We start from the raw sequence: 54,987 nt of genomic DNA on the forward strand, positions 1-54,987 counted from the left end.
CGGCCCGCCGCCCGACCTCCCGTCAGAGTGCCGGCGTGCCGTGACATCTCCTCCACCGTCACCGACCGGTTCCGCAGCAGACGTGTGAACCGCATCTCCCGCGCCCGCGTTCCCCCGAGCCGGCGGATGCACGACCCGGGCTGAAGCACCAATGCCGCATGCAACAAGGCCCCCCTTTTTGCAGCCGCCGGTCGCCGAAACCGCCCAGACCGTACTCCATACCCGACATCCAATTCTCCGCCCGCTGTGCTTCGGACAGAGAATCGAACCGCCTTACTCGACGCAACTACGATGTGTGAATGCGATAGCTGCGCGGGCGGAGAGGGCAAATCACTCGAAGCGATACTACAGCCCGAGCACGTCCTTCATGCCGTACAGGCCGGGCTTCCTGCCCTCCAACCACTTGGCCGAGGTCACGGCGCCGGCGGCATAGGTCTCGCGGCTGAAGGAGCGGTGGTTGAGTTCGAGCCGCTCGCCGGCCGCCGCGAAGTAGACCGTGTGCACGCCCACCTCCTCGCCGCCGCGCAGGGTGGCGAAGCCGATCTCGCCGGTCGGACGCGCGCCGGTATGGCCGTCGCGGCTCTTGCGCCAGACATCCTCGAGCTGGACCTTGCGGCCCGCCGCCGCGGCGCGGCCGAGCGCCAGCGCGGTGCCCGAGGGCGCGTCGATCTTGTGGCGATGGTGCATCTCCAGCACCTCGATGTCGTAGCTGGGGTCGAGCATCGACGCGGTCTTCTCGACCAGCGCCAGCAGGATGTTGACCCCCAGCGCCATGTTGGCCGCCCACAGGATCGGCACCTTCTTCGCCGCGTCGTGGATCAGCCTGGTCTGGACGGGATCGAGGCCGGTCGTGCCGATCACCATGGCGACGCCGTTCTCGCCGGCCACCCTGGCGTGCGCCACGGTCGCTTCCGGCACGGTGAAATCGATCACGCACTGGGCGGCCCTGATGGCGGCGGCGCTGTCGTCGCCGATCAGCACGCCGTTCGGCTCGATCCCGGCGATCTCGCCCGCATCCTTGCCCAGCGCCTTGGAGCCCGGCCTCTCGCTGGCGGCGGCCAGGGTCACGCCCTCGGTCCGCGCGATCTGGCGGACCAGCATCTGGCCCATGCGCCCCGAGGCGCCGACGACGGCGATCTTCATCTCGTTCCTCTTCTCGTTGGTTGGCCTAGACTAACGGACCGGAAGCGAGGGGAACACATGCTCTTCATGGTGGTCGAGAAGTTGAAGAACCAGGACGGCAAGGCCGTCTATCGCAAGCTGCAGAAGGGCCGCGGCCTGCCCGACGGACTCGAGTTCGTCGCGAGCTACGTGACGGCCGATCTCGGCCGCTGCTTCCAGCTCATGCGCACCGACGACATCACGACGTTCCAGCGCTGGATCGCCGACTGGCAGGAGGTCGTCGAGTTCGAGGTCGTGCCCGTGGTCGAAGGCAAGACGACGCGCGAGGCGCTGGAGCCACTGCTGTAGACAGGAATTCCGACGAAGGAGAGCCGACGATGATTTCAGGTGGCTGCCATTGCGGCGCGATTCGCTATCAGGCAGAGGGCGACGCCCTCAACCACGCGCTATGTCACTGCACGGACTGTCGGCGACATGCCGGCGCGCCGATGGTGGGCTGGACGATGTACCCGCAGGACGCGGTCAAGGTGACCAAGGGGACCCCAAAGCTCTACGCTTCGTCGGAGCATGGAAGGCGGCATTTCTGCCCCGACTGCGGCACCGGGCTCTTCTACGACAATGCGAAGGTGTTGCCGGGGCTCATCGATATCCAGAGCGCGACCTACGACGATCCGGACGCGGTGCCGGCGCAGCTCCACATCCAGGTCGCCGAGCGGATCGGATGGATGAAGACCGCCCATGAACTGCCGGCGTTCGACCGCTATCCGCCGCAGCCGTAGGGCGCGCGGCTACTTCCAGGGATCCGCCACCTTCGGCCAGAACGGCGTCTTGCGCTTGGTGTAGGGCCAGCGGGTGACGTCGGGGTCGGCGGCGCCGGGGGTGGCGACGTAGAGGATCTCCTTCGCGACGCCGACGAAGCCGTTATAGAAATGCTGCGCGCTCTTCACGATGACGACGCGGTAGTCGGCGGGCTCGGCGCCGACCGCGCGGAAGGCGTCGGCGTGGAAGGTCTGGTTGCGTCGGGTGCAGATTGCGATGTCGACATGCTCCGACGACAGCAGCGCCATGTCGCCGAGCGGCGACATCACCGGCCCGTAGGGCTGGAAGACGTTGCGGGCGATCTTCTTCACGGTGACGTCGAGGTCGACCGGATCGCCGCTCACCGTGCCCGACTTGCCGCCCAGGCGCATGCGGATGCGCGCGCCCTCGCCCGCCTCCTCAGCGATCTGGAAGGCCATCGGGTCCCACATCACGCCGAACAGCGCCGGCCCGATCTCGCGTTCGACCAGCGCCTTCAGCACGAAGGTCGAATCGCCCGGCGCGCCGGAGCCGGGATTGTCAGCGCGGTCGGCCAGCACCAGCGGGCCCTGGTTGTGCGAGGCCGCGCGGTCCATCGCCTCCTCGACGGTGAGGTACCGGGTGGCATAGCGCTCGCGATTGTCCCACAGCTCCTTGCCCAGCTGCTCGGCCAGCGCTTCGGCCTTCTTCAGGTCGCCGTCGGCCACGACCAGGGTGCGGGTTCCGACATCCTCCACGTCGGCGAACGAGAATCCGTGGCTCAGCGACACCGAGAGGATGCCGTCCTTGCCCTCGAGGCTCTTCATGCGAACGACGAACTCGTTGATCGGCGGCACGGAGGTCCGGTACTGCGCGATCATGCGGCAGTCGTAGCGCGCCATCACCGGCTTCACCTTCCCGTCGACCGTGTCGGCGATGATCGCGAACAGCTCGGCGGCGCGCTCCATCGTGTCGGTGTGGGGATATTCCTTGTAGCCGACCAGCACGTCGGCGCTGTCGAGCATCAGGGCGCTCAGGTGGCAGTGCAGGTCGAACTCGGCGCCGATCGCCACCTTGGGTCCGACGATGGCGCGGATGCGCGACAGGAGATCGCCCTCGCAGTCGTCGTAGCCGTCGGCCACCATGGCGCCGTGCACGTTGATCAGCACCGCATCGAGCGGCAGAGCGGCCTTGATGCCATCGAGGATCTCGTCACGGAAATCCTCGTAGACCTTGCGCACGGTCGTGCCCGAGGGCGCCGCGAAGGTCGAGAGTCCCTCGATCACCGTCCAGCCGCGCTTCTCGGTCTCCCTGCGCCAGACGTGCATGGGGGCGGTGAAGTTGGTCGGCTCGTGTTTCGTGGCGTCGCCGTGCCAGATGCCATGCTCCTGGTAGCCTCGCAGGCCGGTGGGAAAGGGAACGAACTGGTTGGTCTCGGTCCCGAGGGCCGCGATGTAGACACGCTTGGACAACGACTTACTCCTTGGCGCAATGGCAGCCCGCGACATGGTCGTCGACCATGCCGGAGGCCTGCATGAAGGCGTAGCAGATGGTGGAGCCGACGAACTTGAAGCCGGCTTTCTGAAGGGCTTTCGACAGGGCGTCGCTTTCTGGCGAGCGCGCCGGCACATCCTTGAGGGTCTTCGGGCGGTTATTCTTCGGCGTGCCGCCGACGAAACTCCACAGGACCTTCGAGAAGGAGCCTTCGCGCTCCTTCAGCGCGAGATAGGCCTGGGCGTTGGTCACGCTGGCTGCGATCTTGCCCTTGTGGCGGATGATGCCGGGATCGAGCAGCAGCTTCTCCAGCTTCGCAGGGCGATAGCGCGCGATCTTCTCCGGATCGAACCCGTCATAGACCTTGCGGTAATGCTCGCGCTTGCGCAGCACGGTGATCCAGGAAAGGCCGGCCTGGCAGCCTTCCAGGGTCAGAAGCTCGAACAGCGCGCGATCGTCGCGCAGCGGCCGACCCCATTCCGTGTCGTGGTATTCCTGATAGAGCGGGTCGTCCGACACCCAGCCGCATCTTGGCTTGCCGTCCGCGCCGCTCACTCTATCGTGCTTCCAAACCATGTGAGGAAGCTACCCAATGTCCAAGGTCCCCGCCAACCTGAAGGTCTGCATTTTCGATGTCTTCGGCACCGTCGTCGACTGGCGCGGCAGCCTGATCGCCGACCTGCCCGCACTCGGCAGGAAATACGGGATCGAGACCGACTGGACGAGCTTCGCCGACGACTGGCGCGGCCTCTACCAGCCGCAGATGGGACGCGTGCGCAAGGGCGAGCTGCCGTGGACCCGCATCGACGATCTGCACAAGGAAGCCTTCGAGATGCTGCTCGCCAAGCGCGGCCTGAAGCATCCGGGCGAGGAAGGCGCGTGGGAGTTCACCCATCTCTGGCACAAGCTCCGGCCCTGGCCCGATTCGGTCGAGGGCATCGGCATGATGAAGAAGAAGTTCGTCGTGGCCACGCTCAGCAACGGCAACGTCGCGCTGCTGATCAACATGGCCAGGAACGGCGGCATTCCCTGGGACCATTGCTTCTCGGGCGAGACCTTCCATCACTACAAGCCCGACCCCGAAGCCTATCTCGGTGTCGTCGACAGCATGTACCTCATGCCCGAGCAGGTGATGCTGGTGGCGGCGCACAACAACGACCTGGCGGCGGCGCAGAAGTGCGGCCTGTCGACCGGCTTCGTCCTGCGCCCCGGCGAGCACGGCCCGAACCAGACACGCGACCTCAAGGCCGAGGGCGAGTGGAACGCGGTGGGCACGTCGATGATTGATCTCGCGAAGAAGCTTGGGTGCTGAACGAGAGAAGCGGTCCGTACCTCTCTTCCACCTCTCCCCCTAGCGGGGGAGAGGAACATGACGACGGAAGGTTTCAGCTCCCGTCAGAGTTTCGGGCGGCGTGAGCGCCACGGCGTGGCGCGTTCGTAGGCCGCGCCGGCGGCCAGGACGCTGGCCTCGTCGAACGGGCGGCCGGCCAGCTGGAAGGCGAGCGGCAGGCCTTCGGCATCGAAGCCGCAGCACACCGCGGCGGCAGGCTGGCCGGTGACGTTGAAGGGCATGCTGAGCGACGGCTTGCCGAGGAAATGGAAGATCGGCGCCGGATCCTCGAAGACTTCCGGCGGGCCCCACTGGTTGGCCGTCATCACGAGATCGTAGCCGCGCATCGCCTCGCGCGTGTCCTGCTGCAGCTTGCGCCTGAACCGCAGCGCCGAGATGTACTGCTCGGCCGAGAGGAAGGCGCCGAGCTGAAAGCGGCGCCGTGTCGTGTAGCCGAACTTCTCGGGCCGCTCGATCACGTCGCGGCGATGGATGGCGTGCGCCTCGGTGGTGATGATGACACGGCCGCAGATGTGATAGTCGCGGATGTCGGGGAAGATCACCTCCTCCACCGTGGCGCCGAGGTCGCGCATCACACGCACGGCCTCTTCCATCCCGGCGGCCATGTCGTCGGTGAGCTTGCCGTCGGGTCCTTCGTACCAGCTGCGCGCCAGGGCGATGCGCAGGCCCTTGATCGGGCGCCGGGCCGCCGCGCCATAGTCGACCTTGGGCGCACGGGCCGAAGCCTGGTCATTGGGATCGTGGCCGGCCAGCACGTCGAGCATCAGCGCGCAGTCCTCGGTCGTCCAGGCCATGGGTCCGGCCGTGTCGAGGCTGAACGAAAGCGGGTAGATTCCGCAGCGGCTCACCAGCCCATAGGTCGGCTTGATGCCGGCCGTGGCGCAATAACCCGCCGGGTTGCGGATCGAGCCGCCGGTGTCGGAGCCCATCGCACCCATGCAGAGCGCCGCCGCGATCGCCGCACCGGAGCCGCTCGAGGAGCCGCCGGGCTGGTAGGCGGTGTTCCACGGATTGCGCACGGCCGGGAAGGGCTGATCGGGCGTCATCGCGCCGTTGGCGAACTCGTGCGTGCCGAGCTTGCCCAGGATCACCGCGCCTGAATCCTTGAGGCGTCGCACCGTCTCGGCGTCGATGGCCGGTACGTAGTCGATCTTGAGATGCGAATGACCGGTCGTCTTCACGCCGGCCGTTTCGTAGATGTCCTTCAGCCCGATCGGAATGCCGTGCATCGGCCCGCGCCGCAGGCCGCCCCGCATTTCCATGTCGGCCTGCCGCGCGGCATTCAACGCGACGTCGGCGGTGACGTTGACGTAGCTGTGGAGGCTGCCGTCGACCGCCGCGATGCGCGCCAGAAACGCCTCGGTCAACGCCGTCGAGGTGAGGTCGCCGCGCGCCATCAGGCGACCGGCCTCGGCAATTCCGAGTGTCGTCAGATCGGTCATGGGAGCCTCTACTCGTCGGCGCGAAAGACTTGCGGCGGCTCGGCAGCCCAGGCCCAGCGCTCGGGGATGCGCTCCATCAGGCCGAGCAGGCCGACATAGCCCTTGTGCAGGTGGCCGATGTCTTCCTCGGTCAGGGTGAGACCGGTCAGCGCGGCGCGTGCCCGGAATTCCTCGAGCGTTGGCGCCCTGGTCGATGATGTCATTACGTTCCTCCGCAACGATCGATGCATGCAATCGATATGCCGCCGCGAGCGTAGCGCGCCCACGTTGCGTTGGCTTGCCCCTTGCATGACGGAACGGGACGGCTTGCGTCGGGGTCACCGACGGGATCGCCGAACCGGGGAGTAGTGAATGTTCAACCGTCTTCGTGTCGCCGCCGCCGGCCTGGCGGTCCTCGCAGCGACTGCAACGCCTGCCCTTTCGCAGGGCACTCTGCGCATCGGCATGACAGCCGCCGACATTCCTCTGACGACGGGCCAGCCCGATCAGGGGTTCGAGGGCTTCCGCTTCGCCGGCTACACCATTTATGACGCGCTTGTGAACTGGGACCTCTCGAAGGCCGACACGATCGCCGACATCCGGCCCGGCCTCGCGGTGTCCTGGGCGCCGGTCGAGGGCGAGCCGACCAAATGGATCTTCAAGCTGCGCGAGGGCGTCAAGTTCCATGACGGGTCGGACTTCGACGCCGACACCGTGATCTGGAACCTCGACAAGGTGCTGAACGACAAGTCGCCGCAGTTCGACAGCAAGCAGATGGCGCAGGTGCGCGCGCGCATCCCGACGCTCGTTGGCTACAAGAAGATCGACAGGTACACGGTCGAGCTCACGACGCGCATCGTGAACTCGCTGTTCCCCTACGACATGTCCTACGTCTTCTATTCGAGCCCGGCCAACTGGGAGAAGCAGGGCAAGGACTGGAACAAGGTCGCGCTCAATCCGTCGGGCACCGGCCCCTTCAAGGTCGACCGCGTCGTGCCGCGCGAGCGCATGGAACTCTCGCGCAACGCCGACTACTGGGAAAAGGCGCGGGTGCCCAAGCTCGACAGGGTGATCCTGTTCCCGATGCCGGAGGCGGCGACCCGCACGGCGGCGCTGCTGGCGGGCCAGGTCGACTGGATCGAAGTGCCCGCGCCCGACGCCATTCCGCGCCTCAAGCAGGGCGGCATGACCATCGTCACCAACAAGTATCCGCACAACTGGGCCTATCAGCCCTCCATGGCCGAGGGCTCGCCATGGACCGATGTGCGCGTGCGCAAGGCGGCCAACCTCGCCATCGATCGCGCCGGCCTCAACAAGCTGCTGGGCGGGCTGATGATCGAATCCAAGGGCCATGTCTATCCCGGCCATCCCTGGTTCGGCTCGCCCGCCTTCGACATCAAGTACGATCCGGCGGCCGCCAGGAAGCTGCTGGCCGAAGCGGGCTACAGCGCGACCAAGAAGCCCAAGATCAAGATCGCCATCTCGACCTCGGGCTCGGGCCAGATGCTGCCGCTGCCGATGAACGAGTACGTGCAGGAGAACCTGAATGCGGTGGGCTTCGACACCTCGTTCGAAGTCATGGAATGGAACGCGCTGGTGAACTTCTCCTTCCAGCCGGCGACGGGTGACAATGCCAAGAAGGCGGGCGTCAACGGCATCAACATCAGCCGCGCCACGGTCGATCCCTACTCGGCCTTCACGCGCCTGATGAACAGCAACTTCGTCCCGCCGGTCGGCGCCAACTGGGGCATCCTGAAGGACGACAAGCTCGATGCCATGATCAACAAGGCGCACACGAGCTACGACAAGGCCGAACAGACCAAGGCCCTGTCCGAGGTGCACGGCTACATCGTCGACCAGGCCTACTGGATCTGGATCGCGCACGACCTCAATCCGCGCGCCATGAACCCCAAGGTGAAGGGCTTCGTGCAGGCGCAGAGCTGGTTCCAGGACCTGACGCCGGTCGAAATCAAGTAGCTCACAGCAACCAAACGAGAGGCGGGCCGCAATGCTCCTCTATGCCCTACGCCGCCTGATCTACCTGATACCCGTCGCGTTCGGCGTGTCGCTGCTCGTCTTCGCGCTGGTGCACCTGGCGCCGGGCGATCCGATCTCGGCGATCGTGCCGCCCGACGCGCCGAAGGAAGTCGTCGACAAGCTCAAGGAGTATTATGGCTTCGACCAGCCGCTGCCGGTTCAGTACCTGCGCTGGCTCGGCGTCACCCTGACCGGCGATCTCGGCACCTCGATCGGCACCGGCCGGTCGGTGGCGGCTGAGGTCGGCAGCGCCTTTGGCAACACCATCATCCTGGCGATCGCCGCGACGTCGCTCGCCTTCACCCTGGCAGTCATCCTGGGCACCGCGGCCGCCTACGCCAAGTCGCGCGTCGTCGACCGGCTGGTGACGATGATCTCGCTGATCGGCGTCAGCGTGCCCCACTTCTGGCTGGCGATCGTGCTGGTCATCATCTTCGCCGTCGAACTGGGCGTGTTGCCGCCCATGGGCATCGGGCCGGAGAACTCGACCGGCTGGACCTTCGATCGGGCCCATCTCGCCCACATGGTGCTGCCGACCATCGCGCTCTCGGTGATCCCGCTCGGCGTCGTGACCCGCACGGTGCGCTCCACCGTCAAGGAAACGCTCAGCATGGAATTCGTGACGGCGCTGCAGGCCAAGGGCATGCGCGACAGCCGCATCCTGTTCCATGTGCTGAAGAACGCCGCCCCGACCTGCCTCGCCGTCATGGGCCTGCAGGCCGGCAACCTGATCGGCGGCTCGATCCTGATCGAGACGGTGTTCGCCTGGCCGGGCACCGGCTTCCTGCTGAACAGCGCCATCTTCCGCCGCGACCTGCCGATCCTGCAGGGAACGACGCTGGTGCTGGCCGGCTTCTTCATGCTCCTCAACCTGACCGTGGACATCATCCAGACCATGGTCGATCCCCGCATCAAGCGAGGCTGACCCGATGGCCCTGCAAAGTCCCTCCCTCGACGTCGGCGGCGCCATCCTGGTCAAGCCGACGCCCACCTCCGCCGGTCGCGGCTACTGGCAGTCGGTCGGGCGGCGCCTGCGGCGCGATCCGGTCACGCTGATCTGTGCCGCGATCCTGATCCTGCTGGTGCTGGCGTCGATCGCCGCGCCTTATCTCTATCTGGCGGATCCCTACAAGACCTCGATGCTGCGCCGCCTCTATCCGCTGGGGTCACCGAACCACTGGCTGGGCACCGACGAGCTGGGACGCGACATGTTCGCCCGCCTGATCTACGGCGGCCGGCTGTCGCTGTTCATGGGCGTGACGCCGGTTGTCTGTGCACTGCTGATCGGCGGCAGCCTGGGCATTCTCGCCGGCTTCGTCGGCGGCAAGACCAACATGGCGATCATGCGCATCATGGACGTCTTCTACGCCTTCCCGTCGGTGCTGCTCGCCATCTCCCTGTCGGGCGCGATGGGCGCCGGCACCGAGAACACGCTGCTGTCGCTCACCCTGGTGTTCATCCCGCCGATCTGCCGCGTCTCGGAGAGCGTCACCACGCAGGTGCGCGGCTTCGACTTCGTCGATGCGGCCAAGGCCAGCGGCGCCTCGGCCTTCACCATCGTGAGGGTCCATGTGCTGGGCAACGTGCTGGGCCCCATCCTGGTCTATGCGACGTCGCTGATCAGCGTCGCGATCATCCTGGCCGCGGGCCTCAGCTTCCTCGGCCTCGGCGTCAAGCCGCCGGAGCCCGAGTGGGGCCTGATGCTGAACACGCTGCGGCAGGCGATCTACGTCAATCCGGTCCTCGCAGCCCTGCCGGGCGTGATGATCTTCATCACCTCGATCTGCTTCAACCTGATGAGCGATGGCCTGCGCGCGGCCATGGACGTGAAGGCCTGACATGGACACGCTGCTTCCCATCCAGGATCGCGGCGGCCCGGCCCAGCCGCTGCTGCTGGCGACCGGCCTGCGCAAGCATTTCCCGGTCGCCGGCGGCCTGTTCGGCCGCACCACCAAGGTCGTGCGCGCGGTCGACGATCTCACCCTCTCGGTCGCCAAGGGCGAGACCCTGGGCGTCGTGGGCGAATCGGGCTGCGGCAAGTCGACGGTGGCGCGGCTGCTGATCCGCCTGCTCAAGCCGGACAAGGGCACGATGGTGCTGGATGGCGATCCGGTCGACGAGCCGCACGGCATCACGGTGAACGAGCTGCGCCGCCAGGTGCAGATGGTGTTCCAGGATTCCTACGCCTCGCTCAATCCGCGTCTCACCATCGCGGAGACCCTGGCCTTCGCGCCGCGGGCGCACGGGCTGCCGGCCGCCGAGGCGCGCGAGCGGGTGCACGATCTGCTGAGCAAGGTCGGCCTCGATCCGGCGAACTACGCCACGCGCTATCCGCACGAACTGTCGGGCGGCCAGCGCCAGAGGGTGAACATCGCGCGTGCGCTGGCGCTACGGCCGCGGCTGATCATCCTCGACGAGGCGGTGTCGGCGCTCGACAAGTCGGTCGAGGCGCAGGTGCTGAACATGCTGGTCGACCTCAAGACCGAGCTCGACCTGACCTACGTGTTCATCAGCCACGACCTCAACGTCGTGCAGTATCTCAGCGACCGTGTTCTGGTCATGTATCTCGGCAAGATCGTCGAGCTGGGCCCGGTCGAGGCGATCTACGGTAACCCGCAGCATCCCTACACGCGGGCGCTTCTGTCGGCGCGGCCATCGATGGATCCGCGCAAGCGGACCCACGAGGCGCCGATCCAGGGCGATCCACCCAATCCGATCGATCCGCCCTCGGGCTGCCGGTTCCGCACGCGTTGCCCGTTCGCGGAAGACGTCTGCGCCCGCGTCGAGCCGCCCCTGGCGGACGCCAAATTCCAGGCCGTGGCCTGCCACATGCGCGTGGCGGGTTCGGGACATTCAAAGGCGATGGCGGCATGACGAACATGCTTCAGGTCCGCGACCTTCACGTCACCTTCGTCACGCCCGATCGCACGGTGCATGCCGTCAACGGGGTCAGCTTCGACCTGGCGCGCGGCGAGACGCTCGGCATCCTGGGCGAGTCCGGGTCGGGCAAGAGCGTCACCCTGCGCTCGATCCTGCGGCTGCATCCCGAGCATCGCACCCGCTGGTCGGGGAGCATCAAGCTCGAGGGCGACGAGATCCTCGACATGGCCCCCAGGGCGCTGTCCGACCTGCGCGGGCAACGCGTCTCGATGATCTTCCAGGAGCCGGCGACCGCGTTCGATCCGGTCTTCACCATCGGCCAGCAGATCGCCGAGACGGTCCGCCGTCACACCGGCAAGAGCCAGACCGAGTCCATGAAGCGCGCCAAGGACCTGCTGGAGATGGTGCGGATTCCCTCGCCGGCACAGCGGCTCAAGGCCTATCCGCACGAGATGTCGGGCGGCATGCGCCAGCGCGCCATGATCGCGCTCGCGCTGTCGTGCAACCCCACCCTGCTGCTGGCCGACGAGCCGACCACGGCGCTCGACGCCACGGTGCAGATCCAGGTGCTGCTGCTGATCCGCGAGCTGCAGCGGGAGTTCAACCTCGGCGTCATCTTCGTCACCCACGATATCGGCGTGGCCGTCGAGGTCTCCGACCGGATCGGCGTCATGTATGCCGGCAAGCTGGTCGAGATGGCACCGGTCGAACGCATGGTCGACGCACCGCAGCATCCCTACAGCCGTGGCCTGCTGGCCTCGACGGTGCACGACGGCATGCGCGGCCAGCGCCTCGAATCCATTCCCGGCGCGCCGCCCGATCTCGCCGAAGTCCCCTCCGGCTGTAGCTTCGCCCCGCGCTGCAAGTTCGTCCGTCCCGACTGCACGGCCGCGGTCCCGTCGCTGCGCGACGTCGAGGCCGCGCACGCCGTGCGCTGCGTGCTGGCGGCTTAGGGTCGCTTCACGGCCGTCCAGGGACCGGATACCCGGTGAGCACACCTGCTTCCGGGGGGGGTGCCATCCACTTCATTTGTTTCGTTTATTTCGGTTGTTTCGTTTACTCGGCGCAAGAAGGGGCTTCCATAAGCGCTCCCGGACATTGCCGGAGGCAATGTCCTGCCGCTTGACCGGCCGAGCTTCGCTCGGTCGTCCCTTCGCTTGACGTCTCTGAATGTTCATATGAAAGTCATATGAACGAAAACAACGGCCTGCAGAGTTCATTCGAACCATGCAGATCGATCGGGACAGGAAGCGGGCTCAGGATCCGGGAATGCAGGCGGAAGAACGCGCCCGCGCCATCGTCGAACGCGTCCGGGGGGACGGTTTCCAGGCGATAGAGGCGCTGGCCCTCCAGTTCGGCGTCACGCCGCAGACGATCCGGCGCGACGTGAACCACCTCTGCGACCGCGGCCTGCTGCGCCGGCGCCATGGCGGCGTCGAGCTGCCGCCCGAGGGCGAGAACCTCGCCTATCCCGCCCGCCAGGTCCTGAACATCGACGCCAAGCGGCGCATCGCGCAGCTGGTGGCCCGGGAGGTGCCGGACGGCGCCTCGCTGTTCTTCGGCATCGGCACGACGCCCGAGCAGTGCGCTCTGGCGCTCGCCGACCATGCCGGCCTGCGGGTCATGACCAACAATCTCAACGTCGCGCTGGCGCTGAGCCGCAGCGCCTCCTGCGAGATCACCGTCGCCGGCGGCCGGCTGCGCAACCTCGACCGCGACGTGGTGGCGGGCGAGGCGCACGGCTTTTTCGGCCGCTTCGCCGCCGACATCGGCATCTACGGCGTCGGCGGCGTCGCCGAGGACGGCACGTTGCTCGATTTCAGCACCGACGAGGTGACGATGCGCAGCGCGCTCGCGGCCCACTGCCGCCAGCGCTTCCTGGTGCTCGATCATTCCAAGTTCGGCCGCGGCGGCACGGTCCGTGGCGGCCACATCACCGAGGCGAGCGCCGTGTTCAGCGACCGCCCGGTGCCCGACGCCATCGGCCGGCAACTGCGCGAGGCCGGCGTCCGGCTCGTGTCATGGCCGGAGGACGGCCCGACCATCGATTCGACAAGTCAAACAAGGAGGGGTTGATCTCATGCTGAAACATCTCGTGTTCGCGGCCGCGCTCGGCATCGCCGCCGTGGCAAACATCTCGGGCGCCGCCGCCCAGCAGCGGGCCGTCTGCTACAACTGCCCGCCGGAATGGGCCGACTGGGGCTCGCAGCTCAAGGCCATCCAGGCCAGGCTCGGCATCCAGGTGCCGCCGGACAACAAGAACTCCGGCCAGGCCATCGCCGCACTGATCGCGGAGAAGGGCAATCCGGTGGCCGACGTCACCTATCTCGGCGGCATCGCGGCCGACCCGGCCAAGGATGCCGGCGTGCTGACGCCCTACAAGCCGAAGAACTGGGAGAAGATCCCGGCCGACCTCAAGGATCCCGACGGCAACTGGTTCACCATCCACTCCGGCACGCTCGGCCTGTTCGTGAACAAGGCGGCGCTCGGCAACAAGCCCGTGCCGCAGAGCTGGGCCGACCTGCTGAAGCCCGAGTACAAGGGCATGGTCGGCTATCTCGACCCGACCTCGGCGGCCGTCGGCCAGCTCGGCGTGATGGCCATCAACCTGGCGCTCGGCGGCACCTACGACAATCTCGATCCGGCCATCAAGTTCTTCAAGGAACTGGCCAAGAACCAGCCGATCGTGCCGAAGCAGACCTCGTACGCCCGCGTGATCTCGGGCGAGATCCCGATCCTGCTCGACTACGACTTCAACGCCTATCGCGGCCAGTACACCGACAAGGCGCCGGTGCAGTTCGTGATCCCGAAGGAAGGCACCCTGGTGTTCCCCTACGTGATGGGGCTGGTGAACAAGGGCCCGAACCCCGACAACGGCAAGAAGGTGCTCGACTTCGTCCTGTCCGACGAGAGCCAGGCGATGTGGGGCAATGCCTATCTGCGGCCGGTCTTCGCGGACCGGCTGTCGGCTGAGGCCAAGGCCAAGTTCCTGCCCGACGCGGAATATGCCCGCGCCAAGGCGGTGGACCTGAAGAGCCTCGCCAAGGCGCAGGCCCAGATCGTCGAGCGCTACCGCAAGGAAGTGAACTGACACCAGCGAAGGATGGTCGGGGGCGGCCATAGCGCCGTCCCCACCTTTCCAATCCAACCGACCCCGTCGTCTCGACCGGAGCCTCGCGTAGCGAGGCGTAGCGGAGAGACCTTCTCTCGACGACTTGCCGGCTTTTAGTGGAGAGAAGGTCTCTCCACTTCGCGCCTTCGGCGCTCCGGTCGAGACGACGGAGTGTTTCAAGTGAGGAACCACAAGGAATGCGGCACGAAACCCGCCGACTGATCCTTCTGCTGCTGCCGGCCGGCATCGTCTTCGCGGCCTTCTTCCTGCTGCCGATGGCGCGGCTGTTCTTCATCGGCGGCAGCGGCAAGACCGGCTGGGCGGCCTATGCCGCCATCCTCACCGACTCGCTCTATCTCGACAGCCTGCTGTCCACGATGGCCGTGGCGGCCGCGACGACGGCGGCGACGCTGGTGATCAGCGGCATCTCCGGCGTGTTCCTGCAGCGTCACAAGTTTCCCGGCAATGCGCTGCTCGTATCGATGCTGACCTTTCCGCTGGCGTTCCCCGGCGTGGTCATCGGCTTCATGGTGATCATGCTGGCCGGCCGCCAGGGGCTGATCGGGCAGGTCACGCAGGCCCTGACCGGCGAGAAGCTGGTCTTCGCCTATACGATCGCCGGCCTGTTCATGGGCTACGTCTACTTCTCCATCCCGCGCACCATCCTCACCGTGATGGCCGCCGCCGAGAAGCTCGATCCGAAACTCGAGGAGGCGGCGCGGTCGCTGGGCGCCTCGCCGTGGCGCGTGCTGCTGGACGTCATCATCCCGGGCCTGAAGCCCGCCTTCATCTCGGCGGGCGCGATCTGCTTCGCGACGGCGGTCGGCGCGTTCGGCACCGCCTTCACCCTGGCGGCCAAGATCAACGTGCTGCCGATGGTGATCTACACCGAGTTCACTTTGTCGGCGAACATCGCGATGGCGGCGGCGCTGAGCTTCGTGCTGGGCATCGTCACCTGGCTGGTGCTGGCGGTGGCCCGCACGGCCGCCGGTTCCAGCGTCGCGGCGGCGGGCTGACATGAAGCGCCGTGGCCTCTTCTACCTGCAACTCGGCTTCACCCTGCTGGTCTGCGCCTTCCTGGTCGTGCCGGTGTTCCTCTCGATCATGGCCGGTCTCACGGTCAATTACTTCGTCGGCATCGAGAGCGGCCTCACCCTGCGCTGGGTCATGGAAGTGTGGAACGGCTATCGCGACACGATCTTCCTTTCGATCGGCCTGTCGCTGGCCTGCCTCGCCGTCACCCTGGTGATCGGCGTGCCGGCCGCCTATGTGCTGGCCAAGCGGCAGACCGCGCTGACGCGGGCGCTGGAGGAGATGCTGGTGCTGCCGGTGGCGGTGCCGGGGCTCGCCACGGCGCTGGCGCTGATCGTCACCTACGGCAGCCTGTCGGGCTTCCGCACCTCGTGGGCCTTCATCCTGGTCGGGCACGTGCTCTTCACCCTGCCGTTCATGGTGCGCAGCGTGCTGGCGGTGCTGAGCGCCATCGATCTCAAGACACTCGAAGAGGGCGCGGCGTCGCTCGGCGCCGGCTTCTGGTCGCGCTTCCGCGACATCGTTCTGCCGAACTGCCGGCAGGGCATCCTCGCCGGTTCGCTGATGGTCGTGACCCTGTCGATGGGCGAATTCAACATGACCTGGCTGCTGCACACGCCCTTCACCAAGACTCTCCCCGTGGGCCTCGCCGACGCCTATGCCTCGCTGCGGCTGGAAGTCGGCAGCGCCTACACCCTCGTCTTCTTCCTGATGATCATGCCGCTCTTGCTGGCGCTGCAGGCCTTCGCCAAGCCACGGCCCACGAAGTTCGTGGCGGAGGATGCTGAATGACCGACGCCGGCAACAAGCCCGTCTCGATTGCCCTGACGAACTGCTCGAAGACCTTCCCCGACGGCACGAGGGCGCTGGAGCCGCTCGACCTCGCCATCCATGCCGGCGAGACCGTCGTGTTCCTCGGTCCCTCGGGCTGCGGCAAGACCACGACGCTCCGCATCATCGCCGGCCTCGAGGAGCCCGACGCCGGCGGCAAGGTGCTGTTCGACGGAACGGACGTCACACACCTGCCGATCGAGCAGCGCAATGTCGGCATGGTGTTCCAGTCCTATGCGCTGTTTCCCAACATGACCGTGGCCGGCAACATCGGCTACGGGCTGAAGATCCGGAAGGTGCCCGGCGCACAGATCAAGGCGCGCGTTTCGGAAATGCTGGCGATGATGCAGATCACGCGGCTCGCGGATCGCCGCATCGACCAGCTCTCGGGCGGCCAGCGGCAGCGCGTGGCGCTCGCGCGCGCCATCGCGGTCCGGCCGCGGGCCCTGCTGCTCGACGAGCCGCTGACGGCGCTGGACGCCAAGCTGCGCGATACGCTGCGCCTGGAGATCGATTCGCTGCTGCGCTCGCTCGGCATCACCGCGATCTACGTGACGCACGACCAGGCCGAGGCGATGGCGCTGGGCGACCGAATCGTCGTCATGGAGCATGGCCGGGTCGCCCAGATCGGAAAGCCGCGCGACATCTACCAGCGCCCGGCCACACGCTTCGTCGCCGAGTTCATCGGCACGATGAACCGCCTGACCGGCTCAATGAATAACGGCAGGTTCATCTGCAAGGCCGGCGGAATCGCCTGGCCCGAGGCGCCCGCCAATGCCACCGAGATCCTGTTCCGGCCCGAAGACATCCGCGTCGTCGAGGGCGACGAGACCACCGGCCTGCAAGGCAAAGTGGCGGCCGCCTTCTTCCTGGGCGACCGCACACGCCTGTTCGTGGACGTGGGTGAGGCGCAGCCGCTGGTGATCGAGAGCACGGCGCGGCGCGACTTCAGTCATGGCGACCCGGTCGGGCTCGCCATCGACCCGCGCGGCCTGCTGGTGCTGTAAGGAGACTGCCATGCTGATCGCCCAGATCACCGACACCCATATCAAGCTGCCGGGCAAGCTCGCCTACAGGAAGGTCGACACGGCGAGCATGCTGCGGCGCTGCGTGCAGGAGCTGCTGGCGCTGAGCCCGCAGCCCGACATCGTCCTGCTGACCGGCGACCTGGTCGATCTCGGGCGACCCGAGGAATACGATCATCTGAAATCGATCCTGGCGCCGATCCAGCAGCGCATCATCGCCATCCCCGGCAACCACGACGAGCGCGAGGCGATGCGCGACGCCTTCCGCGACGGCGGCTACCTGCCGCCGGCGGGGAAGTTCCTCCAGTTCGCGATCGACGACTATCCGCTGCGCCTCGTCGGTCTCGACACGCTGATTCCGGGGCAGGGCGGCGGCGAGCTTTGCCGCGAGCGGCTCGACTGGCTCGACCGCACGCTCAAGGACAAGCCCGACACGCCGACCCTGGTGATGATGCACCATCCGCCCTTCGTCACCGGCATCGGCCACATGGACAAGATCGGCCTGCTGGGCCGCGAGGCCTTTGCCGAGGTCGTGGCGCGCCACCGCCAGGTCGAGCTGATCCTGTGCGGCCATCTGCATCGCACGATCCACGCCCAGGTCGGCGGCCGTCCGGCGATGACCTGCCCCAGCCCGGCCCACCAGGTCGCGCTCGACATCCATCCCGACGCCCCCAGCCGCTTTCGCATGGAGCCGCCGGGTTTCATGCTGCACTGGTGGAACGACGGCCAGCTGGTGACCCATGCCGCCGTCATCGGCGACTATGACGGCCCGTATCCGTTCTTCGACGCGGATGGCAAGTTGATCGATTGAGCGGCTTACGGGGCCTTGGCCCAAACCCGGTGTCATCCCGAGCGCAGCGAGGGACCTTTAGGGGCGCCCACCAAAGGTCCCTCGCTGCGCTCGGGATGACAATTTTGATGGTATTTGACGCTTCGCGTCGAACGTCACCGCCTAGATCACGTGCTCGGGGTCTTCCTTCGGGTGGGGCTTGGGCGGCCGGCCTTCGGCCGCGTCGCGTTCCTGTTCCTTACGCGCCTTGAGGAGCTTGCGCAGGATCATGTTCCGCTTCAGCGCCGAGATGTGGTCGATGAACAGCACGCCGTCGAGATGGTCGATCTCGTGCTGGACGCAGGTCGCCAGCAGGCCGTCGCAGGTCATTTCCTGGGCCTTGCCGTCGCGGTCGAGGTAGCGAACCTTGACCGACGCCGGACGGACCACGTCGGAATAATGGTCCGGCACCGACAGGCAGCCCTCCTCGTAGGAGACGTCCTCGTCGGAGGCTTCGACGATCTCGGGGTTGGCCATGAAGAGCGGGCCGGTCTTGGTGTCCTCGCGTTCGATGTCGAGCACGATGACGCGCTTCAGGACGCCGACCTGCGGCGCGGCGAGCCCGATGCCCGGCGCGTCGTACATGGTCTCCAGCATGTCATCCATGAGCTGGCGCACGCCGGCGTCGACCGTCTCGACGGGCAGGGACTTCTTCTTCAGGCGCGGATCGGGCGCGGTCAGGATCGGCAGGAGAGCCATCGGGCCTAAATATGCGGGAGGATGGGGCTTTTCAAGGTCACGCCCGGGATCACGTACGGCGAACCATCGTGCCGACGCCGGCCTCGGTGAAGACCTCGAGCAGCAGGCAGTGCGGCACCCGGCCGTCCATGATGACGGCGGCTTCGACGCCCGAATTCACGGCATCGATGCAGTTCTCGACCTTGGGGATCATGCCGCCGGAGATCGTGCCGTCGGCGATCAGGGCGCGCGCCTGCTCGATCGTCATCTCGGGGATCACCTTGCCGTCCTTGTCGAGGACGCCCGGCACGTCGGTCAGGAACAGCAGGCGCTTGGCCTTCATGGCGCCGGCGATGGCGCCGGCCGAGGTGTCGGCATTGATGTTGTAGGTCAGCTCGTCGTCGACGCCGAACCCGATCGGGGCGACCACCGGGATCACGTCGGCGCGGCGCAGCTGCTCCAGCACCATGACGTTGATCTTGGCCGGCTCGCCGACCTGCTTCAGGTCGACCTTCAGCAGCTCGCCGGTCTTGGGATCGCGCATCTGCGTGACCTTCTTGGCCAGGATCAGGTTGCCGTCCTTGCCGCAGATGCCGACGGCGATGCCGCCGCATTCATTGATGTCGGCCACGATCGCCTTGTTGATCGAACCGGCCAGGACCATCTCGACGATTTCCATCGTCTGGGCGTCGGTGACGCGCAGCCCGTTCACGAACGTGCTCTTGATCCCGACGCGCTCCAGCATCTTGTTGATCTGCGGTCCGCCGCCATGGACCACGATCGGGTTCATGCCGACCTGCTTCATCAGCACCACGTCGCGGGCGACCAGGTCGCCGAGCTTCGGGTCTGTCATGGCGTGACCGCCATATTTCACGACGAAGGTGGCATCGTTGTGCCGGCGCATGTAGGGCAGCGCCTTGGAGATGGTCTCCGCCATGCGGATGAGCCGCTTCTGCTCCTTGTCGGGTTGAACAGGCTCGGCCATGTCACAGCATCCCCAGTTGAACGAAAGCCCTCTCCGGGTCGGGAGAGGGCCAAGCGAATTGCCGAGCCGCATAATATATCAGGCGGGCGACGGATAGAAGAACCGGCCGTGCCGCGTCAGGATGTCCGCATGGCAGCTTCCCACCTTCCCGACAGCGAAACCCTCGCCGATCGCGGCTTCACCGTGGTCCGCAATCTGATCGACCCAGAAGAATGCCGTGCGCTGGCCGCGCTGTGGCCCGAGCAGGCGCGGTTTCGTAAGCATATCGTCATGCAGCGCCATGGCTACGGGCAGGGCGAGTACCAGTATTTCGCCTACGATCTGCCCCCGCCCGTCGAGCGGTTGCGCCAGGCGCTCTATCCCGAACTGGCGAAAGTGGCCAACGAGTGGAACGAACGGCTGGGGCGGCCCAGGCGATTCCCGCCCGACCTGAAGGACTGGCTGCGCGAATGCCACGAGGCCGGCCAGACCCGGCCGACGCCGCTCCTGCTGCGCTATGGGCCGGGCGACTACAACTGTCTGCACCGCGACCTCTACGGCGAGATGGTCTTCCCGCTTCAGGTCGTCGTGCTGCTGAGCGCCCCCGGCCGCGACTTCACCGGCGGCGAGTTAATGCTGGTCGAGCAACGCGCACGCATGCAGTCACGCGGCGAAGTCGTGCCGCTGGAACAGGGCGATGCCGCGATCTTTGCCGTGAACGAGCGGCCGGCGAAGGGCGTCCGCGGCTGGCACCGCACCGCCCTGCGCCACGGCGTTTCGAGCCTGCGCACCGGCGAACGCTTCACCCTGGGCCTGATCTTCCACGACGCGGCTTAGGTTTTTCCGTCGTCTCAGGGCGGGGGTTACCCCGCCCGAACCGGAGCGCGCAGCGCGAAGTGGAGAGACCTTGTCTCCGCCAAATGCCGTCAAATTGCGGAGAGAAGGTCTCTCCACTACGCCTCGCTGGCGCGAGGCTCCGGTCGAGACGACGGAGACCCTAGACCTGTGCGACGGCCACGATGTCCGCGCGGAGTTCGGGAATGCCGAAGCCGGTCTCGCTGCTGGTTGGCAGGACCTCGGGATGGGCGGCGCCGTGCTTGCGGGCTATGGCCTCCGCAGCCTTGACGGCGCGCGGCAGGTCGGCGGCACGCAAGTAGTCGGTCTTGGTGAGGAGAAGCTGGTAGGAAACGGCGGCGCTGTCGAGGTTGCGCATCGTTTCGCGGTCGCTCTCCTTCACGCCGTGACGGCCGTCGATCAGCACGAAGATGCGCATCAGGGTCGGACGGCCGCGCAGATAGGCCGAGGCGAGGTCCTGCCACGTTTCCTTCATCGAGCGCGAGACCTTGGCGAAGCCGTAGCCCGGCAGGTCGACCAGCATCAGCCGGTCGGCCAGGTTGAAGAAATTGACCTGCCGCGTGTGGCCGGGATTGGCCGAGACGCGCGCCAGGGTGCGCCGGCCGGTGAGGGCGTTCACCAGGCTCGACTTGCCGACGTTGGAGCGTCCGGCGAAGGCCACTTCCGGCAGCGAAATGCCCGGCAGCGACTCGATCGACGCGGCGCCCGAGACGAAGTCGCAGGGGCCCGCGAACAGCTTGCGCGCGGCCTCGATCTCGGCGGCCGAGTGCCCCTTCTCGATCTCGTCGGGTGACTTGTCCGGCATCAGTTCTTCTTACCGGAGCCCTTGCCGCCCTTCTTGTTGTCGGGGGTGGCAGGCGCCGGCGCGGGTGTGGTGACAACGGCCTTGTTGCCGATCGGTGTGCCGTGGCGGCGCATGATCATGTACTGCTGCGCGATCGACAGCGTGTTGCTCCACGCCCAGTAGATCACCAGGCCGGCGGCGAAGGGCGCCAGCATGAAGGTGAACAGGATCGGCAGGAACTGGAACACGCGCGCCTGCACCGGATCGGTCGGCTGCGGGTTCAGCTTCTGCTGCAGGTACATCGTGACGCCCATGATGATGGGCCAGATGCCTATGTTGAAGAAGTGCAGGAACGACGGAACGTCCCACGGAAACACGCCGAAGCCGGTCAGGATCGTGAGCGGATCGGGCGCGGACAGGTCCTTGATCCAGCCGTAGAATGGCTGATGGCGCATCTCGATGGTGGTGTAGAGCACCTTGTAGAGCGCGAAGAACACAGGGATCTGCACCAGGATGGGCAGGCAGCCCGCCGCGGGGTTCACCTTTTCGCGGCGATAGAGCTGCATCAGCTCCTGGTTCATGCGCTGGCGGTCCTCGCCATAACGCTCCTTGAGCTTCTCCATCTCGGGCTGAAGCCGCTTCATCTTGCTCATCGCCGCGTAGGACTTGTTGGCGAGCGGGAAGAACACCAGCTTGACGATGACGGTCAGCGTCAGGATCGCCAGCCCGAAATTGCCGAGATGGACGTAAAGCCACTCGAGCAACCAGAAGAGCGGTCGGGTGAAGAACCAGAACCAGCCCCAATCGATCGTCAGGTCGAACTTCTCGATGCCGTATTTGTCTTCGTAGTCGGAGATCACGCGCACCAGCTTGGCGCCGGCGAACAGGCGGGCGTCGGTCGTCGTCGTCGCGCCGGGTGCAACGGCCACGCCACCGCCGACATAGTCGACCTGATACTTCACGTCGGTGCCGGCGCCGGTCTGCCTGATCGAAACGTCGACCTTGGACTTCTGATCGGGCACCAGCACGGACATCCAGTACTTGTCGGTGATGCCGACCCAGCCGCCTGTCGTCGCGATCTTCTGCTGCTTGTTGCCCTTGAAGTCGGAGTAGCTGAATTCCTTGAGCGTGCCGTCGAAGACGCCGTAGGGACCCTCGTGGAGGATGTACATACCCTCATAGACCGGCTCGCCGTAGCGGACGATGAGGCTCCACGGGAAAAGGGTCACCGGCTTGTCGGTCTTGTTCTCGACGCTCTGCTTCACGTCGAACATGAAGAACTCGTCGATCGAAACCGTGAGGCCGAACACCAACCCTTCGCCATTGTCCCAGGTCAGCCTGACAGGCTTGCCGGGCGCCACCGTCGGCGAGTCCGAGGTCCACACCGTTTCGGGGCCGGGGACCTTGATGGCGGCATCGGACGAGGACCAGCCGAACTCGGCGTAATAGGGATGCGCGCTGCCGACCGGCGACAGGACGGGCACCGGCGGACTCTTGGGATCGATGGTCTCGCGATACTTGACGAGCTGCACGTCGTCGATGCGCGCGCCCTTGAGCGAGATCGAGCCCGTGAGTTCGGCGGTATTGAAGGTGACACGCGGCGTGAGCGCCACGGCCTCGCTGCGACCAACCACCCGCTGCTGCGTCGGCGCGGCGCCCGGACCGGGTTGCGTGCCGGGAGCGCCCGGCTGTCCGGTCGGCGCGGCGGGGGCGCCGGACTGCGTCGTCGCCTGCTGCTGGGTCGTATTGGTCGCCTGTTTGGACGGCGGGAATGCCACCTGCCAGCCCACGATGATCAGCACCGAGAGGACGATGGCGACGATGAAGTTCTTCTGATCCATTGGTCGGCGATCTTTCGTGGCGCGTCAGGAGCGCCGGGCAGGGTGACAGGAAAGCGGCGCGCGCGCGTGGGCGCCGGACGGCGGAACGGGATCGTAGCCGCCGGCGCCCCAGGGGCCGCAGCGGCACAGTCGACGGGCAGCAAGCCAGCTTCCCCGCGCCGCGCCATGCTTCGACAGGGCGTCGACCGCGTAAGCCGAGCACGAGGGCTCGTAGCGGCAGGCTCCGACGAAGAAGTAGGCGAGCGTGAGCTGGTAGAAGCGAATCGCGCCGCGCAGGACCTTGGACATCATGCGGCCCGGAAACTGGCGATTTAAGCGCTCCGGCGCAAGCTGCCAATGCACGTCATGGCGTCGCTATGGGGGTCGCAAGCGCCTTGAGGCGCCGAAGGGCCTCCTGCAACTCGCCCCGCATCGCGAGGAAATCGCGGCCGAGGGCGCCCTGGCGGCCGACCAGCACATAGTCATGATCGGCCCTGGCCGATTGCGGAATGACCTGGCGGGCGATCTCGCGCAGACGGCGGCGGACCCGGTTGCGCACGACGGCATTGCCGACCTTGCGGCTGACGGTGAAGCCGACCCGGATGGCGGGCCCGGCGAGATCGGCTGGAACGGGAGCCGTCTGCAGCACGAAGCCGGGCATGGCGCATCGCCGCCCGGCCTGGACGCGCAGGAAGTCGCTACGATTCGGCAGACGCCCGAGGCGCGCCGCAGCCAATAGGACTAGGCCGACAGACGCTTGCGGCCAGACCGGCGGCGGTTCGCGATGACCTTGCGGCCACCGACGGTCGCCATACGGGACCGGAAGCCGTGCCGACGGGCGCGGACCAGCTTGCTCGGCTGATAGGTGCGTTTCATGACGCAACTCCTTAAAACACAACAAAGCCCCTGCGCGGTGCACAAGGGGCGAATTCCGTGGGCGAGGGTAATAAGCGTGTGACCCTTCAGAGTCAACGAGGGCTAGGATGCCTGATGGCCCTCATTCTTCATGGCTACCGCTACAGCGTCTATGTACGCATCGTCCGCCTGGTGCTGGCGGAGAAGGGGCTGGCCTACGAGCAGGTCGAAGTGAACCCGTTCGCGGCCGATGTCCCGGCCGACTATCTCGCGCTCCATCCGTTCGGCCGGGTGCCGACCCTCGTTCACGACGGCTTCGCCCTCTACGAAACGGGCGCCATCACCCGATACGTCGATCGCGCCTTTCCCGGTCCGGCCCTCCAGCCCGCCGACCCGAAGCGGCTCGCCCGCATGGATCAGATCGTGGGTGTGGTCGACGCCTACGCCTACTGGCCGCTGGTACGGCAGGTCTTCGTTCACGATGTCGTTCGGCCCCACATGGGCGCGGCGGGCGATGCCGCGGAGCTGGAGAAGGGTCTCGAGTCTGCCGCCAGGGTGCTCGACGCGCTGGAGGCCCTGGCGGCGGCGGAGACATGGTTGACGGGCTCCGACATCTCGCTTGCCGACTGTCATCTGGGAGCGATGGTCGCCTACTTCGCGCAGTCCCCGCGCGGGGCGGAGCTGCTGGCCGCACGCCCCCGGCTCGCCGCCTGGTGGCAACGACTGGGGGCGCGTCCGAGCTTCGCCGCGACGGAGCCTGGTCTTCCGGCCCCGGCCCGATAGTCACTCAGGCGTGACAGCATGTGCTTTGTGGATCGTCGCCACAGGGTCAATATCGCGGTGGGGCGAGACGAAGGGCCAGATGAACACATCGACACTGCGCCGGCTGCTGCCAGTGGCAATCCTTCTGGCGGGACTGGCGATCTTCCTGCTGCTCGGGCTCGAGCGCTATATCTCGTTCGAGATGCTGGCCCGTCACAAGGCCACGCTGACGGCCTGGGTTGCCGAGCATCGTCTGCTCGCCGGCCTGACCTTCGTGCTGGCCTATGCCTTCATGGTCGCCTTTTCCCTGCCCGTCGCCGTGGTGGCGACGCCGGTGGGGGGCTTCCTGTTCGGCACCTGGACCGGCGCCTGCCTGTCGGTGGTCGCCGCCACCCTGGGATCGATCGCCGTGTTCCTGGCCGCGCGCTACGCCTTTCGCGACCTCTTCCGGGCCCGTGCCGGCGCGACGCTGGCGCGTCTCGAGGAGGGGTTCCGGCACAACGATTTCAGCTACCTCCTCTTTCTGAGACTCGTGCCGGTCTTTCCCTTCTGGCTGATCAACATCGTCCCGGCGCTCCTCGGCATGCAGCTCAAGCGCTACGCGCTGGCGACGTTGCTGGGCATCGTGCCGGCGTCGATCGTCTATGCGAGCGTCGGGGCGGGCCTCGGGGCGGTGCTGAAGCGCGGCGAGCAGCCCAATCTCGGCATCATCTTCGAATGGCACATCCTGCTGCCTCTGCTCGGGCTGGCCGCGCTAGCGCTTCTGCCGGTCGTCATCGCCCGCCTGCGCCGGCAGCCCCCGGCGTGAAATGAGCCTGCTCACCCCCGACGTCTGCGTCGTCGGCGGCGGCTCCGCCGGGCTGGTGGTCGCGGCCGGCGCCGCGCAGCTCGGTCTCGACGTCGTGCTGATCGAGCGCGCGTTGATGGGCGGCGACTGCCTCAACTTCGGCTGCGTGCCCTCGAAGGCGCTGATCGCCGCCGCCCGCCTGGCCCAGGCGCAACGCAGCGGCGCGGCCTTCGGCATCGCGCCGGTAGAGCCCACGGTCGATTTCGGCAAGGTGATGGATCACGTCGCCGGCGTGATCGCCGCCATCGCGCCCAACGACTCGGTCGAGCGGTTCGAAAAGCTCGGCGTGCGCGTCCTGCAGGAGGAGGCGCGCTTCACCGGCCGCACCGAATTGCAGGCCGGGCTCCACCGCATCCGCAGCAAGCGCATCGTGCTCGCGACCGGTTCCCGCCCCACCCTGCCACCCGTGCCGGGCCTCGACGCGGTGCCGCACTTCACCAACGAGACGATCTTCGCCAATCGCACGCTGCCGTCGCACCTCGTCGTATTGGGAGGCGGCCCGATCGGGCTCGAGATGGCGCAGGCCTTCCGTCGCCTCGGCGCGCGCGTGACCGTGCTGGAAGCGGCAACCTGCCTGGCCAAGGACGATCCCGAACTCGCCGCGATCGTCGTCGCGCGCCTGCGCCGCGAAGGCGTGGAGCTGCGCGAGAAGACGAGGGTCAAAGGCATCGAGCGCACCTCGGGCGGGATCGCGGCCGTGCTCGAGGAGGGCGGTCGCGTCGAGGGCTCGCACCTTCTGGTGGCGACCGGTCGCGCGCCGACGACCGACGGCCTGGATCTCGCAAAGGCCGGTATTGCCCACGACAGGCGCGGCATCACGGTCGACGATTCGCTGCGCACCTCCAACCGCAACGTCTGGGCGATCGGCGACTGCAACGGCCGCTATGCCTTCACCCACATGGCGGGCCACGAGGCCTCGCTGTTCATCCGCGGCGCCCTGTTCCGCGCCCCGGCGAAGCTCGATCCCGGCATCGTGCCCTGGGCGACCTATACCGATCCCGAGTTGGCGCAGGTCGGCCTCAACGAGCGCGACGCGCGGGCGAAGCACGGCGACGGCGTCAAGGTGCTGCGCTGGACCTTCGCCGAGAACGATCGCGCCCAGACCGAGCGCGAAACCGACGGGCTGTTGAAGGTGGTGACCGACGGACGCGGCCACGTGTTGGGGGCGGGCATCGCGGGGCCGCAGGCCGGCGAGTTGATCCAGAGCTGGTGCCTGGCCCTGTCCGGCCGCCTGAAGATCTCGACCCTGGCGAGCTTCGTGCCGCCCTATCCGACGCTCGGCGAGACCGCCAAGCGGGCCGCCGGGAGCTACTACACCGAAGCCCTGTTCGGCGCCCGCACGCGGCTTCTCGTGCGGTTTCTCGCGCGATTGCCGGTCTGGTAGAAGCATTCGATGAGCGCCGACGTCACCCTGCCGGCAGACACTGCCCGTCCCGCACGCCGGCGGACCGCGACCTTCGGACTGTCGTGGCGCATTCTGGGCCTCGTGATCGTCGCGGTGATGACGGCCGAGGTCGCGATTTTCCTGCCCTCGATCGCGCGTTTCCGGCTGGTCTATCTCGAGCAGCTGATCGAGAGCGGCACCCTGGCGGCGCTCGCCCTCGACGCCACGCCCGACAACATGGTGACGGAGCAGGTGAAGGGCTCGCTGCTGGCGCACGCCCGCGTCGAGGCGGTCGTGCTGGTCGAGCCGAACAAGCCCAAGCGTGCGCTGATGAACATCGAGCCGCGGCCCGAGATGCAGGGCTTCAACCTGAAGGATCGCGGCGCGCTCGGCCTGATCTGGGACGCGCTGGAGGCAATGGTTCGCGATGGCTCGCATTACATCCGGGTGGGTGGCGAATCGATGCGGATGCCCGGCGCCATGGTCTGGATCGTCGTCGATGAAATGCCGATGCGCGCCGCCATGTACGGTTACACGAGCCGCATCCTCCTCCTGTCGATCATCATCGCGCTGTTCACCGCCGCCCTGCTCTATCTTGCGCTGCGCTGGCTGGTCATCCGGCCGCTGCAGGACCTCTCCCGGGCCATGACCGACTTTCGCCGCGCGCCGGAAGAGGCCGGCACCGACCGCGCACCGGTGCGGCGCAACGACGAGATCGGCGTGGTCGACCGCGAGTTCCAGATCCTGCAGCGCGAGCTGCGCACCTCGCTGCGCCAGAAGTCGCGCCTTGCCGAGGTCGGTGCCGCGACCAACAAGATCAACCACGACCTGCGCAACATGCTCGCGACGGCGCGCCTGCTGTCAGATCGCCTGGCGCGCAGCGACGACGAGCGCACGCGCGCGCTGGCGCCGACCATCCTCAGCACGATCGACCGCGCCGCACGCCTGGCCAGCGACGCCATCGAATATGTCCGGGACAAGCCCTCGCCCCGGCTGGCCGACGTCGATCTTGCCGACCTCGTCGACGAGGTCGGAATCGCGCTGCAGGAGCAGGGCGAGGAGAAGGATCCCAACCTCGTGCGCAGCTGGGTCAACGAGATCGGCACCGGCGGCATGGCGCGCTGCGACCGCGACCTGCTCTACCGGGTGTTCGTCAATCTCGGGCGCAATGCCTTCGAGGCCGGCGCGACGAGCGTCACCCTACGCACCCGGCGCAGCGGCAGCTTCCTCCTGGTCGAAATTGCCGACAATGGGCCCGGCGTGCCCGCCGTGGTGGCCAGGCAGCTCTTCCGGCCCTTCACCACCGGTGGCCGGCAGGGCGGCACGGGTCTCGGCCTCGCGATCGCCCGCGACCTGGTGCGCCTGCATGGCGGCGACCTCACCCTGATCGAATCGAACGCGCAGGGCACGCTCTTCGGCTTCACCCTGCCGAGCGCCTAGATCACCCCTCGCTCTTCAGCCGCGCAAGGAAGGCGCGGACGCGGTCGACGTTGCCCCCGAGATCGGCCTCGCCGTTGCGGCTCTTCGAGCGGATGTCGATCCGGCTGCCGGTCCCCTGGGGACGAACGCGGACGACGACGTCGTCGCGAAAGCCGAACCACGGGCTGGTCACGACGGCTTCCAGGCGACCGTCCGCCGGGACCCGCGCCACGATCTCCCAGCCCAGTGCCGTGGCCACGCGCTCGACGCGCTTGAAGGCCTCGACCGGCGGCACGGCCAGCAGGACGGGCTCGATGTCGGGGAAGGCGGCGCGCTGGAGGGAGGCGTTCTCCTTCGGATAGGCCGGCGGATTGGGGGCCCCCCGACGCAACTGGGCCGTCGCCACGAGCGGCGGCGGCGTGGCCATGTCGGTCGTGATGTCGCTGATGGCCGGGCGCTGCTGCGCATGCAGGAACCAGTGCAGCGGCACCCACGCGCCGGCCCCGCCGATCACGATGGCGAGGAAGGCGGCAACACTGCCGCGGCGCCGGTCCCCCGGCCGGGCGGGAAGGATGGTGGCGAGCCCCAGCGCGACGCCGGCCACCGTCAGATAGAATCCGTAGCGGAAGACCGCGATCGCAGCCTCGATGTCGAGGCCGAGAAAGCGGTGCAGAGGCCCGGAAACGGCTACGATCAGCGACCCGACGGTCGCTAGGATGAAGGCGATACGCGCCAGTCGATGACTGATCGGATTGGTCGGCCTAACGAACATTCAGGCTCCGCTGCAACGATATCGTAACCGTGAATCGGCGTCCGCGCATCTGCTCGACAATCCCCGTCCCGTTCTCTATGCGGCCACGATGACGACAGCCGACACCGTCCGCCGCCGGGCCATGGCGGCCGGCCTGATCTCGATCTGCCTGTGGAGTTCGCTCGCCCTCCTTTCGGTGTCCGCCGGACCGATCCCGCCCTTCCAGATGGTGGCGATGACGTTCGCGGTCGGCGCCGCCATCGGCATCGTCCGAGCCCGGGCCAACGGAGTCGGCTGGGCCGGCCTCGTGGGCTGGCCGGCGCCCGTCTGGCTGCTCGGGATCGGCGGCCTGTTCGGCTACCACGCCCTCTACTTCGCCGCCCTGCAGCTCGCGCCGCCGGCCGAAGCCAACCTGATCAACTACCTGTGGCCGCTCCTCATCGTGCTGCTCTCGGCGCCGCTGGCCGGCGAGCGGCTGCACTGGCCGCATCTCGCGGGCGCCGCGCTGGGTTTCTCGGGCGTCGCCCTGCTGGCTTTCGGCCGCGGACTGAGCTTCGCCGACAGCCATGCGCTGGGCTACCTGCTGGCCCTGGGCTGCGCCTTCGCCTGGTCGATCTACTCGGTCCTGTCGCGCCGCTTCGGGGAAACACCGACCGACGCCATCGCCGCCTTCTGCGCCGCATCGGCCCTGCTCTCGCTCGCCTGCCATCTCGTTTTCGAGCGCACCGTCTGGCCCGCCAGCGGCACGGCCTGGCTCGCGGTGCTGGCGCTGGGCCTCGGGCCCGCCGGATCGGCGTTCTATTTCTGGGACCATGCGGTGAAGCGCGGGGATATCCGCGCCCTGGGCGCGATTTCCTATGCGACGCCCATCCTCTCGACCGCGATCCTGGTTGCCTTCGGACTTGCCGAACCGACCGGCACGCTGATCGCCGCCGCACTGCTCGTCACGATCGGCGCCGTGCTGGCCTCGCGCGAGCTGTGGAAACGCTAAACGCCCGGCTGCCAGCCGGGCGGAGCGAGTTCGAAGCCCGCGAAATCGAACGCCGGTGCGACCGTACAGCCGACCAGGGTCCAGTTGCCGAGCGACCGCGCCGCCTGCCAGACACCGCGCGGCACGACGATCTGCGGTGTCTCGCCCAGACCGAAGTCGCGGCCGAGACGCAGGTGGCGCACCGTGCGCCCCTCGTCGCTCATCGAAAGCTCGAGCGGCGCGCCGTCATAGTGATGCCAGACCTCGTCGGCATCGACCCTGTGCCAGTGCGAACGCTCGCCGGCCTTCAGCAGGAAGAAGATCGCGGTGCTGGCGCCGCGCCCGCCGGTTCCGGCGGCGGCACGGAACATCTCGCGGTAGTGGCCGCCCTCGGGATGCGGCTGCAGGCCGAGGCGGGCGATGATCTGGTCGGCGGTCATCATGACGTCAGGCCGGCGGCGGAACCGTGGCCTTCATCGACGGCATCTTGGCGAAGGCGGCGAACCACTTGGCGAGCTTCGGCCGCTTCGCGCGCCAGTCATGATGCCCGAAGCGGAAGTCGAGATAGCCCAGCGCGCAGGCGATCGAGACGGTGCCGATCGTGGGCTTGCCCTTGAGCGCCTTGGATTCGGCCTCGAGCTGGTCGAGCACGCCGTCGATCTTCTTCATCTGGCCCTTCGACCAGTCGGGCCAGCGCTTCTCCTCCGGCCGCAGGAAGCCCTCGTAGCGGGCAAGCAGTGCGGCATCGAGCAGGCCGTCGGCCATGGCCTGCTGGCGCAGCGCCATCCAGCGCTCGCGTCCCTTGCGCGGGAACAGCTTGCGGCCCTTGTGCTGGCTGTCGAGATACTCGCAGATCACGGGCGAGTCGAAGAGGTCCATGTTCTTCGTGGACAAGGCCGGGATCTTGCCGATCGGATTGTGCTTGTCGACATCGGCATTGGGCGCGACCGGCGTCAGAGCCACGTTCACCATGTCCATCTTCTTGTCGAGGCCGGTCTCGATCGCCAGCACCCTGACCTTGCGGGCATAGGGCGACGCCGGCGAGTAATAGAGCTTCATCTTGGCCATGGTCGGTCTCCTGTCATCCGGTCGCGTCAGGCGCCGGCCATCTGCGGGATATCGGTATCGTTCAAACGCACCTTGCGGGCCGTGTCCACGAGCTGCTGCCAGGTGGTCGTGTCGATCGGCACACCGTTCTTCTCGCGATCGATCCGGCGCGCCCGCTCGGGCTCTCCCGGCATCAGCACTTCGTCGACGCCGGGCTGCGGCTTCGCCGACTTCACCCAGTCGATGAAGGTGTCGACTTCGTCCTCGAAGAAGGCGGTGCCGCCCATCGAGTCGGGATCGATGATGATCGACAGCATGTTGTTGATGATGTCGGTGCCGTCCTTCTTGATCGTGCGGGGACTGTGCGTGCGCCCACCGGTCAGCGCCCCGGCCAGCAGGTCGCAGATCACGGCCAGGCCGCCGCCCTTGTGCAGGCCGAACGGCAGGATGGCGCCGTAAGGGGCATTGTACATCACGCCGGGTTCGGTCGTGGCGTTGCCGGCGGCATCGATCAGGAGGCCTTCCTCCATCTGGATCTGCTTGTTGTTGGCGACCCGAACCTTGCCCATCGCCACCTGGCTGGTCGCGAAGTCGAGCACGATCGGCTCCTGCCCCTTGCGCGGAATGGCCGTGCAGTAGGGATTGGTCGTGAAGCGCGCCTCGGCGCCGCCGAACGGCGCCACCAGCGACTTGTGGCCGTGCACGTTCACCCAGTGCGTGCTCACCAGGCCGGCGCGCGCGCACTGCTCGCCCCAGTGACCGATCCGGCCGATATGGTGGGAGTTCTTCAGGCCGACGACGCAGACGCCGTGCTTCCTCGCCCGCTCGATGCCGATGTCCATCGCCTCCTTGGCGATGACCTGACCGTACCCGGCGCCACCGTCGACCACGATCACCGCGCCGTTGTCGCGGTCGATCGTGGCGTGGTGGTTGCGCCGGCAGGCGCCGTTCATCGTGTTCTGGATATAGGAGGGCATCATGCCGACGCCGTGGCTGTCGTGGCCGAACAGGTTGGCGAGCACGAGATGATCGGCGACGAGCTTCGCCTCTTCGGCGGAACTGCCGTCGGCCCGGCAAATGGCCATGGTGAAGCCGTGCAGGCGGTCGGGCTCGATGCGGATTTCGCCCACGGATCCTTGCCCTTCGGCCATCTCTCGTCTCCCCTTCACGTTTCGGGCGGCAAGGTTCCGCGTCGTCACGACGCTGTCAACGCCGAAGCAGCGCCCTGATTTCGCCCTTCTGCGCAGCCAGACCGTCTGCGACGTGGCTTGCTCCGGGCCACCCGTGGTAGTGACCTTGCATAGCCCTCCGTCGTCTCCGGGAATCGCGCACCGAATGCGGTCTCTAGCTCGCCTCGCATGGATCGTGCTGCTGTTCGCAAGCGTCGCGGCTTCCGCCCAGAGCGTGCCGCCGCCGCAGCGGCCGTTCAGCCAGCTCGTCGAACTCTGGGGTCGCCAGCTCGACCGCATCGCCTCCCGCACCGAGCAGGCCGACCTGCTGCCGGTCGAGATCGACGGTTTGCGCGAGCAGGCGACCGACGTGCGTACCGCCGCGATGGCCGCCGCCGCCTTCGCCCGCAACGACCTGGCCGACACGAAGAAGCTGCTGGCGCCGCTCGAACTGAAGCCCGGCACAGACGCGCCGCCCGAGAGCGATGCCGTGAAGGCGGACCGCGAAAGACTGACCGAACAGGCCACGGTCGCCGAGAGCCGGGTCAAGCAATGCGAGGTGGTGATCGCCCGTGCCGACCAGCTGCTGGAGCGCCTGACCAAGCTGCGCGGCGAACTGGTGCTGCGGACCCTGCTCCGCCGCGATCCCTCTCCGCTCTCGCCCGGCGTGTGGCACAAGATCGGCCCGCAGTTCATGGCATCGGTGAAGACATTGTCCGGCGCCATGGCGAAGTGGAGCCACGAGGGCTTCCTCACCCTGAGCTCCGGCAGCCCCGAGCTGGTGCCGCTCGGCCTGTGGGCCGCGCTCACGATCATTCTATGGTGGATCGGGCGTGCGCTGCGCCGCCGTTTCGGCCGGGGCGGCACTCACATCGACGCACGGCGCGACCAGACCATCATCAGCGCCATCGACGGGCTCGGCCTCGTGCTCGTCCCCATCCTGGCGGTGTGGCTGATCGGCAAGCTGCTGCTGGCGGGCAATCCGCCGGCGCCGATCGACGCGCTGATCCCCGATGCCGTGGGGCGCCTCATATTGCTGCTGCTGGTGTTCGGCATGACCGCCGCAGCCCTGTCGCCGGCGCGTCCCGAATGGCGCGCCCTGCCGTTCAGCGACGACAGCGCCCTCTACCTGTCCCGGGCGCTCCGGCGACTTTACTCGATCAGCCTGCCGCTCGAATTCGTCTACCTCGCGCTCAGCCGCGGCGACGGTCGCGATGCAGTCGCCTCGGTCGGCGCCGTCGTGCTGACGGCCGTCGTGGCCATGCTCAGCCTGCCGACCCTGTCGAACCGCGCCTGGCATGCCGTCCGTCCCGAGGGTTCCGACCTGCCGCCGATGATCGGCGGGACCTGGTGGGCGGTCACCCGTCTGCTGCTGATCATCACCGTCCTGTCCTCGATCGTCTTCTCGCTGATCGGCTATGCGACCCTGGGGGCGCACCTGCATACCGCGATTTCGACGACCTGCCTGTTGATCGCAATCGCCTTCCTGGTTCACAAGCTGGTGGCCGATCTCCTGGACGCCGCGGCCGCCCCGGGCTCACCCTCGGGCACCTTCGTGAGGCGTGCGTTCGGCCTCGCACCGGACAGCACGCTGCGCGGCCAGTACCTGGTACTGCTGCTGTTCGACGCCGCCCTGGTCCTGCTGCTGGGGATCGCCATTCCGGCGGCCTGGAACGTCGACACGGATGCGATGATCGACGGGCTGGGCCAGCTCATGCGCGGCGTGAAGGTGGGTGGCGTCACCATCTCGCTCGGCAATGTCGGCATGGCGATCGTGGCGTTCTTCGTCTGCATGCTGCTGGCCCGCCTGGTGCGCAGCGTCGTGCGAGACCGCGTGCTGCCGACCGTGGAAGCGCCGTTGCCGCTGCGCCAGTCGATCGATGCCGGCCTCAACTATGCCGGCGTGATGATCGCCATCCTGGTGGGCATCGCCGCACTGGGCGTCGACTTCACCAACCTGGCCATCGTGCTGGGCGCCCTGTCGGTGGGCATCGGCCTCGGACTCCAGAACATCGCCAACAACGTGATTTCCGGCGTCATCCTGCTGGTCGAACGGCCGATCAAGGCGGGCGACTGGGTGACGGTAAGCGGTCACGAGGGCTTCGTGCGGCGCATCAACATCCGGGCCACCGAGATCGAGACGTTCCAGCGCACGCACGTCATCGTGCCCAACAGCCTGTTCCTGCAGAATCCGGTCGTTAACCGCACCTATTCCGACACGTCGAGCCGGATCGAGATCACGCTGACCGTGCCGGTCGCCTCCGACGTCGACGCCATGGAGGCGATCCTGCGCGAGGCGGCGCTGGCGCATGCGCGCGTGCTGCGCATCCCGGCGCCGATCGTGCGCTTCGCCAAGGTCGGGTCCGACGGCCTCCAGTTCGAGTTGTTCGTGTTCGTCGCGCGGCTCGAGGACCGGCTGATCGTGACCAACGACCTCAACCGCGCGATCCTGGCCAGGCTGATCGGGGAGAAGATCATCAATCCCGGCGCAGTGCCCGAAATCAGACTGCGCGGCCTCGACAAGGTGAACTTCTCGCTGCACTCCGACCCTTCGCCGGAGATGAAGGAAAACGCCATCGACAGGCCGGGTGATGGCCCCGCGGCGTCGTAGGGACGAGGCGCCGCCCCGGCGCTGGCCCCTCTATGCGCTGTTCGGGGCGGCGGCGTTCGCGGGCGTGGCGATGTGGGCCTACGCGCCGTCGCTGCCGCCCGAGACATTGATCGCGCGGTACACGAATGACCGCTCGCGCTTCGTCGATGTCGGCGGCGTCAACGCCCATGTCCGCGAGCAGGGCAATCCCGACGGCGTGCCCATCGTGCTGATTCACGGCTCGAGCGGCTCGCTGCACGTGTGGGAAGGCTGGGCGCGCGAGCTGGGCAAGGAGGCCCGCGTCATTTCCGTCGACCTGCCCGGCCATGGGCTGACCGGCGTCTGGCCGCGCGACGAATACACGGTCGAGGCCTATGCCGACTTCATCGAAGTGCTGATCGACACCCTGCATCTCGACAAGGTCGTCGTGGCCGGTCATTCGCTGGGCGCCGCCGTCGCCTGGACCTTCGCGGCGACGCGGCCCGACCGTGTCATTCAGCTCGTGCTGGTCGACGCCGCGGGCTATCCGCGAGGAGGCGGCGAGGCACCGCTGCCGACCCGGCTCGCGCGCACGCCGTTCGTCGGAGACCTCGGAATCTACTTCAAGCCGGAGGGGCTGGTCCGCCGGTCGCTCACGGAAGCCTATGCCGATCCCGCGCTGGTGACGCCCGAGCGGGTCAGGCGCCATGCCGATCTGCAGCGCTTTCCCGGCAACCGCGAAGCGACCCTGCAGCGCGCCCGCACGCAGGAGCCGCTCGATCCCACGCCGCTCAGGCGCATGGACGTGCCGACCCTGATCATCTGGGGGGCCAAGGACCGCTGGGTGCCGGTCGCCGATGCCTTCCGCTTCCAGGAGGACATCAAGGGCGCCAGGCTCGAGATCTTCGAAAATCTCGGCCACAACCCGATGGAGGAGGCCCCGCGCGCGACCGCCGCCGTCGTCGCGGCCTTCCTGGCCAACGCCCCGCTGCCGCCGCAGACGAGCGCCCCGGTGGAGCCCGATGCCGATGCGACCGTCGAGGAGACGGTCCAGCCCGCCGTCGTGCCGGAGAAGGATTAGCGCGAGTCACCCCAAGAAGAGGACCTCACCCTGAGGAGCGCTCCGCAGGAGCGCGTCTCGAAGGGTGGGCACGAGCACCCCGCCTGATCCCCGCCCTTCGAGACGGCGCTTCGCGCCTCCTCAGGGTGAGGTTTTTTCTGTTTCGAGCCGGAATCATCTAACCGCTCTTCAGCAGCGCCATCACCTGGTCGAAGGCGCGGTCGGCGATCTCGTCGATCTCGGCCGGGGTGCGGTTCTGGATCGGATGGGGCACGTAGACGACCGCCGGCTCGAAGCCCAGCGCATCGCTCTGCGCGGTGACGCCGTCGACGAATTCGGTGGTCACGATGTTGACGCCGGGGAGGCCGCGGCCGTCGAGACTATGAAGGTCGTGCAGACTGCACGATGTGCAGGAGCCTCAATCGCTTAAGGCGATCACCGCGAGCTGCGCCTCGGCCGCGATGGTCTGCAGCACAGCAGCCGGCGCCACCTTGGTGTTGGTGGGCTTGCGATAGCGCTTGGTCGCCACGCCGGCCGACTTGAAGTGCCCCTCGAGACGGTCGAGGAACTCGGCGCCGCGCGACTTGCCGATGTCCATCAGCGCCACGACCTTGCCGTCGAGCGAGGGCGGCGGCGCGAGGCGGGCGCGGCGGGTCGGCGAGGTCTCGGCCGTGGGATCGCGCAGCTTGGTCGAAGGGTTCATGGCCTGGTTCATGGGGTCAGCGTCCTTCAGCGAATCTCGTGGGTGACGGCCTGGCATTCCTCGCGCACGCGCTGTCCGGGCCAGCCGCCGATGATGGCGGAGAATAGACCGGCCGGGCCGCCGGCGCGAACGATCAGCAACCCGTCAGGCGGAAACTTGTCGACGATCTTGTCGGCCATCGAGGCCGGCAGCCCTTCCGGCACGCCCTGCGCACCGTGGATCAGGTCGCGGCCGGGTCGCTTGAGGGCCTGATAGAGCTCGTCCTCGATGCGCCGGCGGTTCCAGCCACCCTCCTTGAAGATCCTGTAATGCTCGGGCGAGAGCACCAGCACGGCGTTGCCTGAGTCGCAGAGCTTGGGATGGCCGACGCCGAACAGGCCCATCGCCAGCGAGCGCGCCAGCTCCTCCGGCGTGCGGGATTTCTGGTCGATGAAGCCGTGCACGCCCTCGGCATGGAACAGCGTGACCGCGCTCTTGCCGGCAGCGATGCCGCGCCGCTGCGCCAGCGGCTCCCAGTCGGGATCGGATTCGTCCTCGGCGAAGCAGAAGGTGTACTTGCCGGGATTCCCCAGGGTGGCGCGATCCATGCCGCCGGGCTGGCCGCCGCCCACGTTGCGCACGATGAGCTGCAGGGCACGCCCGATCGTGGCATTCGCGCGATTGCCCTGGCCCAGCGCATTGATGCCGGAGTTCATGCCGACGGCCTTCGCCGCCGGTCCGTTGATGATGACCAGCGGGCCTGAGAAATGCGTCGTGCAGAGCAGCCCATGCAGCACGAACAGCGGATCGAGTGCCGCCTCCAGCACGCCCAGCACGACCGGCATGTATTCCGGCTTGCAGCCCGCCATCACGGCGTTGATGGCGACCTTCTCGACGGTGCAGGGCGCGAGGTTGGGCGGGATCAAGCCGACGATTTCGCCGGGCTTGCGGTCGGTGCCGCCCAGCATGCGCAGGATGCGCTCGTCGGTCGGCGGCACGACGGGCAGGCCGTCGCTCCAGCCGCGCTCGAAGCAGGCCTCGATCGGATCGTCCCATTCGCCCACCGGAATCGCGCGCGACGCGAGGCCGGGATCGCCGTAGCGCGCGATCAGCGCCTCCTGCACGCCGGGCTCGACGCTGCGCGAGCCGCAACCGGGCTGCCAGGCGGGCAGGCCTTCGCCCGCGGCCGCCTGGCCGGCGAGGCGGGTCCATTCGGCACGATCCCAGCCCACGGTGCGCCCGACCTCGCGACCGCCTTCGTAGCGGATCAGGGTCGGCACGGCTTCGATGTTGAGATGGAACGAGCGTTCGAGTTGCTGGTCGTCGAGCACGCGGCCAACGCCGGCGGGAAAGGCCGGATCGTCCTGGGTGATGACGGTGAGCGGGCCCGCTTTGTCGAGGCTCTGCATCACCGGCTCGACCAGCACGCAGGTATGGCACTCGTGCTTGGCAACGATCACCAGCCCGTCCGCGGGAAGTACCTCAATCATTCAGCAGAGCCTCCACCTGGGCATCGATGAACGCGGCATCCTCGGGATTGTCGCGCGGGTTGCCGGCGCGATGACCCCAGACCGACGGGATCTCCACCAGCTTTCCGTACTTCAGATACGGCAACTCCGCGCGGTTGTCGTCAGTCTGGAAATAGAGATCGGTGGCCGACGGCATCAGCAGCACCTTGGCCTTGATGCCGGCCAGCGCCATCTGCAGATCGCCGCGATAGAGATCGTTGGCCGAGATGTCGCCATGCTGCCAGGTCCAGAGCTGGGCCAGCAGGTCGCGCATGTCTCGCCGCAGGAAGTTGGCTTCCCACGAGCGCACGAGGAAATCCTCGAGGCTGGTGAAGCCCAGCCCGCGCCACATCTCGCGGCGATAGAAGGTCTGGCTGAGCGCCCAGCCGGCATAGATGCGGCCCATGGCGCGCAAGCCCTGCTGCGGCGTCGCCGCCGCCTGCAGGGTGGTGCGGATGCCTTCCAGGAAGACGAAGTTGTGCGGCGCGGTCTTCGCCGAACCGCAGTTGACCACGATGCGCTCGACCGACTCGCCGAACAGCGCGCCCCAGTGATAGGCCTGCTGCGCCCCCATCGACCAGCCGTAGACCAGCTTCAGCCGGTCGATGCCGAACAGCTCGACCAGCATCTGCCGCTGCAGCATGACGTTGTCGTAGGTCGTGACCTCGGGAAAATCCGGCGTGTTGGACGGCGACGAGGACAGGCCGTTCGTCAGCATGTTGGGAATGACGATGAAGTAGCGGCTGGGATCGAGGCAGCGCCGCACGTCGACCAGCCACTCGATGTCGGTGTGATGGGCGCCGTAGCTGGTGGGATAAAGGATGACGTTGTCGCGCTTGGGCGACAGCGTGCCGTAGGTCTTCCACACGATGCGGGCCTGCTTCAGGGTGCCGCCGCGCTGCAGCCGGACGTGATCCGCCGACCAGATGCCTTCCTTCGTCATGTCTGCCCCCTCAGCCGAAGCTGCGGATGATCTCGCCGTGCGTCTGAGTATAGCTCTTCGCGATGTATTTCAGGTGCGGCCGCAGGTGCCGGTGCGCCTCGGGCAGATGATGGAACGGGATGTTGGGCAGCAGGTGATGCTCGGCGTGGTACGGCAGGTTCCACATCAGGAAGCGCACGATCGGATTGGACAAGGTCGTGCGCGTGTTGGCAAAGCCGTCGTCGCTATTGGGGCACAGCGTATGCTCGGTCAGGAGATAGAGCCGCAGCAACGGCAGGCCGACCAGCAGCGGAAAGAACCAGACCCAGAGCACGACATCCGTCTTGAGCAGGATCGAGCCCACGATCAGTACCGCATAAAGCGCGAGCAGCCAGCGGCCCCAGCGCCGCACCTCGGGCCACGCCGAGTCGTGGATGTAGGTCACGTCGCCCTTGAAGCCGAAGGGGAACAGGAAGATGTCGCGCACGCGGATCATCAGGAACGGGATGGCGCTCACGCGGAAGAGATAGCTGCGCCACCCGGTCGGCGTGACCGAGGTGATGAGCTCGGGATCGCGGTCGGGATCCTGCGTGTAGCGGTGATGGGCGAGATGATAGTGCCGGTAGAAGCCGGCATTGTTCAGGATCGCCGCGCCCGAGAAGAAGGCCAGCAGGTCGGCCATCCAGCGCGTCTTGAACGAGCCGTAATGCACCGACTCGTGCATGGCGCCGAACAGCGAATTCACGAAGATGCCCTGCAGCAGCAGCGCCGGCAGCACCCACCAGGTGCCGCGCGTCTCGAGCACCAGCCAGCCACCGAGGATCAGCAGCACGAGATGGGCGCCGGTCTGGATCAGGCCCTTGGTATCGTCGCGGGCATAGAGGCGCTTCAGCACCTCCGCCGGCACCACCCGCATCTGGCGGGCGCGCTGGCCGGTTACGGTATAGGTGCCCATAGACCTTCCTTGTAGGCGTGTTCGGTGACCGCCTCGCGCTTCTTCTTCTCGTCCTCGCTCAAGCCGATCTGGTCGCCGACCATGCGCGCGATCGACGGGAAGGCGCCCTTGGGCTGGACATAGTCCGGCGACCACAGGCGCGAGCGCAGCAGCGCCTTGGCGCAGTGCAGGTAGGCCTGGCGGACCGAAACGACGATGGCGCATTTCGGCGCCTTGCCCTGCACCGCCATCGAGGCGAGCAGCGCCGGATCGACCGAGAGGCGCGCGGTGCCCGCCAGCCGCACCGTCTCGTTGACGCCGGGCAGCAGGAAGATCAGCGCGACCTCGGGGTTCTCCAGCAGATTGCGCAGCGTATCGAGCCGGTTGTTGCCCGGCCGGTCGGCCAGCGCGATCGTCTTCTCGTCGAGCACCTTGAACGAGCCCGGTGGATCGCCGCGCGGGGTCACGTCCTGCTTGCCCGACGCGTCGGCGGTCGAGATCAGGCAGATCGGCGAGCGCGCAATAAAGCGGCCCATATGCTCATCGATGCGGCCGATGTCCTTGACCGCCGCCGTCACGCTGACCGGCGCGTAGGAGGCGACCAGCGCCCGAGCGCCCGCCTCGTCGAGCAGCGCCGGTTCCTTGGGAGCCGCCGAAAAGGGCAGAGAATCGGGCATTTCCTAGACCTCCGGAATTTGCACGGCAGAGTATCAGGCACCCCCCTCCGGTGAAACCATCCATCGCGAGGAGTCGTTGGTCTTCCAGACAGAGCAAAAGGAAGACCAGATGGGCAATTGCGATCCGACGGAACGGCGGCAGCGCCTGGACAAAAAAGAGCCCGACCGCGAGATCCGCGGTCGGGCGCACAGGCCTTTAATCTCTGCATTTTGGAAGTAGCATAACCGCCTGTGGGACTTGGCGAATCATTCCTGCAGACCTGACCTGCACTTCTTCATGACTGAGCGAGCTCGGCCTTCAGCGCGCCGCCGAGCGCGCGGAAGGTTTCGGCGCGTGCCGAGGAGCGCCGCCAGACGAGACCGATGCGGCGATTGGGGACGGCGCCGGCCAGCGGCCGCACCGTCACGTCCAGCCCGCGCAGGATGCCGGCGTCGAGCGCCATCTGCGGCATCAGGGTGACGCCCAGCCCGTTGGCCACCATCTGCGCTAGCGTGTGCAGGCTGGTGCCGTTGAAGCCGGCATTGCGCCGCGCGCCTTCCAGCTCGCAGGCCGCCAACGCGTGGTCGCGCAGGCAGTGGCCGTCCTCCAGCAGCAGCAGGTTCTCGTCGGCGAGGCTGGCCGCCGGCACGTGGCCCGCGGGATAGACGATCGAGAACCGGTCCTCGCCGAGATCCATCACCTCGAGGTCGCCCAGCGCATAGGGCAGCGCCAGCAGCACGGCGTCGAGCTCGCCCGAGTCCAGCCGCTCCAGCAGCCGCGCGGTCTGGTCCTCGCGCAGATAGAGCTGCAGCTTGGGGAAGCTCTCGCGCAGGCGCGGCATCGCGCGCGGCAGCAGGAACGGGCTGATGGTCGGGATGACGCCGAGATGCAGCCGGCCCGACAGCGGATCGCGCGCCGCCTGGCCCGCGTCCATCAGATCCTCGGCGCCCTTCAGCAGGCCGCGCGCGCGCTCGGCCACGTTCCGCCCCAGCGCCGTCGGCACCACCGAGCGCTTGGTCCGCTCCAGCAAGGGCGCCCCCAGAAGCTCTTCCAGTTCCTGGATGCTGGCGCTCAGGGTCGACTGGCTGACGTTGCAGGCCGCCGCCGCCTGCCCGAAGTGGCAGCGATCGACCACCGCCACGAGGTAGCGGAGCTGTCGCAGTGTCGGGATGGGTTTCATCAAGGGCATGTAATCGCTTCTAGCGATTATTCAATTCGGTATTTTGCGTTTCAACCGATCTTAGAATGCCCCTAAGTAACGGTTGCCAAGAGTTAACCAAGGAGTTTCAAGCGTGTCCCTCATCAACACCGAGATCAAGCCGTTCAAGGCCACCGCCTTCCAGAAGGGCAAGTTCATCGACGTCACGGATGCCGACCTGAAGGGCAAGGGAAAGTGGTCGGTCGTGTTCTTCTACCCGGCCGACTTCACCTTCGTGTGCCCGACCGAGCTCGAGGATCTGGCGACGAACTACGCCGAGTTCAAGAAGCTGGGCGTCGAGATCTACAGCGTCTCGACCGACACGCACTTCAGCCACAAGGCGTGGCACGACACGTCGGAAGCCATCAAGAAGATCGAGTACGTCATGGTCGGTGACCCGACCGGCACGATCACCCGCAACTTCGGCGTGATGATCGAGGAAGCGGGCCTGGCCGACCGCGGCACCTTCGTGGTCGACCCGGACGGCAAGATCCAGATCGTCGAGATCACCGCCGGCGGCATCGGCCGCGACGCCTCGGAGCTGCTGCGCAAGGTCAAGGCGGCCCAGTACGTCGCCTCGCATCCGGGCGAAGTCTGCCCGGCCGCCTGGAAGGAAGGCGAGAAGACCCTCGCCCCCAGCCTCGACCTGGTCGGCAAGATCTAACCAAGGGCGGAGGGGCCTCATCGGGGGTCCCTCCACTCCGCTTCGCTACATTTCAGTAGGAGTACCTTCCATGTTGGACGCCAACCTCAAGACGCAGTTGAAGGGCTATCTCGAGCGCCTGACCTTGCCGGTCGAGCTGGTGGCGTCGCTCGACGGCAGCCCCAAGTCGGCCGAGCTGAAGGAGCTGCTGCAGGAGATCGCGAGCCTCTCGGACAAGGTGACCTTCGCCGAGGCCGACGAGGACAGGCGCAAGCCCTCCTTCGCCATCGTGCGGCCCGGCACCGACATCTCGGTCCGCTTCGCCGGCATCCCGATGGGCCATGAATTCACCTCGCTGGTGCTGGCGCTGCTGCAGGTCGGCGGCCACCCGAGCAAGGAAGCGCAGGACACGATCGAGCGCGTGAAGAACCTCGACGGCGACTACACGTTCGAGACCTATTTCTCGCTCTCGTGCCAGAACTGCCCCGACGTGGTGCAGGCGCTGAACCTGATGAGCGTGCTGAACCCGCGCATCCGCCACACCGCGATCGACGGCGCCCTGTTCCAGGACGAGGTCGAGAAGCGCGGCGTGATGGCCGTGCCCTCGATCTTCCTGAACAGCCTGCCGTTCGGCCAGGGCCGCATGAGCCTGGAGCAGATCCTGGCCAGGCTCGACACCGGTGGAGCGGAACGCGCCGCCGAGGAGATCGCCGCGAAGAAGCCCTACGACGTGCTGGTGGTCGGCGGCGGCCCCGCCGGTGCCGCTGCAGCCATCTACGCGGCGCGCAAGGGCATCCGCACCGGCATCGCCGCCGAGCGCTTCGGCGGCCAGGTGCTGGACACGATGGGCATCGAGAACTTCATCTCGGTCTCCCACACCGAGGGCCCGAAGATGGCCGCGGAGCTGGCCGCGCACGTGAAGGACTACGAGGTCGACGTGATGGACCTGCAGACCGCCACCAAGCTGGTGCCGGCGACGCAGCCGGGCGGCCTGGCCACGGTCGAGCTGCAGAACGGCGCGACCCTGAAGGCCAAGACCATCGTGCTCTCGCCCGGCGCGCGCTGGCGGCAGATGAACGTCCCCGGCGAGGCCGAGTATCGCAACAAGGGCGTGGCCTACTGCCCGCACTGCGACGGCCCGCTGTTCAAGGGCAAGCGGGTGGCGGTGATCGGCGGCGGCAATTCCGGCGTCGAGGCGGCGATCGACCTCGCGGGCCTGGTGAGCCACGTCACGCTGATCGAGTTCGACAGCCAGCTGCGGGCCGACGCGGTGCTGCAGGCCAAGCTCAAGTCGCTGCCCAACGCCACGGTGATCGTCTCGGCGCAGTCGACCGAGGTGCACGGCGACGGCGCCCGGGTGACCGGCCTCGCCTACAAGGACCGCACCACCGGCGAGCAAAAGACGATCGAGCTCGAGGGCATCTTCGTGCAAATCGGCCTGGTGCCCAACACCGAGTGGCTGAAGGGCGCGATCGAGCTCAGCCCGCGCGGCGAGATCGAGATCGACGCCCGCGGCCAGACCTCGATCCCCGGCATCTTCGCCGCCGGCGACGCGACGACCGTGCCCTACAAGCAGATCGTCATCGCCATGGGTGAGGGCGCCAAGGCCGCGCTGTCGGCCTTCGACCACCTGATCCGCAGTGCGCCGGTCGAGGTGCAAGAGCCGGCCTCAGAAGGCCGGGAGGCGGCTTAGGATCTTTCCGGGCGAGATCGAATCGCCCGGGTCCGAGCACAGACCTCATCCTGAGGAGCGGTCCGCAGGACCGCGTCTCGAAGGATGGGAACGAGCACCGCGTGTGTTGCCCATCCTTCGAGACGGCCACTCCGTGGCCTCCTCAGGATGAGGGGGGTAGGTCGCTCCACTTCGCTTCGCTGTGGTCGGAACGACGGAAATAGACAAACTGCGACTGAGTCGCACGCAGGGGTGCGACATTCCCTGCAGTTGTTTCGTTTATTTCGGTTATTTCGTTTACGCGCCCTTGCCGACACCCGCCGCGCGCCGCCTCACCCCGGCATCTTGTCGATGAACCCGACCACCGACGCCAGCCGGCCGTCCGGCGCCAGGGTGCAGAAATCGACACCCTCGACGACCGAGGGCCCGTCGACCGGACCCAGCGACCAGGTGAAGCGCAGATAGAGCCCCCCCGAACTGCCAGGGGGGCCGCCATGGGCGTCGACCTTCGAGGTGCGCTTGAGCACGAAGCCCGGGAACTTCGCCTGCACGCCCGCCAGCATGGCGTCGATCCCGGCAGGCCCGTCGCTCGCCATCACCGGATCGCGGTAGATCCCCGTCTCGGTCCAGGCCGCCGCAAGGCCGGCGCGGCGGCGCGCGGGATCGGTCTCGTTCCAGGTGGCGACGTAGGCCTCGACGACGGCGTCCGGCGTGGCGGTGGGATGGGACATGGCTTCCTCCTGCGGATGGTTGATCCACGCGGGAGATAGACCAGCCCAGGCGAGGCGGCGATTGTCTGGGAGGTAATGAGGGCGCGGCTTCCTCTCAGTACTCAATAGTACTGACGGATATAGCCGTAGGCCTTGTCGAAAAGATCCTGATCGGTGTGGAGTTGGAATCGGCGGAGCGACCTGCGCAATGCCTGCTTCACTTCTCGCTCGCCTTGGGAACTATCCTGCCAGCCGTCGAAGCGAACCTGCTTCACGATTCCATCGATATCGGCGACGATGCGCTCGACGATGACATGAGTGTGTGTGCTCTTCGTTTCGTTGAAGAGTTCCGTCAGAGCGCTGATGGCTTGGTTCTGCTCTTCCGCCGGATCAACCTGTTGCTCAGCCTCCAGAGTATCCTTGGCAACTTCCAGAATTGCCTTCAGAAACTCCAGGCTGTTGAGCAATCCCTGCTCGTGCTTCTCCCTGATCTTCTCCAGGCGCTCACCTAGTTCCTTGAACTTAGGAACTTCGGCATGCTTGCGAAGCCGAGCAATGAGCTTGATCTCGACTTCGCGGGCCTTCTTGCCAGGATTCGCATCGGTGAGGATGGCATCGAGTACATCGGCATCGAGGACCAGGGCCTCGATATCGTCGCGCACGGCTTCGACGTGGACGTTCTCGTTGATCAGTTCAATGGTCTTGGCGCCGAGACGATGCCAGAGCAGCTTGCCGTTGCCGCTGACCGGCTTCACCGATTCGTACACCTGCGTCAGCCATTTGTAGTCGGTCGCGTAAGCCGCCAGCCCGGGATCGGGCGACAGGGCCTCCCAGACGGTGCCGATCACGCCGTATTCGGCGGCGAACCTGTCGCGGGCCGCATTGTCGGGCAGGCATTGCTGGGCGGCCAGCAGCCCTTCATAGCCGCCGACGCTGCGATCCACGCCGGGAAAGAATGCCAGGCACTTCTGCATCTGCACGGGCAGCGCCTGGCGCAACTGGTCGATGTTGCTCACCACCTGCTGTACGGCCTTCTCGTCGAAATCGAGCGCCTGCGCCACGTCGTCGAAGATGCCGATGTAATCCACGATAAGGCCGTGCGTCTTGCTCTGGCCATAGGTGCGGTTCACGCGGCAGATCGCCTGGAGGAGGTTGTGATCCTTCATCGGCTTATCGAGATACATCGCCTGCAGGATCGGCGCGTCGAAGCCGGTCAGCAGCTTGCTGGTGACGATCACGAATTTCAGCGGGTCTGCCGGATCGCGAAAACGGTCGAGTAGCTTCTCCTCGGCGTCCTTGTCGCGGAGATGGACGCTCCAGGCCGGCGGGTCCTTCGGGCCGGCGCTCATGACGATGGCGCTGGCCTCGGGTCCGATGATTTCGTCCATCACCGCCTTGTAGAGCACGCAGCATTCGCGGTCGAAGACCACCACCTGCGCCTTGAAGCCGTTGGGCTCCACCTTGGTCTGGAAGTGCTGGACGATATGCTGGACCACCGCCCGCACGCGGTCCGGGTTCTTGACCAGCACGGCCATCTTGGCGGCGCGTTTGGCAAGATCGTCGCGATCCTGCTCGCTGAGAGCGCCGGTGATCTGCTTGTAGGCCTCGTCGATGGCCGCCTGGTCGATCTTCAACTTCACCGTCGGCGCTTCGAAATGCAGCGGCAGCGTTGCCTTGTCGCGAATGCTGTCCTGGAAGGAGTAGCGGCTCATGTAGCCGGCGCTGTCCTCGTCGGCACCGAAGGCCCAGAAGGTGTTGCGGTCGGCCCGGTTGATCGGCGTCCCGGTCAGGCCGAAGAGGAAGGCATTGGGCAAAGCCTCGCGCATCTTGCGGCCGAGGTCGCCCTCCTGGGTGCGATGCGCCTCGTCGACCATGACGATGATGTTCTTGCGGTCGTTGAGCACGCCGCCGGCTTCGCCGAACTTGTGAATGGTGGTGATCAGCACCTTGCGCACGTCCTGGCCGAGAAGCGTCTGCAACTCCCTGCGCTCGCTCACCCCCACCATGTTGGGCACGTCGGCGGCGTTGAAGGTGGCGGTGATCTGGGTGTCGAGGTCGATGCGGTCGACCACGATGATGACCGTGGGATTGCCGAGCCGCGGATGCAGTCGCAGCTTCTGGGCGGCGAAAACCATCAGCAGGCTCTTGCCGCTGCCCTGGAAATGCCAGATCAGGCCCTTCTTGGGGTAGCCCGCCACCACGCGGGCGACGATCTTGTTGGTCGTCTCGAACTGCTGGTAGCGGCAGATCACCTTGATGCGGCGGTGCTTGGTGTCGGTGGCGAAGAGGGTGAAGTTCTGCAGGATGTCGAGCACGACGCCGGGCCTCATCAGGCTCTCGACGGTGGCGCGCACATGGCGCAGCTCGCCCTCGTCCTGATGATCCTCGTCGCGCCACGGCCCCCACATGTCGATGGGCATGCGGATACTGCCATAGCGCAGCGCCCGGCCTTCGGTGGCGAAGGAGAAGACGTTGGGCACGAACATGGCCGGGATTTCGGTCTCGTAGATCGCGTTGATCTGATAGGCACCGTCGAACCACGTCACCGCGCTGCGCGTCGGCGTCTTGGCCTCGCCGATCACCAGCGGCAGGCCGTTGACCAGAAAGACCACGTCGAAGCGCTTGACGACGCTGCCGGTCTGATAGATCCATTGATTGGTCACGGTCAGACGGTTCTTGTCCGGCTGGGTGAAATCGATCAGCCGCACTGTCACATGTTGTCCGTTCGGGCCAAACGGCATGGTCTTCTCGCCGCGCAGCCAGGCCACGAAATTCTCGTTGGCCCGCACCAGCCCGTCGCCCTGAACCGAGAGCAGGATGGCGCGCAGGGCGTAGATCACCTCGTCCGCCCGGTTCGGCTGCTCGGCGATCTCGGGGTTGAGCGCGATCAGCGCCTCCCGCAGCCACGCCTCCACCATCACTTCGCCTGCTTGGCGCGGCAGCGCCGTCGCCGCGGCATAGGTCCAGTGCGACGGCTTGAACTCTTCGCCCAACGAACCGCCCCACCCCGCCGGCGGCTCGCGCAGCTCAGAACGGCCCGCGCCCCTGCCGAGGCTGGTCGCCGTGTCGAGGATCATCTGCTCGACAGTGTTGGATTCGGTAAAGCTCATGTCCAAACGGCAATCAGTTGGTTGAGTAGCATGCGGGAATTGGCAACCTGCCCTTCAATCCTTTGTCTCGCCTGCTCAATTCGACGGAGTTTGGCAACAATCTGTTCCTGCTCGGTGACGGCAGGCACGGGGATGGGCATCTTCTTAAAATGGACAGCTGTCACATGAGCGATAGCAGTCTGCGACGCATGCGACGCGAAAAAGCCAGAGTATAGTAGAAACCGGAAGTAAGCTTGAGCGAACTCTGGAACCAACGATGTGCTGCATCGAAACCGCAGGAGCGTCTTCTGAAAACAGCATCCGGCGATCTCGCCGCGAAAAATAGCGCTCCTGCCGAGATACTCCCTCGTTTGTCCTTCATTCAGCAATATGTCGCCTGGCTGAAGTTGAAACTTTGCCAGCTCATTCTCTGGGAAGTGCATCTGAAGAACGTCGGTCGTATCAATCCAGCTGTCGCGGACGTTTTGGACTCTCAAATAAGGTCGCATATTTGAGCCGGTGTCATACTTCGGGTGTTTCTGCTGTCCAAGCTGCACGTCGCCTTCATCTTCGACCCGACTCAGCCTCCAATCTGATCTGACTCGACCGAACTGAGACTTTTGAGCCCCCTCGCCCTGAAACTTGAAGAGTGAATCCAAGAAACGCCGGAAGAAAATGGAAAATGCCTCAGATGTCTCGACTTGCCGTGCTATTGCTTCATCCGCCGTCCAGAGGATTTGTGCGATGTGCCGCTGCTGGTCGAGCGGCGGGAGAACGAATGTCTCAAGCTTGAGCGTTGTCCAGTTGATGGTAGGCGAGAGCGAGCCGACGGAAATCTCGACCGCGCGATTCATGAAGAGGTCGCCCATCATTAGGAACGGTAGGAACTCCGGCAGCACCTTGTCGGGCTTCGCTCGCACGACCATGGCGTGAGCGGAGCAGATGCCGTCGAACTCCGCCACCGCCAGTTTTCGCTGGTAGGCGCGGCGGCGGCCAAAGATGATGTCACCCTTTCGGAAGCGCAGCTTGGTGCCGGTAACATCGCTGCCCTTGCCCCAGCGCCGGATGTGGAGGCATTGCGAGTCCAGATGCTCCAAACCGACATAGATCTCGCGCTGCGCGTCCTTGGGCTCCGCACGATCACCAATGCTCTCGGCGAAATCGCCGAAAGCCATGCGGAGCCATCCGGTGCGATCAAACAGCGGCAGCCCGGCCCACTGAGGATTGGTTACGACAGACGATACGGGCGCTGGATTAGCCGTCATACCGTACCGTTGAAGGTTTTCTCGAATGCCGTCACCGCGGTCATCATATCCTCGAAGGTTGGTGTATCGCCGAAGAACATCGGCCCGAGCATTTGGCGATAGTCTTCACGCCAGTCGGCAAGCTGGTCCGCCGGTGGAGAGAGGCGAAAAGTGCCGGGCCTGTGAGTGTCGTAGTCGACCCAAGTATAACGGAAGAAGAGTTCGCGATGCTCGGCGACGCGCTGGAAGAGAGCGGTGTCAGCGAGGGCGCGGTCGCCGACACCAGCCCGCAGAAGACACCAGAGGTCGTAGTAGTGGCGGGCCATTCGGAGCTTTCGCGGCTTGTCAGCAGGACGAAAAGTCTCCTCGTGGAGCAGGCAGGCTTTTTCCCAGAAGGTTCGCTCGGCGGCAAGGACGCGAACATTGAAGGCGGCATCGCGATCGAGCGCGGGAAACTGCTCGATGACGTAGGGCTGGATCGATTTTCCCTCGCCCGGCCAGTCGTCGGAGCGAGCGCCGAGTTCGATCTTCACGACGGGGCGCACGTAGCCAGCGGTACCAGCGGCGAAGACGGACGGATAGTGGAACAGCAGGCACTGGCCGTCGGGCATTTCGGAATCGACTTCCAGTGTCCAGCCGGGGCCGCCGAGGGCCTCGGTGATACGGGCGGCCAGTGCCGGCTGCAGCCTACCCTGCACCCACGCTCGGCAGGCATCCATGAGCTTTTCCAGCCGCGCCTTGCGCTGGTTGCTGCTCGGCGCCCTGTCCGGTGCGGCGTCACCGGCAAAGCTCAACACATCTTTGTCGACGACAAGGTCGATGTCCTCGGAAAAGCGTTGGATGAATTTCCATGCCTTGGAGAGCGAAGTGCCGCCCTTGAAGGTCAGGTGGTTGCCAATGTCGGGCAGGGTGAAGAGTTCGCGCAGCGTCCAGCAGACCCAAAAGTCCTTCTCCACGCTGACGGCCTGCAGTCCCATGGTCTCATCGACCTGCTGGAAGGCAAGCTGGCGTCGTGGCGCGGGAAGCGCGAGGAAGGCGTTCACGGTCGGCCGGCCGGAGTGGTGAGAGGGCCGAGGAGCTCGGCAATCCAGGCCGGCGCATAGCGCAGGTCCTTGCGGATGGCCGGCCGGTCTGCCTCGGCGATATGGTGGGAGAGCGTGGTGAGGACACGGTCGTCGACCCGCTCCTGCCCGAGGTAGCGCAAGGCCTGGATAAGGGTGCCGCTTTTGCGCCCGGCTGTGGCCATGTTGCGTGGGGTGGTATGCTGCAGAAGGATCTCCCGCTTACCGATCTTCACCTTGCGCGACGGACCGTCGGTCAGAAAGACGATGCGCGAGGGCACCTGGTCCGAGAGACCCAGCACGTTGGCGGCATAAGCGCCCGAGGGCTGAAGCCGGATGGCGTCGCGCACGACCAGCGCCCGGGCGATGGCATCGGCGGAAGGTGCCACGGTACCTAGCACCGGGTCATGCGCCGGGCAGTCATAGAGCCCGCGGGCGAGTTGGCGGATGCGGCCTTGGGCCTTCAAGCGCTTGAGCGCCGAGGCGACGGCGTTGCGGCTGCCGAGATCCGCCAGATGCGCTGGCGTGAACACCCAGCCCCCCTTGTGGCCGCTGATACGGCTGAGGACCTGTGTTTCCGTGGATCTGGGGTGTCTGGCCATGGATTATTTGACACAAATAATGATTATTTTTTGTGTCAAATCAACCACTCTTTTGGCGTCCGAGAAGGCCTGCGAGAGACTGCCGGACGGCGGCGGAACTCTCCAGCCAGGCCGAGAGGGCTTCGGGCAGCGCCGTCAGGGCGGATCGATCCGCTTCCTTCCACTCGGCCTCGGTTTCCCCGCCAACATAGAGCGGGATGCTGAGATTGCCTTCCTTCGCGCGGATGTCGCCGATCGGTACGACGCGGGCGAAGCCGGGCTCGTCCTTGAAATCGCGATAGGCACGAACGACGCGCTGGAAATGCCCGTCGGTGAGAAAGCTCTGCGCCCGTTCGCGGGTGACTTCGTTCAACGCGTTGATGAAGAGGATTTTCCCGCGCCGGGCCCTGGGCTTCTGCGTAACCTACCCGAAGTCGCATGACCGTATGCTGCCTATCGGCTAACGCCTATCCTGACATCTGAGCGGATTCAGCGTGATGCTGCCTTGATCCTCTCCTCCAGCATCCCCCGGATCGGCGCATCCGCCGGGAGCAGGGCCAGCAGCGTCTTCCAGCGCTGCAGTGCCGCCGGCTTATTGCCCGCGGCCTCGGCGGCGACGCCCAGATAGAACAGGGCCAGCGCGTTGCGCGGCTCGGCCTTCTCCAGCCGCTCCAGCACGGCCACGGCCTGGGCCGAAGGCACGGCGCCGGGCGCGACCTGGCGCACATGCGCCTCGGCCCAGTCGGCCAGGATGCGCGCGTCGACGGGGGCCAGCGTGTCGGCGCGGCCGTAGGCGTCGGCGGCGTTGGCGTTCTCGCCCAGCACCTTCCAGGCATTGGCCAGGCGCAGCCAGCCGGCGCGGTCCTGCGGCGCGTCGGCGAGGCGCGCGGCCAGCCCCTCGACCATGGAGCGGATCGCCTGCTGGCGCTGCTCCGGCGCGAGCTGGGCCATCGCCTCCTGCTGCTCGCGGCTGGGCGTCGGCATGGTGGATTGCGGCGCCTGGGTGGATGGGGCGGATGGCGGCAGCTCGATGCCGGCGGCCTTGGCCACCCGCGCGATCTCGGCGCGCAGCATCGGCAGCCAGGGTGCGTCGGGCGGGCTGGCGGCCTCGAGGTCGCGCCAGCGGGCGATCGCGGCCTTCGACTCGCCGCTCTGCGCCTCGTGCAGGCCAAGATAGTAGAGGATGCGCGCATCGTCGGGCCGCGTCCTGAGCGCCCGCTGCAGCGCCTCGAGCGCCGGTTGCGTGACCGTGCCGCCGGCCTCCAGGGTCAGGCCTTCGCCCAGGGCGGCCAGCGCGTCGGCGTCGTTGGGGTCCTGCGCCAGGCGGGCGCGCGCCTCGGCCAGCAGGCCGGCGACGTCGAGCTGGCGCGACGGGGCGGGGTGTTCGCTGCCCCTGTCGGCAAAGGGCGCGGCGGGCAGGCCGGGGCGGCCGGTCTGCAGGTAGAGGCCGAGCGCCAGCAGCGGCACGAACAGCGAGAGCGCCGGCGGCAGCCACTTCTGCACCGCGTCGGAGGGGGTCGAGGCTTTGGCGCTGCCCGTGGCGCTGCCCTTGGTGGTGGTTGTGGCGGCGTCGCCGGCGGCCAGCATGCGGCGCTCGATCTCGGTGCGGGCGGCGGCGGCCTCGGCGGGCTTGAGCGTCCCGGCGGCCCGCTCGCGCTCCAGCTCGGCCAGCTGGTCGCGGTAGATCGCCAGTTCGCCCGAGAGCCGGTCGCGCGCCGGCAGGCGCATCCGCAGGAGCGGCCAGAGCAGGGCGGCAACGGTCGCGGTGGTGAGCAGCGCCAGCAGGAATTCGAGCATGGCCGGTCAGCCCTTCAGGAGCGCGTCGAGGCGGCGGCGCTCCTCCTCGTCGAGCGGCTTGGGTGCTGCGATCGGTGTGTTTCGGTGGCGGCGCGCGGCCATGAGGAGCGCGGCGCCGGCCACGAGCAGCAGCAGCGGCGCGCCCAGCCAGAGGATCAGCGTGCCGGCCTTGAAGGGCGGCTTCAGCAGCACGTAGTCGCCGTAGCGCGCGACCATGTAGGCGAAGACGTCGCCGTTGCTGTCGCCGGCCGTCAGCCGCTCGCGCACCGCCCGGCGCATGTCGCGCGCCACCTCGGCCGAGGAATCGTCGATCGCCTGGTTCTGGCAGACGACGCAGCGCAACGCCCGCCCGATCTCCCGCGCGCGGGTCTCGAGCGCCGGGTCGGGCAGGACTTCGGACGGCTCGACGGCGAGGGCGGGGAACGCGAACAGCAGCGCGAGGAGGCAGAGCATCCTCCTCAAACTCCTCTCCCCCGCTAGGGGGAGAGGCTGGGTGAGGGGGCGACGTACGCTTGACCACCTCACCCTCCCATCGCTCACGCGATGGGCCCCACCCTCTCCCCCGCTGCGCGGCGGAGAGGGAGTTTGAGCAGCCGCCCTCAAACTCCTCTCCCCCGCTAGGGGGAGAGGCTGGGTGAGGGGGCGGCGCACCCCCTCACCTAACCTCTCCCCCAAGGGGGAGAGGAACATGAAAAGACGGGCGCCGATCACTTCACCGCCCCTTTCAGGAACGGCAGGATCGTCTCGTTCAGATCGCGCTCGGTGATGGGCCCGCGATAATGACGCCGCACGATGCCGGTGCCGTCGATCAGGTAGGTCTCGGGCACGCCGCTCAACCCCCAGTCGAGGCCGGTCTTGCCGTCGAGGTCGAAGCCCGCGAGCTTGAACGGATCGCCCAGCCGCTTCAGCCAGGGCAGCGCGTCGTCGCGCTTGTTCTTCCAGGCGATGCCCACGATCGTCGCGCCCTCGCGTTCGCGCAGCCGCGTGAACAGCGGATGCTCGGCCAGGCAGGGCGTGCACCAGCTCGCGAAGAAATTCACGATCACCGGTTTGCCGGTGCGCAGATCCGCGTCGGTGAGCGGCGCCTCGCCCGGGCGCAGCGCCGGCAGGTCGAGCTTCGGCGCCGGGCGGCCCACCATCACCGAGCCGATCGAGGCAGGGTCGCGGCCGCTGGTCAGCGACCAGGCGAAGAAGCCCGCCATCAGCGCGAGCGTCAGCAGCGGCAGGATGAAGAGCAGGCGGCGCATCTATTCGGCCGGCTGCAACGATGACGGACGTCGCGAGGGCGCGCCGATGCGCAGCCGCCGGTCCGACAGCGAGACGAAGCCGCCCAGCGCGCACAGCGCCGCGCCCAGCCAGATCCACGGCGCCAGCGGGTTGAGATAGAGGCGGATCACCCAGCCCTGCTTCGGATCGCCCTCGCCCAGGGTGGCGTAGAAGTCGCGCAGCAGGTTGGTCTGGATCGCCGTCTCGGCCACCTGTCGACGCTGCACGGTGAACAGCCGGCGCTCGGGCTGCAGCACCGTGTAGGGCTTGCCGCCGACGCTGACGTTGAGGGTCGCGCGCTCGGCGATGTAGTTGGGGCCGCGCACCTCCTCGATGCGATCGAGCACCACGGAATAGCCCGCGAAGGCGATGCGGTCGCCGGGCTTCATGGTCTGCATCACCTCGGTGCTCCACGAGGAGGTCGCGACCGAGCCCAGCACGACGAGGCCCAGCGACGCGTGGCTGATCACCATGCCCAGGGTCGAGCGCGGGATGGTTCGGAGCGTGCCACTGCGGAACCGGTCGGTCAGGGATGCGAGGCTGCCCAGAATCAGCCAGACGCCGAAGCCGAAGGCCAGCGCCGCCAAGGTCGAGCGGCTGTCGATCATGGTCATGGCGAACAGCGCCGCCGCCAGCGACACGACCAGCGCGAGCCGCAGGCGCATCAGCGCCGGTCCCAGTTCGGCGCGCTTCCAGCCGAGGAACGGGCCGACGCAGAGCGCGGCGAACAGCGGCGCGCAGAGCGGCACGAAGGTGGCGTTGAAGAAGGGCGGGCCGACCGAGACCTTGTTGCCGGTCAGCAGGTCGAGGAACAGCGGATAGAGCGTGCCCAGCAGCACCGTGACCGCCAGCGTGCACAGGAGCAGGTTGTTCAGGATCAGCGCGCCCTCGCGGCTGACCGGCTGGAACAGGCCGCCGCCCTGCAGCTGCGGCGCGCGCCAGGCGTAGAGCGCGAGGCCGCCGCCGGTGACGAACAGCAGGAAGGCCAGGATGAACATGCCGCGCGACGGATCCTGCGCGAAGGCATGGACCGAGGTGAGCACGCCCGAGCGCACCAGGAATGTGCCGAGCAGCGACAGCGAGAAGGCGAGCAGGGCCAGCAGCACCGTCCAGCTCTTCAACGCGTCGCGCTTCTCCACCACGATGGCGGAGTGCAGCAGCGCGGTGCCGACGAGCCA

Annotated in this window: 55 protein-coding genes and 1 pseudogene (1 of these 56 only partly in view); 24 read left to right on the plus strand and 32 right to left on the minus strand. The window is 67.0% G+C overall.

Annotation, left to right across the window (positions count from 1 at the left end):
* Positions 1-345 precede the first annotated feature (345 nt).
* Positions 346-1,143 carry a 4-hydroxy-tetrahydrodipicolinate reductase gene (gene dapB, locus Q7V45_RS13760; RefSeq protein WP_304852875.1) on the minus strand — a complete coding sequence of 266 codons (798 nt, stop codon included), beginning with the start codon at positions 1,141-1,143 and terminating at the stop codon, positions 346-348.
* A 57-nt stretch (positions 1,144-1,200) separates the two neighbouring features.
* On the opposite strand from dapB, the gene Q7V45_RS13765 reads away from it, so the two are divergent.
* Together Q7V45_RS13765 and Q7V45_RS13770 are read left to right on the plus strand one after the other, a co-directional pair.
* Positions 1,201-1,470 carry a DUF3303 domain-containing protein gene (locus Q7V45_RS13765; RefSeq protein ID WP_216957655.1) on the plus strand — a complete coding sequence of 90 codons (270 nt, stop codon included), beginning with the start codon at positions 1,201-1,203 and terminating at the stop codon, positions 1,468-1,470.
* A gap of 29 nt (positions 1,471-1,499) precedes the next feature.
* Entirely contained in the window at positions 1,500-1,901 is a 402-nt protein-coding gene (locus tag Q7V45_RS13770; protein WP_304852879.1) for a GFA family protein, read from the plus strand.
* Positions 1,902-1,910: 9 nt separating this feature from the next.
* On the opposite strand, the gene Q7V45_RS13775 is transcribed toward Q7V45_RS13770, so the two are convergent.
* A complete protein-coding gene (locus tag Q7V45_RS13775) occupies positions 1,911-3,371 on the minus strand; it encodes a M81 family metallopeptidase (protein ID WP_304852881.1) in 1,461 nt (486 codons plus the stop codon).
* Between the two features lie 4 nt (positions 3,372-3,375).
* Positions 3,376-3,948 (minus strand): DNA-3-methyladenine glycosylase I, encoded by a 573-nt coding sequence (locus Q7V45_RS13780; RefSeq protein ID WP_370692600.1) that lies wholly within the window; start codon positions 3,946-3,948, stop codon positions 3,376-3,378.
* 37 nt (positions 3,949-3,985) lie between these two features.
* Here Q7V45_RS13780 and Q7V45_RS13785 point away from each other — a divergent pair, with 37 nt between their 5' ends.
* Positions 3,986-4,705, plus strand: coding sequence for a haloacid dehalogenase type II (locus Q7V45_RS13785; RefSeq protein ID WP_304852885.1), 720 nt, complete (start codon positions 3,986-3,988; stop codon positions 4,703-4,705).
* 83 nt (positions 4,706-4,788) lie between these two features.
* Here the strand turns inward: Q7V45_RS13785 and Q7V45_RS13790 are convergent, their stop codons facing one another.
* Together Q7V45_RS13790 and Q7V45_RS13795 are read right to left on the minus strand one after the other, a co-directional pair.
* A complete protein-coding gene (locus Q7V45_RS13790; RefSeq protein WP_304852887.1) occupies positions 4,789-6,186 on the minus strand; it encodes an amidase in 1,398 nt (465 codons plus the stop codon).
* A gap of 8 nt (positions 6,187-6,194) precedes the next feature.
* Positions 6,195-6,389 (minus strand): hypothetical protein, encoded by a 195-nt coding sequence (locus Q7V45_RS13795; protein ID WP_304852889.1) that lies wholly within the window; start codon positions 6,387-6,389, stop codon positions 6,195-6,197.
* 148 nt (positions 6,390-6,537) lie between these two features.
* On the opposite strand from Q7V45_RS13795, the gene Q7V45_RS13800 reads away from it, so the two are divergent.
* From Q7V45_RS13800 to Q7V45_RS13850, 11 genes are all read left to right on the plus strand, one after another.
* The gene (locus tag Q7V45_RS13800; RefSeq protein ID WP_304852891.1) at positions 6,538-8,142 is read left to right on the plus strand and encodes an ABC transporter substrate-binding protein; all 1,605 of its coding nucleotides are present in this window, start codon (positions 6,538-6,540) and stop codon (positions 8,140-8,142) included.
* A gap of 31 nt (positions 8,143-8,173) precedes the next feature.
* Positions 8,174-9,127 (plus strand): ABC transporter permease, encoded by a 954-nt coding sequence (locus tag Q7V45_RS13805; RefSeq protein WP_304852893.1) that lies wholly within the window; start codon positions 8,174-8,176, stop codon positions 9,125-9,127.
* A gap of 4 nt (positions 9,128-9,131) precedes the next feature.
* Positions 9,132-10,040, plus strand: coding sequence for an ABC transporter permease (locus tag Q7V45_RS13810; RefSeq protein WP_304852895.1), 909 nt, complete (start codon positions 9,132-9,134; stop codon positions 10,038-10,040).
* Position 10,041: 1 nt separating this feature from the next.
* A complete protein-coding gene (locus Q7V45_RS13815) occupies positions 10,042-11,076 on the plus strand; it encodes an ABC transporter ATP-binding protein (RefSeq protein ID WP_304852897.1) in 1,035 nt (344 codons plus the stop codon).
* Positions 11,073-12,035 (plus strand): ABC transporter ATP-binding protein, encoded by a 963-nt coding sequence (locus Q7V45_RS13820; protein WP_304852899.1) that lies wholly within the window; start codon positions 11,073-11,075, stop codon positions 12,033-12,035. The genes Q7V45_RS13815 and Q7V45_RS13820 overlap by 4 nt, the downstream gene beginning before the upstream one ends.
* Before the next feature lie 316 nt (positions 12,036-12,351).
* Positions 12,352-13,158 carry a DeoR/GlpR family DNA-binding transcription regulator gene (locus tag Q7V45_RS13825; RefSeq protein ID WP_304852902.1) on the plus strand — a complete coding sequence of 269 codons (807 nt, stop codon included), beginning with the start codon at positions 12,352-12,354 and terminating at the stop codon, positions 13,156-13,158.
* A 4-nt stretch (positions 13,159-13,162) separates the two neighbouring features.
* The gene (locus Q7V45_RS13830) at positions 13,163-14,173 is read left to right on the plus strand and encodes an ABC transporter substrate-binding protein (protein WP_304852904.1); all 1,011 of its coding nucleotides are present in this window, start codon (positions 13,163-13,165) and stop codon (positions 14,171-14,173) included.
* A 218-nt stretch (positions 14,174-14,391) separates the two neighbouring features.
* Positions 14,392-15,210 (plus strand): ABC transporter permease, encoded by an 819-nt coding sequence (locus Q7V45_RS13835; RefSeq protein WP_304852906.1) that lies wholly within the window; start codon positions 14,392-14,394, stop codon positions 15,208-15,210.
* Position 15,211: 1 nt separating this feature from the next.
* Positions 15,212-16,018, plus strand: a complete 807-nt coding sequence (locus Q7V45_RS13840; RefSeq protein WP_304852908.1) for an ABC transporter permease — start codon at positions 15,212-15,214, stop codon at positions 16,016-16,018.
* The gene (locus Q7V45_RS13845; RefSeq protein ID WP_304852910.1) at positions 16,015-17,064 is read left to right on the plus strand and encodes an ABC transporter ATP-binding protein; all 1,050 of its coding nucleotides are present in this window, start codon (positions 16,015-16,017) and stop codon (positions 17,062-17,064) included. Before Q7V45_RS13840 ends, Q7V45_RS13845 begins: the two co-directional genes overlap by 4 nt.
* Before the next feature lie 10 nt (positions 17,065-17,074).
* On the plus strand, positions 17,075-17,893 hold the full coding sequence (locus Q7V45_RS13850) for a phosphodiesterase (protein ID WP_304852912.1): 819 nt from the start codon (positions 17,075-17,077) through the stop codon (positions 17,891-17,893).
* A gap of 141 nt (positions 17,894-18,034) precedes the next feature.
* Here the strand turns inward: Q7V45_RS13850 and def are convergent, their stop codons facing one another.
* Complete coding sequence (gene def, locus Q7V45_RS13855) at positions 18,035-18,610, minus strand: peptide deformylase (RefSeq protein ID WP_304852914.1); 576 nt, start codon at positions 18,608-18,610, stop codon at positions 18,035-18,037.
* A gap of 49 nt (positions 18,611-18,659) precedes the next feature.
* Positions 18,660-19,574, minus strand: a complete 915-nt coding sequence (gene argB / locus Q7V45_RS13860; RefSeq protein WP_304852916.1) for an acetylglutamate kinase — start codon at positions 19,572-19,574, stop codon at positions 18,660-18,662.
* 129 nt (positions 19,575-19,703) lie between these two features.
* Here argB and Q7V45_RS13865 point away from each other — a divergent pair, with 129 nt between their 5' ends.
* Complete coding sequence (locus tag Q7V45_RS13865; RefSeq protein WP_304852918.1) at positions 19,704-20,390, plus strand: 2OG-Fe(II) oxygenase; 687 nt, start codon at positions 19,704-19,706, stop codon at positions 20,388-20,390.
* A 160-nt stretch (positions 20,391-20,550) separates the two neighbouring features.
* Here Q7V45_RS13865 and yihA read toward each other — a convergent pair whose 3' ends face one another.
* Genes yihA through rpmH form a run of 5 tightly spaced genes read right to left on the minus strand, consistent with a single transcriptional unit; the run spans position 20,551 to position 23,888 of the window.
* Positions 20,551-21,213, minus strand: a complete 663-nt coding sequence (yihA, locus tag Q7V45_RS13870) for a ribosome biogenesis GTP-binding protein YihA/YsxC (RefSeq protein ID WP_304852920.1) — start codon at positions 21,211-21,213, stop codon at positions 20,551-20,553.
* Positions 21,213-23,033, minus strand: a complete 1,821-nt coding sequence (gene yidC, locus Q7V45_RS13875; RefSeq protein ID WP_304852923.1) for a membrane protein insertase YidC — start codon at positions 23,031-23,033, stop codon at positions 21,213-21,215. The genes yihA and yidC overlap by 1 nt, the downstream gene beginning before the upstream one ends.
* 24 nt (positions 23,034-23,057) lie before the next feature.
* Complete coding sequence (gene yidD, locus Q7V45_RS13880) at positions 23,058-23,324, minus strand: membrane protein insertion efficiency factor YidD (protein ID WP_304852926.1); 267 nt, start codon at positions 23,322-23,324, stop codon at positions 23,058-23,060.
* Between the two features lie 52 nt (positions 23,325-23,376).
* Positions 23,377-23,748 carry a ribonuclease P protein component gene (gene rnpA / locus Q7V45_RS13885; RefSeq protein ID WP_304852928.1) on the minus strand — a complete coding sequence of 124 codons (372 nt, stop codon included), beginning with the start codon at positions 23,746-23,748 and terminating at the stop codon, positions 23,377-23,379.
* Positions 23,749-23,753: 5 nt separating this feature from the next.
* A complete protein-coding gene (rpmH, locus tag Q7V45_RS13890; RefSeq protein ID WP_068199953.1) occupies positions 23,754-23,888 on the minus strand; it encodes a 50S ribosomal protein L34 in 135 nt (44 codons plus the stop codon).
* Positions 23,889-24,002: 114 nt separating this feature from the next.
* On the opposite strand from rpmH, the gene Q7V45_RS13895 reads away from it, so the two are divergent.
* The 4 genes from Q7V45_RS13895 (at position 24,003) to Q7V45_RS13910 (ending at position 28,300) form a co-directional block, all read left to right on the plus strand.
* Positions 24,003-24,650 carry a glutathione S-transferase family protein gene (locus Q7V45_RS13895; RefSeq protein WP_304852933.1) on the plus strand — a complete coding sequence of 216 codons (648 nt, stop codon included), beginning with the start codon at positions 24,003-24,005 and terminating at the stop codon, positions 24,648-24,650.
* 79 nt (positions 24,651-24,729) lie between these two features.
* On the plus strand, positions 24,730-25,437 hold the full coding sequence (locus Q7V45_RS13900) for a TVP38/TMEM64 family protein (RefSeq protein ID WP_304852935.1): 708 nt from the start codon (positions 24,730-24,732) through the stop codon (positions 25,435-25,437).
* A gap of 1 nt (position 25,438) precedes the next feature.
* Positions 25,439-26,860: an NAD(P)/FAD-dependent oxidoreductase gene (locus Q7V45_RS13905; RefSeq protein ID WP_304852937.1), complete on the plus strand. Its 1,422-nt coding sequence runs from the start codon at positions 25,439-25,441 to the stop codon at positions 26,858-26,860.
* A 9-nt stretch (positions 26,861-26,869) separates the two neighbouring features.
* A complete protein-coding gene (locus Q7V45_RS13910; RefSeq protein WP_304852940.1) occupies positions 26,870-28,300 on the plus strand; it encodes a HAMP domain-containing sensor histidine kinase in 1,431 nt (476 codons plus the stop codon).
* 1 nt (position 28,301) lies between these two features.
* Here the strand turns inward: Q7V45_RS13910 and Q7V45_RS13915 are convergent, their stop codons facing one another.
* Positions 28,302-29,051 (minus strand): DUF1499 domain-containing protein, encoded by a 750-nt coding sequence (locus Q7V45_RS13915; RefSeq protein WP_304852942.1) that lies wholly within the window; start codon positions 29,049-29,051, stop codon positions 28,302-28,304.
* Between the two features lie 88 nt (positions 29,052-29,139).
* On the opposite strand from Q7V45_RS13915, the gene Q7V45_RS13920 reads away from it, so the two are divergent.
* A complete protein-coding gene (locus Q7V45_RS13920) occupies positions 29,140-30,021 on the plus strand; it encodes a DMT family transporter (RefSeq protein WP_304852944.1) in 882 nt (293 codons plus the stop codon).
* Here Q7V45_RS13920 and Q7V45_RS13925 read toward each other — a convergent pair.
* Genes Q7V45_RS13925 through Q7V45_RS13935 form a run of 3 tightly spaced genes read right to left on the minus strand, consistent with a single transcriptional unit; the run spans position 30,018 to position 32,198 of the window.
* Positions 30,018-30,440, minus strand: a complete 423-nt coding sequence (locus tag Q7V45_RS13925; protein WP_304853203.1) for a cupin domain-containing protein — start codon at positions 30,438-30,440, stop codon at positions 30,018-30,020. The two genes, Q7V45_RS13920 and Q7V45_RS13925, sit on opposite strands and share 4 nt — an antisense overlap.
* Positions 30,441-30,447: 7 nt before the next feature.
* Positions 30,448-31,068: a glutathione S-transferase gene (locus Q7V45_RS13930; RefSeq protein WP_304852946.1), complete on the minus strand. Its 621-nt coding sequence runs from the start codon at positions 31,066-31,068 to the stop codon at positions 30,448-30,450.
* A 26-nt stretch (positions 31,069-31,094) separates the two neighbouring features.
* On the minus strand, positions 31,095-32,198 hold the full coding sequence (locus Q7V45_RS13935; protein ID WP_304852948.1) for a malate/lactate/ureidoglycolate dehydrogenase: 1,104 nt from the start codon (positions 32,196-32,198) through the stop codon (positions 31,095-31,097).
* A 214-nt stretch (positions 32,199-32,412) separates the two neighbouring features.
* Here Q7V45_RS13935 and Q7V45_RS13940 point away from each other — a divergent pair, with 214 nt between their 5' ends.
* Together Q7V45_RS13940 and Q7V45_RS13945 are read left to right on the plus strand one after the other, a co-directional pair.
* Positions 32,413-34,827, plus strand: a complete 2,415-nt coding sequence (locus Q7V45_RS13940) for a DUF3772 domain-containing protein (protein WP_304852950.1) — start codon at positions 32,413-32,415, stop codon at positions 34,825-34,827.
* Positions 34,808-35,866, plus strand: coding sequence for an alpha/beta fold hydrolase (locus tag Q7V45_RS13945; protein ID WP_304852952.1), 1,059 nt, complete (start codon positions 34,808-34,810; stop codon positions 35,864-35,866). Before Q7V45_RS13940 ends, Q7V45_RS13945 begins: the two co-directional genes overlap by 20 nt.
* A gap of 157 nt (positions 35,867-36,023) precedes the next feature.
* Here the strand turns inward: Q7V45_RS13945 and Q7V45_RS13950 are convergent, their stop codons facing one another.
* The 6 genes from Q7V45_RS13950 to Q7V45_RS13975 form a co-directional block, all read right to left on the minus strand.
* Positions 36,024-36,548, minus strand: coding sequence for a UGSC family (seleno)protein (locus Q7V45_RS13950; RefSeq protein WP_304852954.1), 525 nt, complete (start codon positions 36,546-36,548; stop codon positions 36,024-36,026).
* Between the two features lie 26 nt (positions 36,549-36,574).
* Positions 36,575-38,017 carry a thioredoxin family protein gene (locus tag Q7V45_RS13955; protein WP_304852956.1) on the minus strand — a complete coding sequence of 481 codons (1,443 nt, stop codon included), beginning with the start codon at positions 38,015-38,017 and terminating at the stop codon, positions 36,575-36,577.
* Positions 38,010-38,978 (minus strand): alpha/beta fold hydrolase, encoded by a 969-nt coding sequence (locus Q7V45_RS13960; protein ID WP_304852958.1) that lies wholly within the window; start codon positions 38,976-38,978, stop codon positions 38,010-38,012. The genes Q7V45_RS13955 and Q7V45_RS13960 overlap by 8 nt, the downstream gene beginning before the upstream one ends.
* Positions 38,979-38,988: 10 nt before the next feature.
* Positions 38,989-39,912, minus strand: coding sequence for a fatty acid desaturase (locus Q7V45_RS13965; protein WP_304852961.1), 924 nt, complete (start codon positions 39,910-39,912; stop codon positions 38,989-38,991).
* Positions 39,894-40,568 carry an MSMEG_1061 family FMN-dependent PPOX-type flavoprotein gene (locus Q7V45_RS13970; protein WP_304852963.1) on the minus strand — a complete coding sequence of 225 codons (675 nt, stop codon included), beginning with the start codon at positions 40,566-40,568 and terminating at the stop codon, positions 39,894-39,896. Before Q7V45_RS13970 ends, Q7V45_RS13965 begins: the two co-directional genes overlap by 19 nt.
* Before the next feature lie 275 nt (positions 40,569-40,843).
* Entirely contained in the window at positions 40,844-41,737 is an 894-nt protein-coding gene (locus Q7V45_RS13975; RefSeq protein ID WP_370692601.1) for a hydrogen peroxide-inducible genes activator, read from the minus strand.
* Between the two features lie 103 nt (positions 41,738-41,840).
* Here Q7V45_RS13975 and ahpC point away from each other — a divergent pair, with 103 nt between their 5' ends.
* Entirely contained in the window at positions 41,841-42,410 is a 570-nt protein-coding gene (ahpC, locus tag Q7V45_RS13980) for an alkyl hydroperoxide reductase subunit C (RefSeq protein ID WP_304852966.1), read from the plus strand.
* A gap of 70 nt (positions 42,411-42,480) precedes the next feature.
* Entirely contained in the window at positions 42,481-44,082 is a 1,602-nt protein-coding gene (ahpF, locus tag Q7V45_RS13985; protein ID WP_304852968.1) for an alkyl hydroperoxide reductase subunit F, read from the plus strand.
* Positions 44,083-44,393: 311 nt separating this feature from the next.
* Here ahpF and Q7V45_RS13990 read toward each other — a convergent pair whose 3' ends face one another.
* The 10 genes and pseudogenes from Q7V45_RS13990 to Q7V45_RS14035 form a co-directional block, all read right to left on the minus strand.
* Complete coding sequence (locus Q7V45_RS13990) at positions 44,394-44,792, minus strand: nuclear transport factor 2 family protein (protein ID WP_304852970.1); 399 nt, start codon at positions 44,790-44,792, stop codon at positions 44,394-44,396.
* A 101-nt stretch (positions 44,793-44,893) separates the two neighbouring features.
* Positions 44,894-47,881, minus strand: a complete 2,988-nt coding sequence (locus tag Q7V45_RS13995; RefSeq protein WP_304852972.1) for a type I restriction endonuclease subunit R — start codon at positions 47,879-47,881, stop codon at positions 44,894-44,896.
* Positions 47,878-49,035, minus strand: a complete 1,158-nt coding sequence (locus Q7V45_RS14000) for a restriction endonuclease subunit S (protein ID WP_304852975.1) — start codon at positions 49,033-49,035, stop codon at positions 47,878-47,880. The genes Q7V45_RS13995 and Q7V45_RS14000 overlap by 4 nt, the downstream gene beginning before the upstream one ends.
* An 86-nt stretch (positions 49,036-49,121) precedes the next feature.
* On the minus strand, positions 49,122-50,147 hold the full coding sequence (locus Q7V45_RS14005; protein WP_304852977.1) for a nucleotidyl transferase AbiEii/AbiGii toxin family protein: 1,026 nt from the start codon (positions 50,145-50,147) through the stop codon (positions 49,122-49,124).
* The gene (locus Q7V45_RS14010) at positions 50,144-50,767 is read right to left on the minus strand and encodes a DUF6088 family protein (protein ID WP_304852979.1); all 624 of its coding nucleotides are present in this window, start codon (positions 50,765-50,767) and stop codon (positions 50,144-50,146) included. Before Q7V45_RS14010 ends, Q7V45_RS14005 begins: the two co-directional genes overlap by 4 nt.
* A gap of 40 nt (positions 50,768-50,807) precedes the next feature.
* A pseudogene (locus Q7V45_RS14015) lies at positions 50,808-51,149 on the minus strand (N-6 DNA methylase); the annotation flags it as partial.
* 86 nt (positions 51,150-51,235) lie between these two features.
* Positions 51,236-52,543: a c-type cytochrome biogenesis protein CcmI gene (ccmI, locus tag Q7V45_RS14020; RefSeq protein ID WP_304852982.1), complete on the minus strand. Its 1,308-nt coding sequence runs from the start codon at positions 52,541-52,543 to the stop codon at positions 51,236-51,238.
* A gap of 6 nt (positions 52,544-52,549) precedes the next feature.
* Entirely contained in the window at positions 52,550-52,996 is a 447-nt protein-coding gene (locus tag Q7V45_RS14025) for a cytochrome c-type biogenesis protein (protein WP_304852984.1), read from the minus strand.
* A gap of 254 nt (positions 52,997-53,250) precedes the next feature.
* Complete coding sequence (locus Q7V45_RS14030) at positions 53,251-53,790, minus strand: DsbE family thiol:disulfide interchange protein (RefSeq protein ID WP_304852986.1); 540 nt, start codon at positions 53,788-53,790, stop codon at positions 53,251-53,253.
* Positions 53,791-54,987: the 3' portion of a heme lyase CcmF/NrfE family subunit gene (locus tag Q7V45_RS14035; RefSeq protein WP_304852988.1), read on the minus strand. Its footprint extends 753 nt past the window's final position; only the last 1,197 of its 1,950 coding nucleotides appear in the window; its start codon lies off the right edge, out of view; its stop codon occupies positions 53,791-53,793.

This window comes from Reyranella sp. (genome assembly GCF_030651995.1).
Taxonomy (GTDB): domain Bacteria; phylum Pseudomonadota; class Alphaproteobacteria; order Reyranellales; family Reyranellaceae; genus Reyranella.

What these genes read in the sequence shown, in the direction of transcription:
- dapB (WP_304852875.1), bottom strand. Translation starts at nt 1,143, where the DNA reads ATGAAGATCGCCGTCGTCGGCGCCTCGGGGCGCATGGGCCAGATGCTG.
- Q7V45_RS13765 (WP_216957655.1), top strand. Translation starts at nt 1,201, where the DNA reads ATGCTCTTCATGGTGGTCGAGAAGTTGAAGAACCAGGACGGCAAGGCC.
- Q7V45_RS13770 (WP_304852879.1), top strand. Translation starts at nt 1,500, where the DNA reads ATGATTTCAGGTGGCTGCCATTGCGGCGCGATTCGCTATCAGGCAGAG.
- Q7V45_RS13785 (WP_304852885.1), top strand. Translation starts at nt 3,986, where the DNA reads ATGTCCAAGGTCCCCGCCAACCTGAAGGTCTGCATTTTCGATGTCTTC.
- Q7V45_RS13790 (WP_304852887.1), bottom strand. Translation starts at nt 6,186, where the DNA reads ATGACCGATCTGACGACACTCGGAATTGCCGAGGCCGGTCGCCTGATG.
- Q7V45_RS13795 (WP_304852889.1), bottom strand. Translation starts at nt 6,389, where the DNA reads ATGACATCATCGACCAGGGCGCCAACGCTCGAGGAATTCCGGGCACGC.
- Q7V45_RS13800 (WP_304852891.1), top strand. Translation starts at nt 6,538, where the DNA reads ATGTTCAACCGTCTTCGTGTCGCCGCCGCCGGCCTGGCGGTCCTCGCA.
- Q7V45_RS13805 (WP_304852893.1), top strand. Translation starts at nt 8,174, where the DNA reads ATGCTCCTCTATGCCCTACGCCGCCTGATCTACCTGATACCCGTCGCG.
- Q7V45_RS13810 (WP_304852895.1), top strand. Translation starts at nt 9,132, where the DNA reads ATGGCCCTGCAAAGTCCCTCCCTCGACGTCGGCGGCGCCATCCTGGTC.
- Q7V45_RS13815 (WP_304852897.1), top strand. Translation starts at nt 10,042, where the DNA reads ATGGACACGCTGCTTCCCATCCAGGATCGCGGCGGCCCGGCCCAGCCG.
- Q7V45_RS13820 (WP_304852899.1), top strand. Translation starts at nt 11,073, where the DNA reads ATGACGAACATGCTTCAGGTCCGCGACCTTCACGTCACCTTCGTCACG.
- Q7V45_RS13825 (WP_304852902.1), top strand. Translation starts at nt 12,352, where the DNA reads ATGCAGGCGGAAGAACGCGCCCGCGCCATCGTCGAACGCGTCCGGGGG.
- Q7V45_RS13830 (WP_304852904.1), top strand. Translation starts at nt 13,163, where the DNA reads ATGCTGAAACATCTCGTGTTCGCGGCCGCGCTCGGCATCGCCGCCGTG.
- Q7V45_RS13835 (WP_304852906.1), top strand. Translation starts at nt 14,392, where the DNA reads ATGCGGCACGAAACCCGCCGACTGATCCTTCTGCTGCTGCCGGCCGGC.
- Q7V45_RS13840 (WP_304852908.1), top strand. Translation starts at nt 15,212, where the DNA reads ATGAAGCGCCGTGGCCTCTTCTACCTGCAACTCGGCTTCACCCTGCTG.
- Q7V45_RS13845 (WP_304852910.1), top strand. Translation starts at nt 16,015, where the DNA reads ATGACCGACGCCGGCAACAAGCCCGTCTCGATTGCCCTGACGAACTGC.
- Q7V45_RS13850 (WP_304852912.1), top strand. Translation starts at nt 17,075, where the DNA reads ATGCTGATCGCCCAGATCACCGACACCCATATCAAGCTGCCGGGCAAG.
- def (WP_304852914.1), bottom strand. Translation starts at nt 18,610, where the DNA reads ATGGCTCTCCTGCCGATCCTGACCGCGCCCGATCCGCGCCTGAAGAAG.
- argB (WP_304852916.1), bottom strand. Translation starts at nt 19,574, where the DNA reads ATGGCCGAGCCTGTTCAACCCGACAAGGAGCAGAAGCGGCTCATCCGC.
- Q7V45_RS13865 (WP_304852918.1), top strand. Translation starts at nt 19,704, where the DNA reads ATGGCAGCTTCCCACCTTCCCGACAGCGAAACCCTCGCCGATCGCGGC.
- yihA (WP_304852920.1), bottom strand. Translation starts at nt 21,213, where the DNA reads ATGCCGGACAAGTCACCCGACGAGATCGAGAAGGGGCACTCGGCCGCC.
- yidC (WP_304852923.1), bottom strand. Translation starts at nt 23,033, where the DNA reads ATGGATCAGAAGAACTTCATCGTCGCCATCGTCCTCTCGGTGCTGATC.
- yidD (WP_304852926.1), bottom strand. Translation starts at nt 23,324, where the DNA reads ATGATGTCCAAGGTCCTGCGCGGCGCGATTCGCTTCTACCAGCTCACG.
- rpmH (WP_068199953.1), bottom strand. Translation starts at nt 23,888, where the DNA reads ATGAAACGCACCTATCAGCCGAGCAAGCTGGTCCGCGCCCGTCGGCAC.
- Q7V45_RS13895 (WP_304852933.1), top strand. Translation starts at nt 24,003, where the DNA reads ATGGCCCTCATTCTTCATGGCTACCGCTACAGCGTCTATGTACGCATC.
- Q7V45_RS13900 (WP_304852935.1), top strand. Translation starts at nt 24,730, where the DNA reads ATGAACACATCGACACTGCGCCGGCTGCTGCCAGTGGCAATCCTTCTG.
- Q7V45_RS13905 (WP_304852937.1), top strand. Translation starts at nt 25,439, where the DNA reads ATGAGCCTGCTCACCCCCGACGTCTGCGTCGTCGGCGGCGGCTCCGCC.
- Q7V45_RS13910 (WP_304852940.1), top strand. Translation starts at nt 26,870, where the DNA reads ATGAGCGCCGACGTCACCCTGCCGGCAGACACTGCCCGTCCCGCACGC.
- Q7V45_RS13915 (WP_304852942.1), bottom strand. Translation starts at nt 29,051, where the DNA reads ATGTTCGTTAGGCCGACCAATCCGATCAGTCATCGACTGGCGCGTATC.
- Q7V45_RS13920 (WP_304852944.1), top strand. Translation starts at nt 29,140, where the DNA reads ATGACGACAGCCGACACCGTCCGCCGCCGGGCCATGGCGGCCGGCCTG.
- Q7V45_RS13925 (WP_304853203.1), bottom strand. Translation starts at nt 30,440, where the DNA reads ATGACCGCCGACCAGATCATCGCCCGCCTCGGCCTGCAGCCGCATCCC.
- Q7V45_RS13930 (WP_304852946.1), bottom strand. Translation starts at nt 31,068, where the DNA reads ATGGCCAAGATGAAGCTCTATTACTCGCCGGCGTCGCCCTATGCCCGC.
- Q7V45_RS13935 (WP_304852948.1), bottom strand. Translation starts at nt 32,198, where the DNA reads ATGGCCGAAGGGCAAGGATCCGTGGGCGAAATCCGCATCGAGCCCGAC.
- Q7V45_RS13945 (WP_304852952.1), top strand. Translation starts at nt 34,808, where the DNA reads ATGGCCCCGCGGCGTCGTAGGGACGAGGCGCCGCCCCGGCGCTGGCCC.
- Q7V45_RS13955 (WP_304852956.1), bottom strand. Translation starts at nt 38,017, where the DNA reads ATGATTGAGGTACTTCCCGCGGACGGGCTGGTGATCGTTGCCAAGCAC.
- Q7V45_RS13960 (WP_304852958.1), bottom strand. Translation starts at nt 38,978, where the DNA reads ATGACGAAGGAAGGCATCTGGTCGGCGGATCACGTCCGGCTGCAGCGC.
- Q7V45_RS13965 (WP_304852961.1), bottom strand. Translation starts at nt 39,912, where the DNA reads ATGGGCACCTATACCGTAACCGGCCAGCGCGCCCGCCAGATGCGGGTG.
- Q7V45_RS13970 (WP_304852963.1), bottom strand. Translation starts at nt 40,568, where the DNA reads ATGCCCGATTCTCTGCCCTTTTCGGCGGCTCCCAAGGAACCGGCGCTG.
- Q7V45_RS13975 (WP_370692601.1), bottom strand. Translation starts at nt 41,737, where the DNA reads ATGCCCTTGATGAAACCCATCCCGACACTGCGACAGCTCCGCTACCTC.
- ahpF (WP_304852968.1), top strand. Translation starts at nt 42,481, where the DNA reads ATGTTGGACGCCAACCTCAAGACGCAGTTGAAGGGCTATCTCGAGCGC.
- Q7V45_RS13990 (WP_304852970.1), bottom strand. Translation starts at nt 44,792, where the DNA reads ATGTCCCATCCCACCGCCACGCCGGACGCCGTCGTCGAGGCCTACGTC.
- Q7V45_RS13995 (WP_304852972.1), bottom strand. Translation starts at nt 47,881, where the DNA reads ATGAGCTTTACCGAATCCAACACTGTCGAGCAGATGATCCTCGACACG.
- Q7V45_RS14000 (WP_304852975.1), bottom strand. Translation starts at nt 49,035, where the DNA reads ATGGCTTTCGGCGATTTCGCCGAGAGCATTGGTGATCGTGCGGAGCCC.
- Q7V45_RS14010 (WP_304852979.1), bottom strand. Translation starts at nt 50,767, where the DNA reads ATGGCCAGACACCCCAGATCCACGGAAACACAGGTCCTCAGCCGTATC.
- ccmI (WP_304852982.1), bottom strand. Translation starts at nt 52,543, where the DNA reads ATGCTCGAATTCCTGCTGGCGCTGCTCACCACCGCGACCGTTGCCGCC.
- Q7V45_RS14025 (WP_304852984.1), bottom strand. Translation starts at nt 52,996, where the DNA reads ATGCTCTGCCTCCTCGCGCTGCTGTTCGCGTTCCCCGCCCTCGCCGTC.
- Q7V45_RS14030 (WP_304852986.1), bottom strand. Translation starts at nt 53,790, where the DNA reads ATGCGCCGCCTGCTCTTCATCCTGCCGCTGCTGACGCTCGCGCTGATG.